57 protein-coding genes and 1 pseudogene (1 of these 58 running past the window's edge) are annotated in these 56780 nt (G+C 50.4%); 37 read left to right on the top strand and 21 right to left on the bottom strand.

Going from position 1 to position 56780, the window contains the following annotated elements:
* Nucleotides 1-2202, top strand: a 2202-nt coding sequence (locus OGV94_RS09045) for an autotransporter outer membrane beta-barrel domain-containing protein (RefSeq protein ID WP_286523158.1), incomplete at its 5' end; no start/stop codon positions are given.
* A gap of 75 nt (nucleotides 2203-2277) precedes the next feature.
* Here the strand turns inward: OGV94_RS09045 and OGV94_RS09050 are convergent.
* Nucleotides 2278-2550 carry a hypothetical protein gene (locus OGV94_RS09050; RefSeq protein WP_043016674.1) on the bottom strand — a complete coding sequence of 91 codons (273 nt, stop codon included), beginning with the start codon at nucleotides 2548-2550 and terminating at the stop codon, nucleotides 2278-2280.
* Between the two features lie 240 nt (nucleotides 2551-2790).
* Here OGV94_RS09050 and pdeG point away from each other — a divergent pair, with 240 nt between their 5' ends.
* Nucleotides 2791-4314, top strand: coding sequence for a cyclic di-3',5'-guanosine monophosphate phosphodiesterase PdeG (gene pdeG, locus OGV94_RS09055; RefSeq protein WP_286523160.1), 1524 nt, complete (start codon nucleotides 2791-2793; stop codon nucleotides 4312-4314).
* Nucleotides 4315-4418: 104 nt separating this feature from the next.
* Here pdeG and OGV94_RS09060 read toward each other — a convergent pair whose 3' ends face one another.
* Entirely contained in the window at nucleotides 4419-6506 is a 2088-nt protein-coding gene (locus OGV94_RS09060) for a TonB-dependent receptor (RefSeq protein WP_075146026.1), read from the bottom strand.
* Nucleotides 6507-6936: 430 nt separating this feature from the next.
* Here OGV94_RS09060 and OGV94_RS09065 point away from each other — a divergent pair, with 430 nt between their 5' ends.
* From OGV94_RS09065 to OGV94_RS09115, 11 genes are all read left to right on the top strand, one after another.
* Nucleotides 6937-8523: an ABC transporter substrate-binding protein gene (locus OGV94_RS09065; protein ID WP_181634620.1), complete on the top strand. Its 1587-nt coding sequence runs from the start codon at nucleotides 6937-6939 to the stop codon at nucleotides 8521-8523.
* Nucleotides 8523-9497, top strand: coding sequence for an ABC transporter permease (locus tag OGV94_RS09070; protein ID WP_047413516.1), 975 nt, complete (start codon nucleotides 8523-8525; stop codon nucleotides 9495-9497). The genes OGV94_RS09065 and OGV94_RS09070 overlap by 1 nt, the downstream gene beginning before the upstream one ends.
* Nucleotides 9487-10299, top strand: coding sequence for an ABC transporter permease (locus OGV94_RS09075; RefSeq protein WP_286523163.1), 813 nt, complete (start codon nucleotides 9487-9489; stop codon nucleotides 10297-10299). Before OGV94_RS09070 ends, OGV94_RS09075 begins: the two co-directional genes overlap by 11 nt.
* Entirely contained in the window at nucleotides 10293-11087 is a 795-nt protein-coding gene (locus OGV94_RS09080) for an ATP-binding cassette domain-containing protein (RefSeq protein ID WP_043016669.1), read from the top strand. Before OGV94_RS09075 ends, OGV94_RS09080 begins: the two co-directional genes overlap by 7 nt.
* Nucleotides 11071-11688: an ATP-binding cassette domain-containing protein gene (locus OGV94_RS09085; RefSeq protein WP_181634621.1), complete on the top strand. Its 618-nt coding sequence runs from the start codon at nucleotides 11071-11073 to the stop codon at nucleotides 11686-11688. Before OGV94_RS09080 ends, OGV94_RS09085 begins: the two co-directional genes overlap by 17 nt.
* Before the next feature lies 1 nt (nucleotide 11689).
* On the top strand, nucleotides 11690-12208 hold the full coding sequence (locus OGV94_RS09090) for a phospholipase D family nuclease (protein ID WP_043016667.1): 519 nt from the start codon (nucleotides 11690-11692) through the stop codon (nucleotides 12206-12208).
* Between the two features lie 96 nt (nucleotides 12209-12304).
* Complete coding sequence (gene zinT, locus OGV94_RS09095; protein ID WP_181634715.1) at nucleotides 12305-12934, top strand: metal-binding protein ZinT; 630 nt, start codon at nucleotides 12305-12307, stop codon at nucleotides 12932-12934.
* Nucleotides 12935-13074: 140 nt separating this feature from the next.
* Nucleotides 13075-13713 carry a leucine efflux protein LeuE gene (leuE, locus tag OGV94_RS09100; RefSeq protein ID WP_087053413.1) on the top strand — a complete coding sequence of 213 codons (639 nt, stop codon included), beginning with the start codon at nucleotides 13075-13077 and terminating at the stop codon, nucleotides 13711-13713.
* A 173-nt stretch (nucleotides 13714-13886) separates the two neighbouring features.
* A complete protein-coding gene (yeaR, locus tag OGV94_RS09105; RefSeq protein ID WP_003030735.1) occupies nucleotides 13887-14249 on the top strand; it encodes a DUF1971 domain-containing protein YeaR in 363 nt (120 codons plus the stop codon).
* A 3-nt stretch (nucleotides 14250-14252) separates the two neighbouring features.
* Entirely contained in the window at nucleotides 14253-14435 is a 183-nt protein-coding gene (locus OGV94_RS09110) for a DUF1869 domain-containing protein (RefSeq protein ID WP_003832433.1), read from the top strand.
* A 218-nt stretch (nucleotides 14436-14653) separates the two neighbouring features.
* Complete coding sequence (locus OGV94_RS09115) at nucleotides 14654-15298, top strand: hypothetical protein (RefSeq protein WP_080625059.1); 645 nt, start codon at nucleotides 14654-14656, stop codon at nucleotides 15296-15298.
* Between the two features lie 52 nt (nucleotides 15299-15350).
* Here the strand turns inward: OGV94_RS09115 and fdhF are convergent, their stop codons facing one another.
* Entirely contained in the window at nucleotides 15351-17498 is a 2148-nt protein-coding gene (gene fdhF, locus OGV94_RS09120; RefSeq protein ID WP_043016664.1) for a formate dehydrogenase subunit alpha, read from the bottom strand.
* 361 nt (nucleotides 17499-17859) lie between these two features.
* Here fdhF and OGV94_RS09125 point away from each other — a divergent pair, with 361 nt between their 5' ends.
* On the top strand, nucleotides 17860-18108 hold the full coding sequence (locus OGV94_RS09125) for a GlsB/YeaQ/YmgE family stress response membrane protein (protein WP_043016663.1): 249 nt from the start codon (nucleotides 17860-17862) through the stop codon (nucleotides 18106-18108).
* A gap of 49 nt (nucleotides 18109-18157) precedes the next feature.
* Here OGV94_RS09125 and yoaJ read toward each other — a convergent pair whose 3' ends face one another.
* Genes yoaJ through OGV94_RS09140 form a run of 3 tightly spaced genes read right to left on the bottom strand, consistent with a single transcriptional unit; the run spans nucleotide 18158 to nucleotide 19406 of the window.
* A complete protein-coding gene (gene yoaJ / locus OGV94_RS09130; protein ID WP_099530266.1) occupies nucleotides 18158-18232 on the bottom strand; it encodes a protein YoaJ in 75 nt (24 codons plus the stop codon).
* 2 nt (nucleotides 18233-18234) lie between these two features.
* Complete coding sequence (locus OGV94_RS09135) at nucleotides 18235-18333, bottom strand: YoaK family small membrane protein (RefSeq protein WP_032941789.1); 99 nt, start codon at nucleotides 18331-18333, stop codon at nucleotides 18235-18237.
* Nucleotides 18334-18380: 47 nt separating this feature from the next.
* Complete coding sequence (locus OGV94_RS09140) at nucleotides 18381-19406, bottom strand: sensor domain-containing diguanylate cyclase (protein WP_080625060.1); 1026 nt, start codon at nucleotides 19404-19406, stop codon at nucleotides 18381-18383.
* Between the two features lie 186 nt (nucleotides 19407-19592).
* Here OGV94_RS09140 and OGV94_RS09145 point away from each other — a divergent pair, with 186 nt between their 5' ends.
* A complete protein-coding gene (locus OGV94_RS09145; protein ID WP_047411803.1) occupies nucleotides 19593-19841 on the top strand; it encodes a putative hemolysin in 249 nt (82 codons plus the stop codon).
* A 7-nt stretch (nucleotides 19842-19848) separates the two neighbouring features.
* Here OGV94_RS09145 and OGV94_RS09150 read toward each other — a convergent pair whose 3' ends face one another.
* Nucleotides 19849-20196 (bottom strand): DUF488 domain-containing protein, encoded by a 348-nt coding sequence (locus tag OGV94_RS09150; RefSeq protein ID WP_080625061.1) that lies wholly within the window; start codon nucleotides 20194-20196, stop codon nucleotides 19849-19851.
* Between the two features lie 198 nt (nucleotides 20197-20394).
* On the opposite strand from OGV94_RS09150, the gene OGV94_RS09155 reads away from it, so the two are divergent.
* Entirely contained in the window at nucleotides 20395-21102 is a 708-nt protein-coding gene (locus tag OGV94_RS09155) for a CTP synthase C-terminal region-related (seleno)protein (RefSeq protein ID WP_043016659.1), read from the top strand.
* Between the two features lie 37 nt (nucleotides 21103-21139).
* On the opposite strand, the gene OGV94_RS09160 is transcribed toward OGV94_RS09155, so the two are convergent.
* Nucleotides 21140-22327, bottom strand: coding sequence for a CynX/NimT family MFS transporter (locus OGV94_RS09160; protein ID WP_080625062.1), 1188 nt, complete (start codon nucleotides 22325-22327; stop codon nucleotides 21140-21142).
* Nucleotides 22328-22426: 99 nt separating this feature from the next.
* On the opposite strand from OGV94_RS09160, the pseudogene OGV94_RS09165 reads away from it, so the two are divergent.
* Nucleotides 22427-23225 (top strand): annotated as a pseudogene (locus tag OGV94_RS09165) (AraC family transcriptional regulator).
* Here the strand turns inward: OGV94_RS09165 and OGV94_RS09170 are convergent.
* The 3 genes from OGV94_RS09170 to dgcJ form a co-directional block, all read right to left on the bottom strand.
* A complete protein-coding gene (locus OGV94_RS09170) occupies nucleotides 23202-23648 on the bottom strand; it encodes a DUF441 domain-containing protein (RefSeq protein WP_043016656.1) in 447 nt (148 codons plus the stop codon). The pseudogene OGV94_RS09165 and the gene OGV94_RS09170 overlap by 24 nt on opposite strands.
* 138 nt (nucleotides 23649-23786) lie before the next feature.
* Nucleotides 23787-24290 carry a YbaK/prolyl-tRNA synthetase associated domain-containing protein gene (locus OGV94_RS09175; protein WP_080625063.1) on the bottom strand — a complete coding sequence of 168 codons (504 nt, stop codon included), beginning with the start codon at nucleotides 24288-24290 and terminating at the stop codon, nucleotides 23787-23789.
* A 44-nt stretch (nucleotides 24291-24334) separates the two neighbouring features.
* Entirely contained in the window at nucleotides 24335-25825 is a 1491-nt protein-coding gene (dgcJ, locus tag OGV94_RS09180) for a diguanylate cyclase DgcJ (RefSeq protein WP_080625064.1), read from the bottom strand.
* Nucleotides 25826-25990: 165 nt separating this feature from the next.
* On the opposite strand from dgcJ, the gene OGV94_RS09185 reads away from it, so the two are divergent.
* From OGV94_RS09185 to OGV94_RS09195, 3 genes are read left to right on the top strand one after another with little or no spacing between them, the layout of a single operon-like run.
* Complete coding sequence (locus OGV94_RS09185) at nucleotides 25991-26761, top strand: class I SAM-dependent methyltransferase (protein ID WP_286523172.1); 771 nt, start codon at nucleotides 25991-25993, stop codon at nucleotides 26759-26761.
* 13 nt (nucleotides 26762-26774) lie between these two features.
* Entirely contained in the window at nucleotides 26775-27185 is a 411-nt protein-coding gene (locus OGV94_RS09190; RefSeq protein WP_043016652.1) for a hemerythrin domain-containing protein, read from the top strand.
* 35 nt (nucleotides 27186-27220) lie between these two features.
* The gene (locus OGV94_RS09195; protein ID WP_286523174.1) at nucleotides 27221-27859 is read left to right on the top strand and encodes a CatB-related O-acetyltransferase; all 639 of its coding nucleotides are present in this window, start codon (nucleotides 27221-27223) and stop codon (nucleotides 27857-27859) included.
* 75 nt (nucleotides 27860-27934) lie between these two features.
* On the opposite strand, the gene OGV94_RS09200 is transcribed toward OGV94_RS09195, so the two are convergent.
* Together OGV94_RS09200 and yeaG are read right to left on the bottom strand one after the other, a co-directional pair.
* A complete protein-coding gene (locus OGV94_RS09200) occupies nucleotides 27935-29218 on the bottom strand; it encodes a YeaH/YhbH family protein (protein WP_080625066.1) in 1284 nt (427 codons plus the stop codon).
* A 124-nt stretch (nucleotides 29219-29342) separates the two neighbouring features.
* Nucleotides 29343-31277, bottom strand: a complete 1935-nt coding sequence (gene yeaG, locus OGV94_RS09205) for a protein kinase YeaG (protein ID WP_043016649.1) — start codon at nucleotides 31275-31277, stop codon at nucleotides 29343-29345.
* Between the two features lie 433 nt (nucleotides 31278-31710).
* Between yeaG and OGV94_RS09210 the strand changes: the two genes are divergently transcribed.
* From OGV94_RS09210 to OGV94_RS09225, 4 genes are all read left to right on the top strand, one after another.
* A complete protein-coding gene (locus OGV94_RS09210; RefSeq protein WP_043016648.1) occupies nucleotides 31711-32457 on the top strand; it encodes a MipA/OmpV family protein in 747 nt (248 codons plus the stop codon).
* A gap of 578 nt (nucleotides 32458-33035) precedes the next feature.
* On the top strand, nucleotides 33036-33278 hold the full coding sequence (locus OGV94_RS09215) for a hypothetical protein (RefSeq protein ID WP_043016647.1): 243 nt from the start codon (nucleotides 33036-33038) through the stop codon (nucleotides 33276-33278).
* 10 nt (nucleotides 33279-33288) lie between these two features.
* On the top strand, nucleotides 33289-33642 hold the full coding sequence (locus OGV94_RS09220) for a hypothetical protein (protein WP_080625067.1): 354 nt from the start codon (nucleotides 33289-33291) through the stop codon (nucleotides 33640-33642).
* 176 nt (nucleotides 33643-33818) lie between these two features.
* Nucleotides 33819-34673 (top strand): aldo/keto reductase, encoded by an 855-nt coding sequence (locus OGV94_RS09225; RefSeq protein WP_080625068.1) that lies wholly within the window; start codon nucleotides 33819-33821, stop codon nucleotides 34671-34673.
* An 82-nt stretch (nucleotides 34674-34755) separates the two neighbouring features.
* Here OGV94_RS09225 and OGV94_RS09230 read toward each other — a convergent pair whose 3' ends face one another.
* Nucleotides 34756-35640: a D-hexose-6-phosphate mutarotase gene (locus OGV94_RS09230; protein WP_286523176.1), complete on the bottom strand. Its 885-nt coding sequence runs from the start codon at nucleotides 35638-35640 to the stop codon at nucleotides 34756-34758.
* Nucleotides 35641-35723: 83 nt separating this feature from the next.
* Nucleotides 35724-36719 (bottom strand): glyceraldehyde-3-phosphate dehydrogenase, encoded by a 996-nt coding sequence (gapA, locus tag OGV94_RS09235; protein WP_003030697.1) that lies wholly within the window; start codon nucleotides 36717-36719, stop codon nucleotides 35724-35726.
* 341 nt (nucleotides 36720-37060) lie between these two features.
* Between gapA and msrB the strand changes: the two genes are divergently transcribed.
* Together msrB and OGV94_RS09245 are read left to right on the top strand one after the other, a co-directional pair.
* Nucleotides 37061-37474 (top strand): peptide-methionine (R)-S-oxide reductase MsrB, encoded by a 414-nt coding sequence (gene msrB / locus OGV94_RS09240; protein ID WP_043016643.1) that lies wholly within the window; start codon nucleotides 37061-37063, stop codon nucleotides 37472-37474.
* Nucleotides 37475-37516: 42 nt separating this feature from the next.
* Entirely contained in the window at nucleotides 37517-37792 is a 276-nt protein-coding gene (locus OGV94_RS09245; protein WP_043016642.1) for a YeaC family protein, read from the top strand.
* Between the two features lie 44 nt (nucleotides 37793-37836).
* On the opposite strand, the gene yajD is transcribed toward OGV94_RS09245, so the two are convergent.
* Both yajD and chiD read right to left on the bottom strand, forming a co-directional pair.
* Nucleotides 37837-38181, bottom strand: a complete 345-nt coding sequence (yajD, locus tag OGV94_RS09250) for an HNH nuclease YajD (RefSeq protein ID WP_043017929.1) — start codon at nucleotides 38179-38181, stop codon at nucleotides 37837-37839.
* A gap of 93 nt (nucleotides 38182-38274) precedes the next feature.
* Nucleotides 38275-39528 carry a chitinase ChiD gene (gene chiD, locus OGV94_RS09255; RefSeq protein ID WP_043016641.1) on the bottom strand — a complete coding sequence of 418 codons (1254 nt, stop codon included), beginning with the start codon at nucleotides 39526-39528 and terminating at the stop codon, nucleotides 38275-38277.
* Between the two features lie 296 nt (nucleotides 39529-39824).
* On the opposite strand from chiD, the gene OGV94_RS09260 reads away from it, so the two are divergent.
* The 8 genes from OGV94_RS09260 to OGV94_RS09295 all read left to right on the top strand — a co-directional run bounded on the left by OGV94_RS09260 (nucleotide 39825) and on the right by OGV94_RS09295 (nucleotide 48568).
* Entirely contained in the window at nucleotides 39825-40901 is a 1077-nt protein-coding gene (locus OGV94_RS09260; RefSeq protein WP_043016640.1) for a zinc-binding dehydrogenase, read from the top strand.
* Between the two features lie 26 nt (nucleotides 40902-40927).
* Complete coding sequence (locus OGV94_RS09265) at nucleotides 40928-42307, top strand: MFS transporter (RefSeq protein WP_286523178.1); 1380 nt, start codon at nucleotides 40928-40930, stop codon at nucleotides 42305-42307.
* Nucleotides 42308-42324: 17 nt separating this feature from the next.
* Nucleotides 42325-43368 carry an NAD(P)-dependent alcohol dehydrogenase gene (locus tag OGV94_RS09270; RefSeq protein WP_043016638.1) on the top strand — a complete coding sequence of 348 codons (1044 nt, stop codon included), beginning with the start codon at nucleotides 42325-42327 and terminating at the stop codon, nucleotides 43366-43368.
* Nucleotides 43369-43392: 24 nt separating this feature from the next.
* Nucleotides 43393-44229 (top strand): ketose-bisphosphate aldolase, encoded by an 837-nt coding sequence (locus OGV94_RS09275; protein WP_286523182.1) that lies wholly within the window; start codon nucleotides 43393-43395, stop codon nucleotides 44227-44229.
* Between the two features lie 4 nt (nucleotides 44230-44233).
* Entirely contained in the window at nucleotides 44234-45181 is a 948-nt protein-coding gene (locus tag OGV94_RS09280; RefSeq protein WP_043016636.1) for a sugar kinase, read from the top strand.
* Between the two features lie 9 nt (nucleotides 45182-45190).
* Nucleotides 45191-46174: an NADH-dependent methylglyoxal reductase gene (gene ydjG / locus OGV94_RS09285; protein ID WP_043016635.1), complete on the top strand. Its 984-nt coding sequence runs from the start codon at nucleotides 45191-45193 to the stop codon at nucleotides 46172-46174.
* A gap of 136 nt (nucleotides 46175-46310) precedes the next feature.
* The gene (locus OGV94_RS09290) at nucleotides 46311-47069 is read left to right on the top strand and encodes a DeoR/GlpR family DNA-binding transcription regulator (RefSeq protein WP_043016634.1); all 759 of its coding nucleotides are present in this window, start codon (nucleotides 46311-46313) and stop codon (nucleotides 47067-47069) included.
* Nucleotides 47070-47209: 140 nt separating this feature from the next.
* Nucleotides 47210-48568: an MFS transporter gene (locus tag OGV94_RS09295; RefSeq protein WP_043016633.1), complete on the top strand. Its 1359-nt coding sequence runs from the start codon at nucleotides 47210-47212 to the stop codon at nucleotides 48566-48568.
* 37 nt (nucleotides 48569-48605) lie between these two features.
* On the opposite strand, the gene pncA is transcribed toward OGV94_RS09295, so the two are convergent.
* Genes pncA through sppA form a run of 3 tightly spaced genes read right to left on the bottom strand, consistent with a single transcriptional unit; the run spans nucleotide 48606 to nucleotide 52186 of the window.
* Nucleotides 48606-49244, bottom strand: coding sequence for a bifunctional nicotinamidase/pyrazinamidase (gene pncA / locus OGV94_RS09300; protein WP_043016632.1), 639 nt, complete (start codon nucleotides 49242-49244; stop codon nucleotides 48606-48608).
* A gap of 13 nt (nucleotides 49245-49257) precedes the next feature.
* The gene (gene ansA, locus OGV94_RS09305; protein ID WP_043016631.1) at nucleotides 49258-50274 is read right to left on the bottom strand and encodes an asparaginase; all 1017 of its coding nucleotides are present in this window, start codon (nucleotides 50272-50274) and stop codon (nucleotides 49258-49260) included.
* Between the two features lie 55 nt (nucleotides 50275-50329).
* Complete coding sequence (sppA, locus tag OGV94_RS09310; RefSeq protein WP_043016630.1) at nucleotides 50330-52186, bottom strand: signal peptide peptidase SppA; 1857 nt, start codon at nucleotides 52184-52186, stop codon at nucleotides 50330-50332.
* Between the two features lie 175 nt (nucleotides 52187-52361).
* Between sppA and OGV94_RS09315 the strand changes: the two genes are divergently transcribed.
* From OGV94_RS09315 to topB, 3 genes are all read left to right on the top strand, one after another.
* Nucleotides 52362-52913, top strand: a complete 552-nt coding sequence (locus tag OGV94_RS09315) for an NAD(P)H nitroreductase (protein WP_043016629.1) — start codon at nucleotides 52362-52364, stop codon at nucleotides 52911-52913.
* 116 nt (nucleotides 52914-53029) lie between these two features.
* Nucleotides 53030-54073, top strand: a complete 1044-nt coding sequence (gene selD / locus OGV94_RS09320) for a selenide, water dikinase SelD (RefSeq protein ID WP_043016628.1) — start codon at nucleotides 53030-53032, stop codon at nucleotides 54071-54073.
* Nucleotides 54074-54077: 4 nt separating this feature from the next.
* A complete protein-coding gene (gene topB, locus OGV94_RS09325; protein ID WP_043016627.1) occupies nucleotides 54078-56024 on the top strand; it encodes a DNA topoisomerase III in 1947 nt (648 codons plus the stop codon).
* Between the two features lie 89 nt (nucleotides 56025-56113).
* Here the strand turns inward: topB and gdhA are convergent, their stop codons facing one another.
* Nucleotides 56114-56780: the end of an NADP-specific glutamate dehydrogenase gene (gene gdhA, locus OGV94_RS09330; protein WP_003832501.1), read on the bottom strand. 677 nt of this gene lie beyond the right edge of the window; the window shows 667 of its 1344 coding nt (coding positions 678-1344); its start codon lies beyond the right edge, outside the window; its stop codon occupies nucleotides 56114-56116.

The raw sequence follows: 56780 nt of genomic DNA on the forward strand, positions 1-56780 counted from the left end.
CTGGCCGCTGATACCGGTTTTGACATGAACGGTTATAGCCAGACTGTCGGTAAGCTGACGGCGGCGGCTGACTCACTGCTGGACATCAATGGCGGTAGCCTGACCCTGGCGCAGGGCGGCACAGCCGATGGAATATTGACCGGAAGTGGCGCGTTAAACATCAATGGCGACACGCTGACCATCACCGGTGAAAACAGCACGCTGACGGCAAAAACGACCATTGCAGAAGGCGCGCGCGTGCTGATGAACACGACGCTGGGTCTCGGCACCGGCGATATTGTGGCGGCGGGGACGCTGACGATGAGCAAGGCCGTAGGCGCGCTTTACAACAGCATCAGCGATGCCGGACGGGTTGAACTCAGCGAAAGCGATGTCGCGCTGGTGGGCAACAACAGCGCCTTTACGGGGCAATTTGCTGTGGATGCGGATTCCCGGCTCACCGCGTTCACAGCAGAAAATCTGGGCAGCGCAGAGGTGAGCAACAGTGGTTCACTGGTGCTGAACAGTAATACCGACTGGCAGCTTGATAACGATGTTTATGGTAGCGGCGATGTGACCAAGCTGGGAGCCGGCTCCATTACCGTCGGCAATAACGCCGCCTGGACGGGCAAAACGGAGATTGAGCAGGGCGGCCTGGTACTGGGGGACGGCACATCTCCGGTCACGCTGGCCAGTAGCGAAGTCAACATTGCGGCTGCGGGGATGCTCTCGGGCACGGGGGGCGTTGCAGGTCATGTGAATAACGCCGGTGTGCTGCTGGTGGGAACCGGGACCGGCGACAACCTCCTGTTCACGGTGGGGGGCGACCTGGTTAACAGCGGTACCCTCGCAACCGGTGTGAATGGTCAGCAGGCCGGTAACCAGCTGGTGGTCAATGGCAATTACACGGGTAATGATGGCCATCTTTCCCTGAACACCGCGCTGGGGGATGACAATTCCGTTACGGATAAGCTGGTGGTGAAAGGCGATACCAGTGGCACCACCTCCGTCAGCGTCACCAACGCCGGTGGGAAAGGGGCCGCCACGATTGATGGGATCGAAGTTATTCATGTTGATGGCGCATCGGACGGTGAGTTCACCCAGGCTGGCCGTATTGTGGCAGGGGCATATGACTACAGCCTTGGGCGCGGTCAGGATGAAAACAGTGGCAACTGGTATCTGACCAGCGGCAAAACCAATCCGGATCCCGAACCAAATCCGGATCCGGATCCCGATAAAGATCTGCGTCCGGAAGGCGGCAGCTACACGGCTAACCTGGCGGCAGCCAACAACATGTTCGTCACCCGTTTGTACGATCGCCTGGGCGAAACGCAGTATATCGATGCCCTGACCGGCGAGCAGAAAGTCACCAGTATGTGGATGCGCCACGTTGGCGGGCACAACAACTGGCGTGACGGCAGCGGCCAGCTGAAAACCCAGAGCAACCGTTATGTATTGCAGCTGGGAGGCGACATTGCGCAATGGAGCCAGAACGGACTTGACCGCTGGCACCTGGGCGTGATGGCGGGTTACGGGAACGACCACAGTAACACCCGGTCATCACGCACGGGTTATCGTTCCCGGGGTTCAGTCAATGGCTACAGTACCGGCGTGTATGCCACATGGTATGCCAATGATGCGTCGCATAACGGCGCCTGGCTGGACAGCTGGGCTCAGTACAGCTGGTTTGATAACAATGTTAAAGGCGATGATCTGCAGGGCGAGTCATATAAATCGAAAGGGGTGACCGCCTCGCTGGAAATGGGATATGCCCAGAAAATGGGCGAATTTGCCGGCAGTCATGGCACGCTGAATGAATGGTACATCCAGCCTCAGGCGCAGGCGGTCTGGATGGGCGTGAAGGCGGACGATCATCAGGAAAGCAACGGCACCCGTATCACCAGCAACGGTAACGGCAATGTACAGACCCGGCTGGGCCTGAAAACCTGGATTAAGAGCCATCATCAGATGGATAACGGTAAAGAGCGTGAATTCCAGCCGTTTGCCGAACTGAACTGGCTGCACAATTCACGAGATTTCAGTACGACCATGGACGGCGTGAATGTTCGTCAGGACGGGGCGAAAAATATCGCCGAAGTAAAAGTGGGTGTGGAAGGACAGGTGAGTCCGCGTCTTAATCTGTGGGGCAACATCGGGGTCCAGGCTGGCGACAAAGGCTATAACGACAGCGCTGCGATGGTCGGTGTGAAATGGAACTTCTAAGCTGATTCTGCCGGGCAAGTTCAGCCAGACTGGCGTATGTCAGTCTGGTTATTTTAAACCCAATAATGAGTGCAATTATTCTTTTGATGAAAGTTTGTACGGGAATACATGCAGAGCGTTGGCTGCGATGGGATAAACGCCAAGGCCTTCAGTTCTGGCTTTGATTTCCTCGAATGAGAGTGAAGGGGAGGGTTCTCGTCCGCCCCACAAATTAATACCTTCAGGAACATCGTCCCGGCTGTACTCCTCGGCGATCTCGATAGTGCCGCCGCTATTCAATTCGATGACAACGCTTTTTCCGTCAACAGGAATCAGGTTCCCGTCACTGTCAGTGATAAAGATTTTCATTGGCTCACCTCTTATTCGTATATTTCTATGATAGCAAAATTAGATGATGTACTACGCCGGTTTTGCCATGCTATTTTTAGTGATTTTTTATATACAAATTATACGGTTACGTTTTTATTGGGGAAGAGTGACTGGGCTTATGGCGGTTTCTGTTTCTGTCTACCATGCTCTGTAGAGATAAATTTGAACACGTAAATGTTCATCATCATGAGTTTTTAATTTTCGCCACAGGACACGAGAATGCGCAAAGCATTGTTACCGGTAATTGCTGCGGTGTGCCTTTTATTCATCGGTGTTTTTATTCTCAATATGCAGCTCTGGTATTCCTCCTCGTTGGAAACTCTTGGAGGAGCCAGATATGCCGCGAAAAATATGGATAACATCCTCGATGAGGCTTTCCAGGCAACCGGTACAGCCATGCGTATCGCTGAAAAAAAATGTGACCAGGATGCTCAGTACCAACTTGGAACCGAGGCAGCGCTTCGGCCTCATTTGCGAACGCTGATCATTATCCGGCAGGGGAAAGTTTGGTGTACGTCTTTGCCGGGGAACAGGATCTTACTTAAGCGAATTCCTGTAATAACTGATTCAAATTTGCTGCTGACTCCCGCAGGCAATACGGAAAACGAGATACCCGTTCTGCTGTATCAAACTCGTTTTCAAACCAGTCGTATTATTGTCACGATCAGTGGGGTGCATATTCGTGGCGCTCTAAAAGTTCCATTAAAGGGTGCGGCATACTCACTGCTCGTGCGCGATAACGTACTCGGTTTAGTGGGCGATGTGAAAACCGTCACAGCAAGTACTCGTACGTCTGGACAGGTGAATTCCGCAAAGTATCCGTTCAGTATTATTTATAATAAACCACCATTATTCAGTGCAAAAAGGCTGGTTACACAAGGCTCAGGAATTCTGGTTTTTGTCCTGTTAATTTCTGTTGCAGCCGCTTATGCCATTGATAAATATCTGAACAAGAATGATACCCCCGAAGAAACGTTGCGTAGGGCGATAGCAAAAGGAGAGATCGTGCCTTTTTATCAACCTATCGTAAATGGTCGAGAGGGGACGTTACGTGGCGTTGAAGTGCTGGCCCGATGGAAACATCCGAAGGTCGGGTATATCTCTCCCGCTTCCTTTATTCCCATCGCCGAAAAGTCAGGTCTGATCGTGCCGCTAACACAAAGCCTGATGAGGCAGGTCGCTGCGAATATGAACTCTATTTCCAGCAAATTGCCACCCGGCTTCCATGTCGGTATTAACTACAGTGCATCTCATATCACATCCCCTACATTCGTGCAGGAGTGCCTGCAATACAGGGACAGTTTTAACCGCGATGATCTCAATCTGGTCATCGAAGTCACTGAGCGCGAACCGCTGGATGTGGACGAGGATCTTGTGCAGAGACTCAATACGCTCCATGAAAATGGCTTTGTGATCGCCTTGGATGATTTTGGTACCGGTTATTCTGGCCTTTCTTATTTGCATGATTTGCATATTGATTACATCAAGATCGATCAGAGCTTTGTGGGAAGGGTAAATGAGCATCCCGATTCAACCCGGATTTTAGATTGTGTACTTGAACTGGCACGTAAACTGTCTTTAAGCATCGTTGCAGAAGGGGTTGAAACAAAGGCGCAGCTTGATTACCTGAATAAAAACAACATCGTTTTCCTGCAAGGATACTATTTCTATAAGCCCGTAACTTTCACTGAGTTCGTCATTATTCTGCTGTCAAAACCTAAAGTGAATGTTTTTGTCGAATAAAACTGGATTAACTCGGTACCAGAAGAATATCTGTTGCCTTATAGATCTTGAGCTCCTGCTGACTGAGATACATGTGATAGCTCGGCCAGCAGGATTTGTAAAAATTAGAACTGATAGTTCAGAGAAACCCAGTAGTTACGACCCGGGTTTACGTATCCGGTTGTAGATTGCGCAGTCTGATAATAATCACCTGCGTAGGTGCTATTACGGCCCACCTGGTACAGTTTGACTTCACTAAAGTCTTTATCCAGCACGTTATTAACCGCTGTATTAAGCGTCAGGTCTTTGGTCAGCTTATAAGACATCCCCATGTCGAGAACGGTCCAGGCTTTTAAATCAGCGCCTTTGTCGTCATATACGGCCTTTTGTACCGCGCTGAGGTTGTCGTAATTTTCGGTAAAGCGTGGAGCTTTACCGCGATAACGTGCGCTCAGCCAGGCGTTCATATCTTCCGTTGCCTGCCAGTTCAGGCGGGCGTTAGCCATATGTTTTGGCGTATAACTTAATGGCGCGCCTTTATTGTCACCATCTTTTTGCTTGCTCTGGGTGTAGGTATAGTTGAGGGATAAGGTTAGCACATCTGACCACAGCGGGAAGGTGCTGGCAAATTCAACGCCATCGGTCCTTGCCTTGCCGCTGTTGGTATAGCTGTTGGTATTATCATCGATAGAATATGAGACAATTTTGTTTTTATATTCGGTATAGAAGCCAGTAACGTTGGCGTTAAGCCCTGCATCGTTCTCGTAATACAGCCCGGTTTCGTAGCTGAGACTTTCCTCCGGTTTGAGGTCCGGGTTACCGACCGTATTCACCGTTCCTTGCGCAGTTACGCCGCTGATCCCGTTATGCAACTGGCTCAGCGAGGGGGCTTTATAACCTGTCGTTACGCCACCTTTGAGCGTCCATTCGTCGGAAACATCCCAGACCATATACGCTCGTGGGCTGAGATGACCGCCAAAGACATCGTTATGCTCATAGCGTGTTCCTGCGGTTAAGGCCAGCGAATCGAGAATATGCCATTCATCTTCCGCATAGGCTGCCCACGTTTTTTGGTGGAACGTCTCACCGGTATTGGCCAGCACCACACCATCTTTCATTCGTGCATCCCAATATTCCCCACCGAGGGTTAAGAGGTGCGAATCACCCAATGGCGTCAGCAGCACTGAGTCCAGGATGACGTTGGTGTTCTTCAGTTCACGTGCATCACCGGCCCGGCCTGCGTTCTCTGGCGTGAGTGCCGAGGAGACCAGTTGTCGGCCTTTGTTCTCGGTTTCATTCCAGCCGAGGGAGGATTTCCAGGTGCCGAACGTTAAGGCGGTATCGTGACCGAGGGTAACTTTGTTACGCTCGTAGCGCAGCGTTTTGTCGTAACCCCCCGTCAGGTTTCCTAATTGACCGTCGTCGTTGTCATAACGCTGTCTGGCAGAATCGAGATCTAACCACAGCGTATTGTTTTCATTCGTTTTCCAGTCGAGGCGCGTACCGATGTTATAGTTTTCCGATTCGGTCGGATAAGGTACGCGGGTGGAGGCGGTATCGCTCAGGGAGGTGACGCTGGAACCCTGACGCTGGGTTGTGCTCCCCCGAACCTGCATATCCAGTACGCCCGCGATTAACGGGCCGCTTGACCAGAAGTTGGCGACCGTACTGTTACCCCATTTATTACTCTCTTGCAGGTTAACGCCAGTATTGATGGAGGTGCTCCATTTATCGGTGCTTTTTTTGGTGATGATATTCACTACGCCACCGATTGCGTCGGAGCCATAAAGCGTCGACATCGGGCCGCGGATCACTTCAATATGGTCGATTGCCGCCAGCGGAGGCATAAAGCTGGTATTCATGGCAGAGAAGCCGTTTGGCGTCACGTCGCTGCTGCCGTTTTGACGAATACCGTCAATCAGGATCAAGGTATAGCTGGCGGGCATACCGCGGATGCTGACCTCCAGCCCACCGGTTTTACCGGTACTGCTTTCAACATCGACCCCTTCAACAGAACGCAGAGCTTCGCCTAAGTCATTATATTTATTGGTTTGTAACTCTTGCTGCGAAATAACGGAGACGCTGGCAGCGGCGTTGGTGATTTTCTTTTCGTAACCGGAAGCGGTTACCACCATGACATCTTCAGCGAAGACCAGAGGACTAGAAAATCCTAAACAGGACAGAACAACAGAAGCAACAGGTTTTAAGCGCATAGTCAAACTTCCTTTGTTAAAATTCAAAGGCAGTAAGATAATTGATGGGAATGATAATACAAATAATTATCATTATGTATTTACATAACTTATCACTTCTGGTCTTTTTCTTGAATAAATATACATAAATTGTCATTAATTTGAGCTAAGGGAATAGCGGAAAAGACCAATAATTAGTATTTGCAATCATTAGGTTGTTATTAATTTGCCATTAATTAAATGGCTAACTTTTGCTCTGTTTCTGTAATTCAGTGCGTACTCATAACGGAGTATCAGAAAAAAGTATGATAATTTTAGAGAATCGTCATACTTTTCTGCGCCGCATCATTTTTTTCGTCATTTCTGTCCGCCATAATCCCTTCCCCAGGAGACCGTTAAACGACAAGACATCGTTGAGCGGCATAAAAATAACGTAAATCTGGATAACATAATGATCAAAGGCAAGCTGGCACTGCTTACGTGCGCATTGACTCTCGCATTAACCTCACCACTTCTCGCCGCGCAAAATGCGAGCGAAGGGCAGACGTTAAAACTGGCAATTGGACCGGAGCCAACGGAAGGGTTTGACCCGATGTTGGGCTGGAGTCATGGCAGCTATTTGCTTTTGCACGCACCATTATTAAAACAAAATGCAGATATGAGCTGGGGAAACCTGCTGACGGAAAAAGTAGAGACCAGCGCAGATGGCAAAACCTGGACATTGACGTTAAAACCCGACCTTAAATTCTCTGATGGATCCCCGCTAACCGCGGAAGATGTGGTGTTCACCTATAACAAAGCCGCAAAAAGCGGCGGCAAAATCGACATGGGGAACTTCAACCATGCCAGCCTGAAAGATAACCGCACGGTAGAAATTACGCTGCGCAGCCCGCAGAGCACCTTTGTAAACGTGCTGGGTTCTTTGGGTATTGTCCCGGAAAAACGGTATGACGAAAAAACCTTCGCCAAAAATCCAATAGGCGCGGGTCCTTATCGGCTGGTGAGTTTTCAGCCGGGGCAGCAGTTGATCGTGGAGGCTAACCCCTGGTATGCCGGTAAGAAAAATGATTTCAGTAAGCTGGTGTTTGTCTTCCTTGATGAAGATAACGCTTATGCCGCAGCGCGCAGTGGCCAACTGGGACTCGTGCGTATTGCGCCGTCGATGGCAGTCGCCCCTCAGCAGCAGAATTTGAAGCTTTGGGTTCGCGACAGCGTGGAAAACCGTGGCATTGTGTTCCCGATGGTTCCTGCGGGTAAAAAAGACGCCAATGGTTACCCAATTGGTAACGATATCACTGCCGATGTCGCTATCAGACGCGCCATCAATTACGCCATTGACCGTAAGCAGATTGCCGAACAGGTCATGGAAGGCCATGCGATTCCGGCGTATAGCGCGGTTCAGGGCCTGCCATGGCAGGGGCAGTCCGTCGCGTTCAACGATGGCGACAGCGAAAAAGCACGGACAATTCTGGAAGAGGCCGGCTGGAAGGTGGGGAAAGACGGCGTACGAGTGAAAGACGGCAAAGAAGCTCGCCTGACGCTGTGGTACGCCAGCGGTGACAGCACGCGCCGGGATTTAGCCGAAGCCGTACGTGCGATGCTGGAGCCCGTGGGTATTCAGGTCTCGCTGCAATCCGGAAGCTGGGAAACCGTTGAGCGCCATATGCATGCGAATCCGACGCTGTTTGGCTGGGGAAGCCTGGATCCGATGGAGCTTTTCCATCACTACAGTAATCAGGCCGCGGGCGTGGAATACTACAATCCGGGCTATTACAGTAATCCCGTTGTTGAACAGCATCTTAAACAGGCTATTGACGCTCCGGACTGGCAAAAAGCATTGCCTTTCTGGCAACAGGTGGAGTGGGATGGCAAGCAAGGGGCCGGCGTGCAGGGCGATGCCGCCTGGGCCTGGCTGCTGAACATTCAGCACACTTACCTGGCTAATCCGTGTATTGACCTGGGCAAAGGCGCACCGGAAATTCACGGTAGCTGGTCACTGCTCAATAATCTGGACGAATGGACCTGGACCTGCCGTTGATGAAGTCTGTTGTGGGCCATTTTCTACGGCTGATAGTGCTATTAGTGCTGGTTGCGGCTGGCACTTTTTTGCTGCTCAGTTTTTCTCCTGTCGATCCGATTCGCGCCTATATCGGCAACGATCTCCTGCACGTGCCGCCGGAACAATATCCGCGGATCGCTGCTCGCTGGGGATTGGACCAGCCGCTATGGGAGCGTTTTGTTCACTGGTTTATACGCGTATTGCAGGGCGATCTCGGCTATTCAATGTTATTTAATGCGCCGGTTGCCAGCGTGATTAAAGAGCGCTTTGCTACCTCGTTTGCGCTACTTGGCGGCGCGTGGTTACTTTCCGGTGTACTGGGAACGGTGATGGGATTTGTCGCGGGTCGCTACCTGAATCGCTGGCCGGATAAAGCAATTTGTCGCCTCAGCTATTTGCTTTCTTCGCTGCCGACCTTCTGGATTGGCATGCTGTTACTGGCGTTATTTGCTGTGCGCTGGCCGGTATTTCCGGTCTGCTGCGCATGGGAGCCGGGCAACAGCGGCGATATGGCCACGCTGACTGAGCGTCTGCGCCATCTGGTGCTTCCCGTTTGCGCGCTAAGTTTGCTGGGACTGGGACAAATTACGCTTCACACGCGGGAAAGTATCGCCAGCGTGATGAAAAGTGATTTTGTTCGTTTTGCGCGTTCTCAGGGAGATAAAGGCTGGTCGCTGTTGCGTCATCAGGTTCTGCGCCACGCTATCACGCCAGCGCTGTGCCTGCAGTTTGCTTCGCTGGGAGAACTACTGGGCGGCGCGCTGCTGGCGGAAAAAGTGTTTGCTTACCCGGGACTGGGACAGGCCACTATTGATGCCGGGTTACGCGGCGATCTGCCGTTACTGATGGGGATAGTGTTGTTCAGTACCGTATTGGTGTTCATTGGCAACTCGCTGTCAACCTGGCTTATCCATGTGCTGAATCGCGCTCTGGAGCGACCTGATGCTCTATAACCCAACGCCGACGCTAATTCGTCTTTTGTTCTCTTTTAGCTGCCTGCTTTTTATTGCGGTGTATGGCGCAGCGACGCTGGATAATCCGTTGAGCGTTAATCTGCTTGCCCGTCATCTGCCACCCGATGCGCTTTACTGGTTTGGCACCGATAACCTGGGTCGCGATTTGTGGACACGATGCTTTCAGGGCGCGTTAACCAGTCTGCAAATTGGTATTGGCGCGGCGTTGTGCAGCGGCTTCATCGCATTAATGATGGCGGCGGTTTCGCGCATACATTCGCGTCTGGATGTGCTTATGCGTCTGATTACCGATGCCATGCTGTCGATGCCGCATCTGCTGTTGCTCATTTTGATCTGCTTTACGCTGGGTGGCGGGAAAAACGGGGTGATCATGGCGGTTGCGCTGACCCACTGGCCGCGACTGGCGCTGATCCTGCGTGCCGAAGCGCAGCGCGTGGCTCATAGTGACTATCTGACGCTGACCTGGCGTCTGGGACACGGACATTTTTACTGCTGGCGGCACCACTATCTACCCGCATTATTACCCCAGTGGTTAACGGGAACATTGCTGATGTTTCCCCACGCGGTGTTGCACAGCGCGGCGTTAAGCTTCCTCGGTTTTGGGCTGGCGCCGCATGAACCGTCACTGGGCCTGCTGCTGGCGGATGCGCTGAGATTTATCAGTCATGGCGACTGGTGGTTGGTGCTGTTTCCAGGACTGATGCTGTTCAGTCTGGTGATGTTATTTGATCAGCTCGCAAGGGCGGTGCATCGTTTATGGTTACGAGGTGACGCATGTTGAGTTTAAGACAGGTTTCGCTGGATGTAGCGCGTTATCGCTGGTACGGCGCGAAACAATGGTCTTCGCTGTTGCAGGATATCTCTTTTGACGTAGCGCCTGGTCAGATGGTGGCGCTAGTTGGGGGAAGTGGGGAAGGGAAGAGTCTGCTGCTGCAATGCCTGCTCGATCTCTTACCGGATAATTTGCGCTTCCAGGGGGCTATCACCCTTGAGGGTAAAACGCTGGACAACGATGATATTCGTAAATGTCGCGGCAATACCTTCACTTATGTCCCGCAAGGCGTTCAGGCGCTTAACCCGCTGCTCTCGATTGAAAAACATCTGCGCAGGGCAAGCCAGCTTTCTGGCCAGCAATGGAATGCCGGAAAAATCGACCGATTGCTCCAGCGTAGCCGACTGGAAAGTCAGGTATTAGATGCTTTCCCGCGCCAGCTTTCAGGGGGGATGGCGAAACGTGTTCTGGCCTGTCACGCATCTCTGAGTCAGGCTCGCTATATTCTGGCGGATGAAATTACCGCCTGGCTTGATGCGCCGCTGGCGAATCAACTGCTTGAACAACTGCGCGAGCTTTGTGAGCACGGGGCAGGCGTTTTGTGGGTAACGCATGACCTCACGCTGGCGGCCCGTCATGCGGATCGTATTGTCGCGCTGCATCAGGGTAGGGTGTCGGATAACGTCAGCCGGGAACAGCTGTTACGCGGAGAGATTAGCGAGCATCTGCAACGACAATGGCGGGCGCTGCCTGAAAGAAATCAACTTTTTGGAGAGCGCGATGCTGTGCTGTCGTGATGTTACGATTTGTCAGGGGGGAAAAGTGTTATGGCAAAATCTGACCTTCTCTCTGCCCCCTGGAGAACGCATTGGGATTTGCGCGCCCAGCGGAACCGGAAAAACGACGCTGGGACGCGTGCTGGCGGGTTGGCAAAAGCCGACCTCGGGTGACATTCTTGTTGATGAGCAACCGCTGCCAATGCACCAGTATTGCCCGGTGCAACTGGTGCCCCAGCATCCGGAATTAACCTTTAACCCCCGGCGCAGCACCGGCGATGCGGTTCATGATGCCTGGCGACCTGATGCTGAAATGCTTACCCGTCTTCACATCAACTCAGAGTGGTTAGATCGCCGTCCCGGACAGCTTTCCGGCGGTGAACTGGCGCGAATTGCTTTACTTCGCGCGCTGGATCCGCGGACACGTTTTCTTATTGCCGATGAAATTACCGCCCAGCTCGATCCTTCCATCCAACGGGATATCTGGGCGCTGCTGCTTGAAGAATGTCAGCGTCGGCCATTAGGTATGCTAATTATCAGCCATCAGCAGGCGTTGCTTGATCAGATCTGCACGCGAGCGCTACTCTCTTCGGACGATTCACCCTTTCAGGCTAATATCTAACGTGAGCGTAAAATCAATTGGTTTGGCTGCGCTATTGTGCGGTGCAGTTGTTGTTGCCGCGCATGCTTCGATTCAGGTGGGCTTTTCGCCGGAAGGTTCGGCCCGGGTTTTAGTGCTGGATTCGATTAACCATGCGCAGCGCAGCATCGATATGATGGCTTATTCATTTCAGTCGGCAGATATTGTTCAGGCCCTGGTAGAGGCCGAAAAGAGGGGCGTTGTTGTTCGGGCGGTTATCGATAAAAAACGAAATCAGGGCAAGGTCAGCCAGAAGGCCATCGCTTTCGCTGCCGCGAATGGGGTCGATGTGCAACTGGATGGCCACTACCACATCCAACATGACAAAGTAATGATAATAGATGGCGACACACTGGAAACCGGCTCGTTCAACTTTGCCAAATCTGCAGAATTTGCCAACTCCGAAAATGTGCTGATCGTTCGTGGCGAACCTGCCGTTATTGCGCAGTATCAGGCCCATTTTGACAGTCGTTGGAAAATCGCACACCGGAGCGTTGAATAGTTTTCACAACGGCGTTGATTTAAATGTAACGTTATATTATAACAATTCACTCGCAAATGATTTGAGGGTGAAATTTTGGCTATTCGTTTTAAAAAAATGACAATCGCTCTGGGGATGCTTTTAGTCAGTGGTTCGGTTTTGGCGCATGGTCATCATTCCCATGGTGCGCCAATGAGTGAGGCAGAACAAAAGGCGTCGGAGGGGATATTTGATGATAACCAGGTGCAGGACAGGGCGCTGACCGACTGGGATGGCATGTGGCAATCCGTCTATCCGTATCTGGTCAGCGGCGAGCTTGATCCGGTATTCAAAAAGAAAGCGGAGAAAGATAAAAGCAAAACGGCAGAACAAATTAAAGCTTATTATCGTACAGGCTATGCAACCAACGTAGACACCATTGGCATAGAAAATGGCGTGATGGAATTTCACACCGGTAATCAGGTTGCATCGTGCAAATACGACTATGCCGGGTTTAAAATTTTGCACTATAAATCAGGCAAGAAAGGTGTACGGTATTTGTTTGAGTGTAAAGCCGCTGACAGCAAAGCACCTAAATACGTGCAATTCAGCGATCATATTATCGCACCGCGTAAATCCAGCCACTTCCATATCTTTATGGGAAATACCTCGCAGGCAGCCTTGCTTGAAGAGATGGAAAACTGGCCTACCTACTACCCTTATCAGTTAAAGGGCGAAGAGGTTGTGGATGAGATGCTGCACCACTGATCCAGATTAACCTTATCTGTACACACCCGCCACCAGTGGCGGGTTTTTTTAATTAATAACCTTCTCTTTCCATCACCTGTCGCATTCGTTAGCATATTGTATTGCAGCAAGTGCATGTGTTTTTTCAGGAAGAGGTTAACGTGTTCGCAGAGTATGGAGTTCTGAATTACTGGACGTATCTGGTGGGGGCTATTTTTATCGTGCTGGTACCGGGGCCAAATACGATATTTGTGCTGAAGAACAGCGTCGGTCGGGGAGTGAAGGGCGGTTATCTCGCAGCCAGCGGTGTGTTTATCGGTGATGCCGTGTTGATGTTTTTGGCCTATGCCGGCGTTGCCGCATTGATCAAAACAACGCCCGTTTTGTTTAACATCGTTCGTTACCTCGGCGCGTTCTATTTACTGTATCTTGGCGCGAAGATCCTGTATGCAACACTGAAATCGAAAGTAGGCGACGCCGCGCCAGAGGAAGTCCCGTTTGGTGCCATTTTTAAACGCGCACTCATTCTGAGTCTGACCAATCCCAAAGCTATTCTGTTTTATGTTTCGTTCTTCGTGCAGTTTATTGATGTCAATGCGCCGCACTCAGGACTGTCGTTCTTTATTTTGGCTATTACGCTTGAGATAGTGAGCTTTTTCTACCTGAGCTTCCTTATTTTCTCCGGCGCGTTCGTGACGCAGTATATCCGTACGAAGAAAAAATTGGCCAAAGTGGGTAATTCCCTTATCGGTCTGATTTTCGTTGGTTTTGCCGCTCGTCTGGCCACGCTTCAGTCGTGATGCTATCGGCCCGCTGATTGCGGCGGGCCTTCGATATGATGCTCTGCTTTTCATTGATAATCGTATGGTTATAACCAATAAATGGTATTTTAAATGTATATTTTGAGGCGTACCCTGTGTACAGCAGCGGTTCAATAAGACTCGCTGGTTGTCGACTGGAAAAGGGAAGAAAAATGCTTCAAATTCCACAGAATCATATCCATACACGCTCTACTCCATTCTGGAACAAAGAAACGGCGCCTGCCGGAATTTTCGAACGCCACCTTGATAAAGGAACCCGGGCCGGGGTTTATCCTCGACTTTCGGTTATGCAGGGGGCGGTCAAATATCTCGGATACGCAGATGAACACAGTCCGGAGCCAGTAGAGGTGATGGTTATTGAAGCCGGTCAGTTTGGCGTTTTTCCACCGGAAAAATGGCATAACATCGAAGTGATGACCGACGACACTTACTTTAATATCGATTTTTTCGTTGCCCCGGAAGTTCTGATGGAGAGCGCAAATCAACGAAAAGTCGTGCGCACCGGCAAGGAGTAAATCATGGGTAAAGCAACCTATACCGTAACAGTGACCAATAACAGCAACGGTGTTTCTGTTGATTATGAAACAGAAGCACCTATGACATTACTGGTGCCGGATGTGGCAGCAGAAGTTGTCAAAGATCTGGTCAACACCGTGCGTTCGTACGATACCGAGAATGAGCACGAAGTCTGCGGGTGGTAAGCGTTAGCTACTGCTACTGATTGAATACATTAGTTTTTAGTCTAAAAACCGCACTGCGTTTCGATGGCGCAGTGCGGTTTTTTTATCCACGCGAAACACGAATGTGTCCGGAAAAGGATTCCTTAAGAATACCTTAAGAAATTCGCATTGATTGCTAATAGTTGATCATTCACAGGGGTTATGATCGCGAAACAGTAACAATACAGAACATCGCGCTTATGAAACTCAATACCCGACTTACATTATCCACAATCATTCTTGGACTGGTCATTGTCGCGATCCCGTTCGTCGCGAACTGGCATCTACCGCTGCTCAACGGGACTGTGGTCAGATGGATAGAAAATGGCCAGGCGCTTTGGCTGCTGTTTGGCGCGGTATTTACTCTTATCTACATCCGACCTTTATCACGTCCTGTAGGCGAGAAGCAATTTTGGCTTTGGGCGGCAGCGTGGTGGGTGGTCTTGCTGGGCCGAAGCACCAGTTGGGGACGCGATTACTTCCCTGAGCATCCTAAACTTCTGTTCAGAGCTATCTCAGTTGTATTAATTGCCATGCTTATTCTGCCGGTGCTGCTGTCGAAGCACTTACGCCAGGATATTGCCCGCCGTGTGCGTAATGAACCGTTACCGCTCTGGCTGTTGGCGATCACCACCTGTGCATTTTTAATCTCTGATACAGTGGAGCATCATCGTCTGCTGGCCCCCATCTTTCTGCACAATGCACAGTATGGCGATCTGATTGAAGAATTGTATGAGCTACCGTTTATGGCGGGATTGTTCCTGATGAACCTGGGCTTTATGCGACGTGATAAGCAGGAGGAAACTGCTTCCATCCGTTTTAGTGAACCGCAACTGGCGAAGTAATGAGATAAGGCCTGAGTCTGGAAAGTTAGACTCAGGCGATGATGGCGCTGACTTACGCAATAGCCTCACACAGGCGTGATTTCATGTCACTATACGTTTGCGCGGCATATTTCTCTGCCCATCCCTGATCGGTAATGTGCTCAATATTCACGGCGCAATATTTGGTTTCCGGCGTTTTCGAAATAGGATCAAGGTTATCCTGGGTTAACTCGTTACACGCGCCAATCCACCATTGATAAGTCATATAGACTGTTCCGGCATTGATGCGCTCGGAGACGTCTGCGCGGCTGATGACCTTACCCCGACGCGAGCTGACCCATACCAGGTCACGATGACGAATACCCAGCTTTTCTGCATCATGGGTATTGATTTGCACATATCCAGGCTCGTCTGCCAGCGCTTGCAACGCTGCACAGTTGCCGGTCATCGAACGGCAGGAGTAGTGCCCGACCTCGCGCACCGTACACAGTACCAGCGGATATTTGTCATCAGGAACTTCTGCGGGCGCTCGCCACTGTGCGGCAAACAGTTTGCCTTTGCCATTGGCGGTATCAAACTGGCTGTGCGCGTAAAGGTATGGTGTTCCAGGACTATCGAGATCCGTGCATGGCCACTGAACATGCCCCATCTCACCCATTTTCTCATAGGTCACGCCGTAGAACAGGGGGCATAGTTCGCGCATCTCATCCCAGATTTGCTGGTTATTTTGATACTGCATTGGATAACCCATTTCGCTGGCCAGCAGGCTGATAATCTCCCAGTCACGCTTTACATCACCGGTAGGGTCAATCGCTTTCTCAAAACGCTGGAAGCCGCGATCGGCACAGGTAAAGACGCCGCCGTGTTCGCCCCATGAGGTGGCAGGCAGTAGAACATCAGCCATTTCCGCCGTTTTAGTCATGAATATATCCTGCACGACGACAAAATCGAGCGCGTTAAATCCTTCGCGGACCAGACCCAAATCGGCCTCGGTTTGCAGCGGATCTTCTCCCATGATGTAGTAGGCTTTGATTTTACCTTCGATAGCCAGATGCGGAACTTCGGTGATACGGGTCCCGACCTTGCCATCCATCTGATTAACATCGATGCCCCAGGCGGTGGCGAATTTCTCCCGAACGGCAAAATCGGTCACGTCCTGATACCCTGGGAACTGGTTAGGCAGTACCCCCATATCGCACGCGCCCTGCACGTTATTTTGCCCGCGCACCGGGCCAACGCCGACGTTAGGACGTCCCAGATTTCCGGTCAGCAACGCCAGACTCGATAAACCGCGAACCACGTCAACGGCCTGACCAAACTGGGTGACGCCCATTCCCCACATTACGGTTGCCGATGGCGCCGCGGCAAATGTACGCATTGCCTGACGAACCTGTTGTGCTGGAACGCCGGTCAAATGTTCAACAGCTTCAGGCGCATAGTCCTTAACGACTTCCCAATATGTTTCCAGGCCTTCCGCATGCTTTTGCACATATTCGCGATCGTAGAGTTGCTCTTCGATCAGAACATGGCCAAAGGCGTTGACCAGCGCCATATTGCAACCGTTTTTTAACTGCAAATGTTGGTCAGCGATACGGGCGGTTTCAATACGACGCGGGTCGCAGACAATGATTTTTGCGCCGTTCTGGCGAGCTTTAATTACCCGGCGAGCCACGATTGGGTGTGAGTCTGCGCAGTTATAACCAAAGATCAGCAGGCATTTTGAGTTTTCAATGTCGCTGATGGAGTTGCTCATTGCGCCATTGCCTAACGTTTCCTGTAACCCGGCAACGGAAGGACCGTGACAGACGCGGGCACAGCAATCGACATTGTTGGTATGTAGCACGCCACGTGCGAATTTTTGCATCACATAGTTGGTTTCATTCCCGGTGCCTCGGGAAGAACCAGTGGTCATGATGGCGCGAGGGCCATAGGTATTTTTGATTTCAGATAAGCGTTTAGCGGTATAACGAATGGCTTCATCCCAGCTAACGGGAGTGAATTTTCCCCCTTTTTCATAACGGATCATCGGGCGAGTCAGACGAGGGGTCAGAAGGCGAGTATCGTTAAGAAAGTCCCAACCATAGTAGCCTTTCAGGCATAACTGATTTTGGTTTGTTACACCCTCTGCGGCTTCAGCGCGGATGATTTTGTTATTTTCAACGACAAGCTTAAGCTTGCACCCGGCCCCACAGTATGGGCAAACACTGGTGATTTTTTTCATCAATAACAGACCTGTTAAATGCTGAAATAGCGCGAATTGTAGACGCAGCCAAGCGATAGGCATCGCGGGCTACGATTTGTCATGGTGACGGGCTGTTAAAGCATAAAGTGTGCCAGAAGTGAAAACCCAGCAATAGCGGGGCTGACAGCCAAAGCGTTAAGTATGATGACTGACGATTCGACATTAATGACGAGATGCGACAAAAATTTAGCACGTTGCTCAGCAGTCATAACATTATGAAACATCGGAAAAAGATGAAAATCAGAAGTGATGATGATCACAAATTTTAATTTTTCAGCGCTATGCTATGCTTTTATACGACGAGTGAATCGTTAATTTAAAAACATAAGTGAGGAAAATTATGGGCATCATTTCATGGGTGGTTTTCGGTCTTATCGCTGGGATTTTGGCAAAATGGATTATGCCGGGTAAAGATGGCGGCGGATTCTTTATGACCATTATCTTAGGGGTGGTTGGTGCGGTAGTGGGTGGCTGGATAAGTACCCTCTTTGGTTTTGGTAAAGTCGATGGCTTCAACTTCGGCAGTTTCGTCGTAGCGGTTATCGGCGCGATTGTGGTGTTGTTTATCTACAGAAAAATCAAAAGCTAAGTAAACATATAGACAACAGAGGCCACTGATAAGTGGCCTTTTTCTTTGATTACCACCAGCCCAGTTCCGTTCCCAGAACGACGATGATAGCCACCCCAATCATAATCAACGTTGTTTTTTTCATCGTTATGCTCCCGGCGCAGCGTAACCGCCAATAAAAAACCAGGATAAGAAAACGACAGCGGAAATGAAAATGATGACGGGGAAAATAATACCGAGTCGCATACGATTATCTGCCAGAGTGATTTAAAGACGAGCCAGCATAGCAGGGCTTAATGTACGACAAAAGGGGTTTTATCCTGACGTTTCTTATCTTTGTACATAGCGCTGTCTGCAAGGTGAAGCGCACAGTTTACATCAGTCTCCAGCGGATCAATTTCCACGATGCCCAGACTGGCGCCAGGATAAAACAGATGAATGTCACCCAGGAGGTAGTCGCCACAAATTTGCTGATGCAGTTGATTCTTTACCTGCAGCAGGCGATCGCGTTGCTCTTTGTCATCTTCCGGTGACAGGCTAACGACTAAAAATTCATCACCGCCCAGTCGACCAAGAATATCATTGTCACCGCATTCACCAAGCAGGCGCTGACCAATCTGGATCAGGAACTGATCGCCAACCTCATGACCAAAGCGGTCATTGATCAATTTGAAATCATCCAAATCAATATAGGCGACGACTACCTTCTGCCTGAGGTGGCGGGCAAGCGAAAAAAGGGTCTCGACATTTTCAAAGATTGCGCGCCGATTTGGTAATCCGGTCAGGGCATCGGTATAGGAGTGGGCAATCAGCGCGGCATTCGCTTCGCGTAACTGAGCCACCAGCGACTCTTTTTGAATCGACTGGGCGATCAGGCCCGCAAACAGATGTAACACCTGCTCGCCACGTTGGCTCAAGGCATGCTGGCGACGGCTGGTGGCGCAGAGCGTTCCGTAAAACGTTCCGTCGGGAAGATGAACCGGAGTGCTCAGGAAGGTGGTTATCTCCAGCGTGCGGGCGGCGGTGCATTCCGGCCAGCGGGCGGGTACGTTATCGCTGTACAGACAGTTTTCGTCTATGGCGCGTTTGCACAGCGTCTCATCCCACGGTACGGACAGCCCCTCAGGGATCTGCATCTGCTTGCTATTGCGCGCGTACAAAATATGCTGCAGGCGGGCATCTAAATCGACCTTGGTTAAATAGGTGGATTCCATCTCTGTCACCACTTCCAGCATCTCCAGAAGTTGGCGAACCAGACTCTCAACTGACTGCTCCGTAGCTAAGGATTGTGAGACTCTGGCAAGGATCATGTCCGACATGAGGTGTAAATGCTCCTGAGTAATGACTGGGCTGACGTTGCCCGCATGATAGAACATCAAGGTGAAAGATGAAACACGCCATCCAGCACAGAATGTAAACATAAAATGGATAGCTGGCAGGAAAATATGGAGATAGATGTAAAGTCGGGGTAACCTGCCAGGATAAGTTTTTTAACAGGAGTAAATATGAAACTGGCGTCTATTGTTTTGCCCGGCTTGTTGGTGCTGGCGGGATGTACCGCTCAGCCTGAAGCCCCCAAACCACCTAAGATTGGCATGGCGAATCCGGCATCGGTGTATTGCGAACAAAAGGGCGGCTCGCTGATTGCGGTGCAGACCCCACAAGGCGTAAGGTCAGACTGCAAACTACCCGGCGGTGAAGTTATTGATGAATGGGCGCTCTGGCGTAGAGATCATCCGGAAACGGGTAAGTGATACGCGGTCAGCATTGACGTAGCCACTCAGCGAGCACCAGTGCGTGGTTTTGCTGAGTATTTTTCGCCGCATACAGTAGCGTTAAGGTTTGCTGTCGGGCAATCTCTGCGAGACGCTTTCCTTCCTGCTGCTGTTGGGCCAGTTCAGTGCGGTATTGCTCGGAAAAGTGCGAAAAATCAATCAATTCTGCGTGGAACGCCTTACGTAAATCAGATGACGGCGTAAGCGCTTTATTCCATTCATCAAAAACAAGGTCGGTTTTTTTTATCCCACGAGGCCACAACCGGTCGACCAGTACGCGATAGCCATCATCTTTTTCCGCGGAGTCATACACGCGTTTACATTGAATTTTCATCTTTTCATCCGCTCCTTTAAGCCACTGCTTTGATATATTTCATCACCTTTATTACGGTTAAATAAGATCGTAAAACGTGACCATTATAGCATTCTGCCCGCTCTGACACCCAATTTAAGGGATTGTGATATCAACAAAAAATAGGTAGGCTGAGGCTCCTTATAGTGTCCCTCATTGTCTGGACATAAGGAAAGCTTAATGGAAATTTCCCCAATTAAAGATACGCTTCGCATTGCGCTGGTGGGCGATTACAGTCCCGATATTGTAGCGCACCAGGCTATCCCTCTTGCCATCGATGATGCCGCCGCCGTCCTGGAATTGGTGGCTGATTATGACTGGCTAACCACATCTGATATCAGCAGCAGTGAAGATTTGATCGGCTATGATGCCATCTGGGTCGTTCCTGGCAGTCCATATCGCCATGTTGAAGGGGCGTTGATAGCGATACGCCACGCGCGTGAAAACAGCATCCCATTCCTGGGGACCTGTGGCGGTTTTCAACATGCGATTCTGGAGTATGCCCGCAACGTGCTGGGCTGGAGCGACGCCGCACACGCGGAGACGGACAGCACGGGTCGGATGGTGATCGCGCCGTTAACCTGCTCGCTGGTAGAAAAAACGGATGATATTGAGCTGCGAGCCAATACGCTGATTGCCAAAGCCTACGGACGGGATGTTATCACCGAGGGGTATCACTGTAACTACGGCGTATCGGAGGATTTTGCCGCCGAGCTTGAAAGCGGCGATCTTAGGGTAACCGGTTGGGATGAAGCTGGTGATATCCGCGCCATTGAGCTGGTGACGCATCCATTTTATGTCGGTACGCTCTTTCAGCATGAACGCGGAGCTCTCGCGGGAAAACCCGTGCCGTTAGTTCAGGCGATGCTGCGCGCTGCGCGTGGATGAAAAAACAGGCAGGTTGTTCACGAACCTGCCCGCTGTATTATGCGTTTGCGATTTCCCGATTGCGTCCCGCGCACAGACCAAACACTGCCATCAGCATCGCTAACACGGCGACACCCGCTAATGGAATCAGCCAGCTACCGTTGAGGTCGTGAATTTTACCCATCAGCGGTGGCCCGCAGGCGGCCAGTAAATACCCAACAGATTGTGCCATGCCGGACAGGGCAGCAGCCTGATGTGCTGAGCTTGCGCGCAGGCCAATAAAGGTCAAGCCGAGGATCATCGTCGCGCCTGAGCCAAAGCCAAACAGGATAGTCCATAGCAATGCCTGGTCAGGCATTACCGCGAATCCTGCCGCGCCGACGGCGCACATTAACGAAACCAGAGCTGCGATGGCGCGCTGATCCTTAAATCTGTTCAGTACTAGAGGGATCAATAACCCTGGCGCGGCGGTCGCCAACTGCAGTAAACCATGTAACGAACCAGCCTGCGCCTCGCTGTAACCGTGGCTGATCAAAATGGCAGGCAGCCAGCCGATGATCACGTAGTAGATAAGTGAATTGATCCCGAGAAACAGCGTCACCTGCCAGGCGAGGCTTGATCGCCAGATGGCGCGGGAATGCAATGCGCGCGAGTTGCTCAGACTGGCATTGGCCTTCTGGCGGCATTGAGGTAACCAGATAATCAGCGCCAGCAGCGGAAAAACCATCAGTACCATCAGCGCACCGCGCCAGCCAAACCCGTTCAACGCCAGCGGAACCACAATAGCTGAACCCAGTGCCGCCGCCGCGCCCATGGTCAATGAGTATGCGCCAGTGAGTTTTGCCACATGCTGAGCAAAATCACGCTTAATCAGCCCAGGTAAAAGCACATTTCCCAGTGCGATTCCGCAACCAATGATGGCGGTGCCACTAAACAGGAACCCAGGTGAGGGTAGCGAACGTATCGCAATACCTGCGCAAATCAGTAGCATAGCGGCAAACAGGCTGCGCTCGATGCCCCAACGGCGCGCAACGGCGGCGGCCAGAGGCGATACCAGAGCAAACGCCAGCAGCGGCAGGGTGGTCAGAAGTCCCGTCTGGGCGGTGCTCAGACCATAATCGGCGCGAATTGCATCCAGCAATGGGGCGGCACCGGTAAAGGTGACGCGCAATGTGGTGGCAATCATCAGGATCCCCGCGATCAGCAACGCTGCGTTCTTGCCACGGGAGGAAGGTGTATTTGTCATTTTTTTCTCATATCGTCAGGCGAGGCGATACCTTATCGTTTTTACTCAATGGATGAATCAAGCTAAAATGACAGTTTATCGCTTAAATCGGACATTTTTATGTTAGGACTGAGGCTGGATGGATACGAACCCGATCTTCACCACGATGCGGCGGTGGCGTTTTGTATTCAGGCCCGGGAAGATGAACTTTTCAGTCCGCTGCATCAGCACCGTAAAGGCCAGTTGATTCTGGCGTTGCATGGCGCGATCACCTGTGAGGTTGAGAATGCTATGTGGATGGTGCCCCCGCAATATGCGGTGTGGATCCCCGGTGAAATTCCACACAGCAACCACGTTACCGTTGGCGCGCAATTGTGCTTTTTGTTTATTGAGCCGCAGGCCGTCGTGATGCCCGAACGCTGCTGCACGCTGAAAATCGCCCCGTTATGTCGGGAGCTTATTCTGGCGCTGGCGTCCAAAACGGATACTCAACGACTGGAGCCGGCAACCCAGCGACTGACGCAGGTATTATTTGATGAACTTCCGCAGCAGCCGCAGGAGCAAATGCAGTTACCGGTTTCCGAACACCCGAAAATCCGCAAAATGGTCGCGACGATGGCGCGGGAACCGGCGCAGTGGCAGACCTTGGGGCAGTGGGCCAGCGTATTTGCGATGAGTGAGCGGAACCTTGCCCGTCTGGTCGTTAAGGAAACGGGGTTGAGTTTTCGCCGTTGGCGTCACCAGCTTCAACTGATTCTGGCGCTGCAGGCGCTGATAGATGGTCATAACGTGCAACAGGTTGCGCAAATGCTCGGTTACGATTCAACCACGGCATTTATCACCATGTTCAAAAAAGGCCTGGGGCAGACGCCAGGCCGTTATCTGGCTGGGCTGGCTACTGCTTCCCAACAATCAATGACACCAGACCTGCTGCAATGAGCGGCCCCACCGGCACACCGCGAAATAGCGCCACGCCCAGTACCGTGCCCACCAGTAAACCGGCAACGAGCTGAGGCTGGCTGCCCATGAGCGTGATACCGCGCCCGCCAAGCCAGGAGACAAATACCCCGACGGCAATAGCGACCAGTGATTTCCAGTTAACAAAGGAGTGGATGAGCGTGGAGGGCGGTAGCGTTCCGCTGGCGATCGGCGCCATAACGCCAATGGTCAGAATGATAATCCCGACGGTCAGGCCCTGTTTTTCTATCCATGGGAAGAAAGTATTCAGAGGGGTAACACGGACAATGATCAGCACCAGAATTGAAACAGCAACAGTGGTGTTGTGGCTGACAAAGCCCAGAGCTGCCAGTCCGAGCAGGATCAGCAGAGTGACATCAAACATCGTAGTTTCCTTGCCAAAAGAAAAAATAAGCCTGCTTACTGTACGCGTAAATGCGTGACGGAACAGGCTTTTTTTAATGATTATTATTTTTTTTGGGCTAACGCACGACGCGACGTATTTTACTGCTAACTCGGGCTGTTATTGCTCGCGGCGGAACGGGATTAATTCCGGTTGCGCGATGCGCAGATAATCTGCGGTATCCATAATCACGGATTTTTCGAGCACCCCGGCATTGAACGCAATTTCATTAAAACGCGCAAATAATAGCGGATCGGCAACCAGCTTGAGATTTGGATGGAAGCTAAACGGTGGGATAGCGCCAAATACGCAGCCTGTCAGCTCATCGACTTCCGCAGGGCTGGCAAGTGATGCTCTTAACCCGCCGATATGACTGGCGAGCAGGCTCAGGTCAGCCTGCTGGTCGGCAGGCAGAATCGCCAGTACATGCTGATTTACACCGTTGCCTTTCACCTTACAGACCAGCGCTTTTGCTCCCTGACCCAGCGCGGTACCACGAATTTCAGAAACCGCTTCACATTTACCTACGGCTTCATGGCTTATCACGCGATACGTTGCGCCTTGTTCTGCCAACAGCGAAATTAAACGCTGATGTGTGGCGTTACCTTTGTTCACTTCCGTCATGACTTACTCCTGGTACAACAATGAAAATCCTGTCAGAAAAAAGATCACGCACCGGTGCGTTTTTTCTGTTTGTTCAGGTAGAGCTGTGCATCGGATGCTTTATAGGCATCATCGATGGTGTCGTTTGGCTGCATATTATAAATCCCTGCGGAAAAGCTGATTGATATATCTTGCGCAATAATTTGTAAGTTATAGCGGATCCTCTCCAGCAGGCGAGGCGTTAATTCGCCGGGGTGATCGATGAGGATAATACAAAACTCATCCCCACCGAGGCGGATGGCATAGTCGCTTTTGCGAATCGAGGTTTGAATAGCTTTGGCCAGAATGGTGATAATGCGATCGCCTTCCTTATGACCCAGCGTATCATTAATGACTTTTAGTTTATCGCAATCAATGGCGATAAAGGTCACGAGGGTGCCTGAGTTTACTAACTGCTGTAAACGCTGTTCGAGCGTCGGCGTGAGAATTTTACGGTTATAGAGCCCGGTCATCGCGTCACTGATGTTTTCCCGCGTGACGTTGTGGTACAGCCGAAAGTGTGTTCTGACCATATTCAGCAGCAGGATCGTCGCTAGCAGATAGAAGGCGAATATTTTCCAGGAGGAGACAATAAAGTACATAAAATCAAGCGATAAAGTGATGCGTATCCCGCCGGGTATCTCCTTCTGGTAGTGAACGTAGCGAAACAGGTTGGTCTCGCTTTGGTGAACGAGTATCTCTTTACCAGAGTTGATGTCCGAGAGCGTTACGTTAAGATAGCGCCAGACGAGAGGGCGGTCGCTGGTATAAAAAATATTCTTTAAATTCTCTTTGTTGATATCCACCATCACCACGCCTTTTAACTTACTGGCATAGTAGACCGGTGTTAAAAAGCTCATCACCTTTTTCTCGGTCAGATTATCTTCATAAATGCTGGAGATCACCGTGCGCCCCGTGAAGATACCGTCAATATCATTCTGGTCGATTCCCAGGGTACCTTTTTGCAAAAACGACCAGTTGTGTATCGCAAATTTTCGCGAGTCGATCAGATCATAGAAATAGACATAATTATTCTTGAGATCGACGTAATATCGAAATTTATACTCCAGCGTACCTAATCCCTGGCCGTAATCTTTTTGCTCACGATTAACGTTTACCGCCTGGTCAAAAGAAGGCAGTAGAAATATATCTTCAAGTTTCTCGCTACATTTTGTGGAGGTAGTTTGCAACGTACCGTGTAATGGCTGGTAGCTATGCTTCGTGAGGTTGAGCCCATGAGTGCCGTTAACGCTGTCGAAAGCGTTGCAAAGTGCTTTTTGTTGCTCGACAGAAGCAGGTTCCTGGGGGGATGAAAAAGTGCGCATCAGATGGGCTGCAATGCTTTGATTAGTATACTTATCATAGAGAAACGACGAGTCTGCTTTCTCATTGATATAGCGCATATACGCATTCATTGATTTATCGCTGGCAATGAGCTCATAAACCAAAAAAGAAGACGTCAAAACAATTACGCTGACGGAGATAAAGAGCCTGAGCGCTTTATGATGCAATTTCATAATGATTTACAGCCCTGTAATTCTGATACTTCAGTCTATCACACGGCATACATCCGCTCTAACGCTACTGGAAAGGACATTTTGTAATAAAAATCATTCGCGTGCTTCACCTTTAACTCTTAATGTTGTATTTATAATGCAACTTATAGAAAAGGAGACAGACAGATGAGCGCGACTGAAAAAGCGGGGCATACTTTCTTAGCCAGCCTGGGCAAAACACGTCTGCGTCCGGGAGGCGTTGAAGCAACAGAGTGGTTGTTCAGCCAGTCACAGTTAACGTCCAACAGGCAGGTACTTGAAGTGGCATGCAACATGGCCACGACGGCGATAGAGTTAGTTCAACGCTATGGTTGTACGGTATACGCCATTGATATGGATAAAACCGCACTGGAAAACGCCAGAAACAACGTGGCGGCAAAAGGTCTGGAAAATCACATTCACGTCATGGCTGCTAACGCCAACATCCTTCCTTTTGCGGATAACAGTTTCGACGTTGTGATTAACGAAGCCATGCTGACAATGTATGCCGATAAAGCGAAGGCGAAGTTAGTTGCCGAGTATTTTCGCGTATTGAAGCCCGGCGGTCGTCTGCTCACTCACGACATTATGTTTACCGCACAAAAACTGGGCGCGGGCGAGCAGGGCCAGCTTGTAGAGGTGGTGAAGTCGAATGTCAGCCCGATGACCAGACAAGCCTGGCGCGAGTTATTTCTCAACTGTGGGTTTGAACAGGTCCTGCAGCAGAATGGCGATATGTCGCTGATGTCGCCGCGAGGATTAATTCGTGATGAAGGGCTGACAGGAGCGATTAAAATTGTGTTTAACGGATTACGCACGAGTGACAATCGTCGCCGGTTCCTGAAAATGTTTCGCTTCTTCCGTTCGCAACGTCACCAGCTCAACTACATTGCCTGCTGCTCCGTAAAGGGAAAATGAAAAGGATAACCGGATGAATATTGATAAAATGAAAAATCAGCATGTTGAAATCCTGGAAAAAATATCATTTCTGCGTAAGTTGAGCCATGCAGGGGTATCATCCAATGCTCAGGAAATTGCTACTGCGATCGTTAGCATGAGTGCAATTATTAAAACGCATTTGTCTGCTGAAGATCAGTTCCTTTATCCGCATATTGAACATGATGGAAGCAGCACGCTCAGACAGGTTAGCTCAAAATTTCAACGCGAAATGACGGATATCGTCAGTGAATATGAAGTTTTTTCCCGGCGCTGGAATATTGCCAGTAAATTAGTAGGTAATGATGCGGCATTCAGATGTGATGCCAACAATGTTCTACGCAAAGTGTATGAGCGTATGCAAAAAGAAAATAAAGACTTCTATCCGCTGGTGGAAAGGATGTAGGGTGTTTTAAAACTCAATGATAAAAGGATGGTGAAGTGTCAGAAAAACACTGGTCGAGAATGGAGTATCTTCATCAGACGGTGACCAACCCTAATATTATTATTAAGGGTACACATAGTTATTACAGTGATTGCTGGGATCAAGGATTCGAACGTTCGGTTGTGAGGTATTTACTCGGCGATGAGATCAGCAAAGACTGGGAACCGCTTGGACATTTGGATAAGTTGATTATCGGGAATTTCGTCTGCATAGGCGCGGAAAGCGTTATTCTGATGGGTGGAAATAGTACGCATCGGCTTGACTGGATCAGCCTTTATCCTTTTATGGCGTCAATCAAAGATGCTTACGAGTTTCGGGGCGACACGGTGTTGCATGATGGTTGTTGGTTAGGTATGCGGGCCATGATCATGCCAGGCGTTACTATTGGGGAAGGCGCTGTTGTTGCAGCAGGTGCGGTGGTGACTAAAGATGTGGCACCGTATGCTGTAGTCGGAGGTAATCCGGCTAAAATAATAAAATATCGCCTGCCGATGGGTGAAATTGAACGATTACTGGCCCTTAATTTGTACCAGCTACCAGAGGAGTCACTCGTGAAAATGCAACCTCTGTTGTCTTCTGGCGATATTTCCGCGCTCGAAGTGGAAGTGGCTTGCCTGAGACAAAATGCGCTATGACATAAAGTCTGGTCAAGATACGTGGTCATAAAAATCAGCCAGAGGAGGTAATCTCTGGCTGATTTGTTTATGTGGTCAGCTATTACTGGTCGTACTTTGCTTATGAAACAGTTCGCGGAATACCGGATAAATATCATCCTGGTCGCGGATATGCTGCATCGCAAAATTTTCAAACGTTGACTGTAGATGTTCGTATTCACGCCACAAGGTCTGGTGCGCGCGGCGGGTGATTTCGATATAGCTATAATATCGCACCACCGGTAGCAGTTTTTTCGCCAGAATCTCGTGACACAACGGTGAATCATCCGCCCAGTTATCACCGTCCGAGGCCTGTGCGGCATAAATATTCCACTGGGCCGGGTCGTAACGGTCTTTTACCACTTCATCCATTAACTTCAACGCGCTGGAGACAATGGTGCCACCGGTTTCCTGAGAGTAGAAGAACTCGTGCTCATCCACCTCTTTCGCCTGGGTATGGTGGCGAATATAAACCACTTCCACGTTTTTGTAGGTCCTGCTCAGGAACAAATACAGCAGGATGTAAAAACGCTTGGCCATGTCTTTGGTCGACTGATCCATTGAGCCAGAAACGTCCATCAGACAAAACATCACTGCCTGGCTGGAAGGATCGGGCCGTTTTTCATAATTCTTGTAGCGTAAATCAAAGGTGTCGATAAACGGCACGCGTTCGATTTTTGCCCGTAATTCGGCAATTTCTTTGCGTAACCGTTCTTCTTCCAGCAACTGCGCTGGTTCACTTTTCGCGATGGTTTCCAAATCTGCTTCGAGCGCATGCAGTTCGCGACGCTTACCCGCCGTCATCGCCGTGCGGCGCGCCAGTGAGTTTTGCAGGGAGCGCACCACGCTGATGTTGGCAGGCACACCGTTTGAGGTAAACCCTGCCCGGTGCGTTTTGTACTCCGTTAACTGACGCTGTTGATTCTGCTTCAGGTTAGGAAGTGCTAAATCTTCGAACAACAGATCGAGATACTCATCTTTAGAGATCTGGAAGACGAATTCATCCTGACCTTCGCCATCCTGGCTGGCCTGGCCTTGCCCGCTTCCTGAACCGCCGCCGCCACCCTGTGGGCGCTCAATACGGTCATTCTGCACAAAATGGTCGTTACCCGGATGCACACGATGGCGCAGGCCGCCACGCCCCTGGTGGAACATCGGTTCGCTAATATCATCGCTCGGAATAGAGACAGATTCGCCGCTATCCACATCAGTCACCGAACGCTTGTTAATGGCCTCGGAGATCGACTGTTTAATTTGCGATTTATAACGGCGTAAGAAGCGCTGACGGTTTACCGTGCTCTTGTTTTTGCCGTTAAGACGTCGGTCTATGAACCAGGTCATATGCCCCCCGTACTGCCAACTGTTCGCCATGTCTGTAAGTGCCGGATGGCGCTGGCGCTATCCGGCCTACGGAACATTGTTTTGCAAGCCCGGTAAGCGCATGCGCCACCGGGCATTTATGCTATTAGGACGATTTACGTACGCGCAAATACCATTCGCACAGTAAACGCACCTGTTTACGCGTGTAGCCTTTTTCCATCATACGATCGACAAAATCGTCGTGCTTTTTCTGCTCGTCAGTCGAGGTTTTGGCGTTGAACGAAATGACCGGCAGCAGCTCTTCGGTATTGGAGAACATTTTCTTCTCAATAACCGTGCGCAATTTTTCGTAACTGGTCCAGTTTGGGTTACGACCGCTGTTATTCGCTCTGGCACGCAGAACAAAGTTAACGATCTCGTTACGGAAATCTTTCGGGTTACTGATACCCGCCGGCTTCTCAATTTTCTCCAGTTCTGAGTTCAGCGACTCACGGTCAAACAGCTGACCGGTATCCGGGTCGCGATACTCCTGATCCTGAATCCAGAAATCCGCATAAGTGACATAGCGGTCGAAAATATTTTGTCCATATTCGGAATAGGATTCGAGATAGGCTGTCTGGATCTCTTTGCCAATGAATTCAGCATATTTCGGGATCAGATAACCTTTCAGGAACTCAAGATATCGTTCAGCCAGCTCCTGTGGGAACTGTTCGCGCTCGATTTGCTGTTCCAGGACGTAGAACAGATGCACCGGGTTCGCCGCAACTTCTGCATGATCAAAGTTAAAGACGCGAGAAAGGATCTTAAACGCAAAACGCGTGGAGAGACCGTTCATTCCCTCATCTACCCCAGCGTAATCCCGATACTCCTGGTAGGACTTCGCTTTTGGATCGGTATCTTTCAGGCTTTCACCATCGTAAACGCGCATCTTCGAGTAAATGCTCGAGTTCTCAGGTTCTTTCAGACGAGAAAGAATGGTGAAGCGAGAGAGCGTTTCCAGCGTACCCGGCGCGCAAGGCGCATGGGTCAGCTCACTATGATTGAGCAGTTTTTCGTAAATCTTGATCTCTTCGGAGATCCGCAGGCAATAAGGCACTTTGACGATGTAAACACGGTCAAGGAACGCCTCATTGTTTTTGTTATTACGGAACGTCACCCATTCGGATTCGTTCGAGTGGGCAAGAATAATCCCGTTAAACGGCAGGGCGGAGATACCTTCTGTCCCGTTGTAGTTTCCTTCCTGGGTTGCGGTCAGCAGAGGATGCAGCACTTTAATCGGTGCTTTAAACATCTCAACGAACTCCATAATCCCCTGGTTTGAGCGGCACAGTGCACCCGAATAACCATAGGCATCAGGATCGTTCTGGGCGTGGTGTTCGAGTTTACGAATATCCACTTTCCCCACCAGCGCAGAGATATCCTGGTTGTTTTCATCACCAGGCTCCGTTTTGGCGATTGCGATCTGCTCCAGAATAGACGGCCAGACTTTGACGACGCGGAATTTTGTAATGTCCCCGCCAAAATCATGCAGACGTTTCGCAGCCCACGGCGACATGATCGTACCGAGATAGCGACGCGGGATCCCATACTCTTTTTCCAGAATCTGCGCGTCTTCCTGTGGATTAAACAGGCATAACGGATGATCGTTTACCGGACTACGTTCGCCATTGGCGCTCAGGACATAAATCGGTACTCGCTGCATCAGCGACTTCAGCCGCTCAGCAAGAGATGATTTCCCCCCTCCCACAGGCCCCAGCAGATACAGGATCTGCTTCTTCTCTTCCAGACCTTGTGCCGCATGCTTCAAATAAGAAACAATCTGCTCAATGGCGTCTTCCATGCCGTAAAACTCTTCAAAGGCGGGATATCGTGCAATCACCCGATTCGAAAAGAGTCGAGAAAGTCGAGGTTCGTGGGCAGTGTCGACCATGACAGGCTCACCAATAGCCATTAATAGCCGCTCTGCCGCGTTGGCATAAGCACTGCGATCTTGCCGACAAGTGGTAAGAAACTCCTGCAGCGTGAACTCTTCGTCCTTGGCAGCTTCATAACGCTGGCGATAGTGATCGAATATATTCATGGTATGCCGTCCTTTCGTTTTTTAGCACATGTTAAGAGCCGTTCATATGAATAGTAGAGGCCCCTGAAGAGGTAAACTGAACGACGTCGCCGCTGAAGAAATAAGCAACTCTCATGCCATTGTGGTGGTCAGGAGATCAACGCATTCGGTGATACACCTTCTAAAATTAAGCGTAGATGGCATTTGCAAAACTTGCCTGTGTGCGCAAATGAATTTCAATGGCATATCAATAACTCATCAGCAAAAAAAGCACATCTTATGTAAAGAAATGAGGCAGGATTCATACAGTGTTAACCCTTCTGCAAGCAAATTGTCATCACTCGCTGAGAAATTAGGGGGTTACATTCCGGGGCGAATACGTAAAATAGTTGGGCTGAAGCGTATTGGCGGTTACACTTTGACCGCTACACATTTGAATAAGGAATTATGGACTGTGACCAAACTCAAACTTCTGGCATTGGGCATCCTTGCAGCAACCGCAGTTAGCACCGCACAGGCGGAAAGTCAGTGGACTGTTGGTGCAGGTGCCGGCGTGATTAACAGCCCGTACAAACAGTATGATCGTGATGTTTATCCCGTTCCGGTTGTCACCTATGAAGGCGATAACGTCTGGTTCCACGGTCTGGGTGGCGGCTACTATCTGTGGAATGATACGGCAGATAAGCTCTCCATCATGGCGTACTATGATCCGACGCACTTCAAGCCGGGTGATAGCGATAGCCATGCTTTGCGCCAACTCGACAAGCGTAAAAGCAGCTTGATGGCTGGCCTCTCGTATGTACATAACACCCAGTATGGTTTCCTGCGTACTGCACTGGCGGGTGATACTCTGGATAACAGCAATGGTTTTATCTGGGATCTGGCCTGGCTCTACCGTTACACCAACGGTGCGCTGACTCTGACGCCGGGTATCGGTGTGCAGTACAGCAGCGAAAACTACAACGACTATTATTATGGCGTGTCTAATAACGAGTCTCGCCGCAGTGGTCTGAAAAGCTACAACGCTGACGATGGTTGGGATCCGTTCCTGGAGTTAACCGCGAGCTATAACTTCCTTGGCAACTGGAACGTATACGGCACTGGCCGTTATGTGCGTTTGAGTGATGAAGTGAAGGACAGCCCAATGGTTGACAAGTCCTGGTCTGGCATCTTCTCAGTGGGTGTGACCTACAAATTCTGATACCACTGCGTGTCAAACACTAGCCCGCAGAGATGCGGGCTTTTTTGTGCGTAACAGAGATGAATGTTGATCTAAAACATGAGATTTGATTTTTTGTGCCATTATGACATTACACCTGGTCGCAACGAATATTTAACGTAGTTTCTCTGTCGCAATTACCAAAATTAAACCTCTTGCATGATTAACCTTAAATATCTTCGTTTGGTAAGGGAGGCGTATCTGCACAATTTTACGAATCATTGTCCTGTGTAAGTGATTTTGGTTTGTGCAATATCTTGATAGGATTCTCTTTTATAATCGTAGCATGCATTTATTATTTCTTATCGTGCGCTATAAAACAGTTGATAACTATTTTATTCTTTTTGATTAACATTGAAAGTTAACTTTCATTTGAAAAAAAGAAAACCATTCAATTCATTTTTACTTTACATCTTTTAGGTATTTATCTGAAAAAATTAAAATTGACATTAAATTATCTATTGCAGATATTAATCCAACTTAAAGTTAAGACAGTAACTCTGCGTGGCTGAGGTATTACATGCCATGTGGCTTTCTTGAGAATCAACCGGGTATAAATAATGAAAAAGTTAATCTTGATAGCGATGATGAGCTGCGTTCTGGCGGGATGTTCCACTGAGGCTTCACGCATGAATGCTTGCGAAAGCAAGGGCGTGAGCCGCGATGCCTGCTATATCGCAGAGCAAAACCGTCAGGCGACAATCAATGCCGCAGCTGAAAAACAGGCTATGGAAAACGCGCAAAACGTATATAGCTCAAATGATACTAATACCAGTCATCACCACAAACACGACAAATATTAAGATTTAACTTATGAAAAAATTAATAATTATCGCTGTGCTGGCAGCGACATCTGCAGCGGTGCCCGCCTATGCCATCAGTGAAGCATATCGACAGCAGCTGCAGCATGAACATAAAACGATGGTCAGCGATGCGAATGCTCCGGTACACGTCACTAAAATCACACCAGTGCATGTGAATAAACTGGGCGTAGACTTTAAACGCGGCGCTGATGGTATTGCTTATATTAATGGCAAAGCTGCGGCAAATGATGAGAACAGTGCAGAAGCTCAGACTTATAGCGCGGGCCTGATTTCCGTCATCGTTTATAAAAATGGAAAGATCAATGCGATGAAAGAGGGTAAATATTTAGGCCGCTTGAAATAATCGCCGCGCAGTTAAGAATTTTTTCTATTTAGCCCGGGAACATTATTTCTTCCCGGGTTTTTTATGCCATTGCCATAGCGGTCAATCCCAATCACGGATGGTGCAATTTGTGCACCTTAACAGGACACATGCCGGTTGTTTTGCTTTACTGTGGTGCATTAACACAGGAGGGTGCGATGACAGCGAAACAGGTGATGTTTACAAAGCAGGAATCGCTTCCTGCTATTGGGCAGGGAACATGGTACATGGGCGAGGACCGAAGCCGACGCCGGGATGAGGTTTCAGCCCTGCGAGCGGGTCTTGATCTCGGGCTACGGCTGATTGATACCGCCGAAATGTATGCTGATGGCGCAGCGGAAGAGGTAGTGGGTGAAGCAATAACGGGGCGGCGTGATAACGCCTTTTTAGTCTCGAAAGTTTATCCCTGGAATGCCGGTGGACAGAAGGCCATTACCGCCTGTGAAGCGAGCTTGCGTCGACTGAAAACTGATTATCTGGATCTCTATTTGCTGCACTGGTCGGGAAATTTTTCATTTGCTGAGACCATCGACGCTATGGAAGCGCTTATCGCGCAGGGGAAAATCCGTCGCTGGGGCGTCTCAAATCTCGATTATGATGATATGCAGGCGTTATGGCAGGTACCTGGTGGACGGGAATGCGCAACTAACCAGGTGCTTTATCATTTAGCATCGCGCGGTATTGAATATGATTTGCTGCCGTGGTGCCAGCAGCAGCAGATGCCAGTTATGGCTTACAGCCCACTGGCTCAGGCAGGTCGACTGCGCGGTGACTTGCTTTCTAACTCTGTGGTTAACGACATTGCGCGCGCGCACAATGTTAGCGCTGCTCAGGTTTTGCTGGCGTGGGTGATTCGTCTTCCGGGCGTAATGGCGATTCCGAAAGCGGCAAGCGTAGCGCATGTGGAACAGAATGCCGCTGCCCTGGAGATAGCGCTCTCTGTTGATGAGCTGAAGCAGTTAGATAAGGCATATCCGGCACCAAAAGGCAAAACGGCGCTGGATATGGCCTGATTTGTCGAATAGCCTACGGCTGCGAGCGGTTTGTAGGCCGGATAAGGCGTGAGCCGCATCCGGCATGGTGCGCAGAGCTGTGTTAGCGTTTAGCTACCCGGATAGTTTGCGCCAGGCGAGACGGTTTTTCTTCAGTGGTTTTCTGCGGAGCTGTCGCATAAGCCGTCTCTACGCAAACAAACGTTTTGTAGCCGTCATCAGGGATGTCGCCCATGCTGACGGACAGTGCCGGGCCCGGGTTCCAGCCCACGACGTTCAGATGATGGTGGTGGACGACGTCGATATTGCGATTCAACGCAGCATCATGAATCACGCTGCACGCTTCCGGGTTCAGATAGACACGATCGGTCCTGTCCGGGAAGGTCTGGATACCATCAGCCAGCACATCTTCTTTAGCATCATTCACTTTATCGATCAGTCGATCGCCAAGACCACTGACTTTCACTGCCGCAATGTCACCCACGTTGAAATAGGTATGCAGCGCAGAGGTGGTTTCAAACTCACCGTGAGCTTCCAGTTCCATCTCACAGGTAGCGCCCACTTTGAAACGGGCCAACAGGCAGAATTCATGCGGCCATAGCTGACGCGTTTCAGCGTTGCTTTGCAGTTCAAACGTCAGCACCACGCTATTGTCGTCTTCGTTGTGTGCTTTTAGCGTCCATGGCAGGTTACGGGCAAAGCCATGAGAAGGCAGACCCTGCTGAGCCGCCGGACCAAACCACGGCCAGCATATTGGTACGCCGCCACGCAGCGCTACGCCGGTTTTAAACGGAGTGTTGTTACTTAACCACAGAACTTCCTCTTCGCCGTTTGGTTTCCAGGAAAGAAGGTGTGCGCCCTGCAGTGCGAAAGAAGCTTTAACCTGTGGGTGATCGACAACAAGAACCTCAAGCTCATCAAGCTGACGGCGGGAGAGGACAGAGGTAATTTGTTCAATGACCGGGAGAGCGAAAATTTTGTTAATCATGATGCAATCCTTGGTGTTTAAATATTTTGGTCATAAAAAAAGGCGACCGAAGTCGCCTTTTTGGATCAGATACTCATCTCAACTTATTTGGAGATGTGAGCAATCAGGTCCAGAACTTTGTTGGAGTAACCAGTTTCGTTGTCGTACCAGGATACCAGTTTCACGAAGTTGTCGTTCAGTGCGATACCAGCTTTAGCATCGAACACGGAAGTGCAAACTTCACCGTTGAAATCGGTAGATACTACGTCGTCTTCGGTGTAACCCAGAACGCCTTTCATCGGGCCTTCGGAAGCAGCTTTGATTGCTTTCTTAATTTCTTCGTAAGAAGCAGCTTTTTCCAGACGAACGGTCAGGTCAACAACAGATACGTTCGGGGTAGGAACGCGGAACGCCATACCAGTCAGTTTGCCATTCAGTTCTGGCAGTACTTTACCTACAGCTTTAGCAGCACCGGTAGAGGACGGGATGATGTTCTGGGATGCGCCGCGGCCGCCGCGCCAGTCTTTGTGAGACGGGCCATCAACGGTTTTCTGAGTAGCGGTGGTTGCGTGAACAGTAGTCATCAGACCTTCGATGATGCCGAAGTTGTCGTTGATAACTTTAGCCAGCGGAGCCAGGCAGTTAGTGGTGCAGGAAGCGTTAGAAACGATGTCCTGACCTTCGTATTTGTCAAAGTTAGCGCCTTTAACAAACATCGGAGTGTTATCTTTGGACGGACCAGTCAGAACCACTTTTTTCGCGCCAGCAGTGATGTGCTTACGAGCGGTTTCGTCTGTCAGGAACAGGCCAGTAGCTTCAGCTACTACGTCAACACCAACTTCGTCCCATTTCAGGTTAGCCGGATCACGTTCAGCGGTAACACGGATTTTTTTACCGTTTACGATCAGATGACCGTCTTTCACTTCAACGGTACCGTTGAAACGGCCGTGAGTGGAGTCATATTTCAGCATGTAAGCCATGTAGTCAGCGTCTAACAGGTCGTTGATTGCAACGATCTCGATGTCAGAGCGTTCTTGAGCAGCACGGAAAACAATGCGACCGATACGGCCAAAACCGTTGATACCTACTTTGATAGTCATATATTCCACCAGCTATTTGTTAGTGAATAAAAGGTTGCCTGTAAAATTACAAAAACCTTACGCAGCGTCAAGCGGAATCGTGTCAATCATTGCGACAAATCAAACTGCTGCCTAAGCTTTGCGCAACTGACTCGCCTCACTCTTCCTTTGGGCTTGAAACCACATGGGGTCGGCGGCCCGAATTTTAAAGGGCAATCAAGATAAAAATGTGATTCTGATCACGAATTGCAGGCTGCCATTTCGCAAGGATCAAGTTTAGAACAAAAGTTCGTACTCCGGTGTTAATGTTTTGTTAGAATCTGTCTCGCGATGTGAGTTTAGATAAAGCGAGATGTGAGCAAATGGCTAATCAACCTTCTCCAGAAGAACTGAAAAATAATTTAACCGAAATGCAGTTCTACGTGACGCAGAATCACGGGACAGAACCGCCATTTACCGGGCGTTTGCTGCATAACAAACGTGACGGCATCTACCACTGTCTGATCTGCGACAAACCGCTATTTCGTTCCGAGACAAAATATGACTCTGGCTGCGGCTGGCCCAGCTTTTACGAGCCTGTCAGTGAAGAGGCTATCCGTTACATAAAAGATACGTCACACGGTATGCAGCGCATTGAAATCCGCTGCGGTAACTGCGATGCGCACCTGGGACACGTCTTCCCGGATGGCCCGAAACCTACCGGTGAACGTTACTGCGTTAACTCAGCGTCTTTGAACTTCACCGATGGTGAAAACGGTGAGCAAACCAAGGGCTGAAGAAACGATTCAGCAAATTATTCTGCGGAGAGTGGATTTAACATGAATCTTGATGAGATGATCAACAGCATGACGCCGGAAGTTTATCAGCGCTTATCTACTGCCGTTGAACTCGGAAAATGGCCGGATGGCGTGGCGCTAACGGCAGAACAAAAAGAGAACTGCTTGCAATTGGTCATGTTATGGCAGGCGCGAAACAATATTGACGCGCAGCATATGACAATTGATACCAACGGTGAGATGGTGATGAAGAGTAAGCAGCAGCTGAAAGTGGAATTTGGTATTTCACCCGAACCGATAGCGACGTTTAAATCTTGATTACCCAGGCCCGGCATATATAGGTGTCGGGCCCGCAGCTGATGTTATTTCTTGTTCATCATCGCCTTCAGATCGGCGAACGGGTTATATTTCGCTTCGCCGACGTCTTTCTGCGCATCTTCGCCCGCCACTACGGTAGAACCATACTGATCCACTTCTGTGTATTTCGAGTGCTCATGATCGTGGCAGTACAGGCACAACATTTCCCAGTTGCTACCATCTTCCGGATTATTGGAGTGATCGTGATCGATATGGTGTACCGTCAACTCGCGCAAATTTGAATACGCGAATTCACGGGAACAACGTCCGCAGACCCAGGGAAAGAGTTTAAGCGCCTTTTCCCGGTAACCGACTTCCAGACGGGCGTAATTTTTAGGGATAAAAGCCATAAAGCTCATGCCTCCAGTAGAAAATGAAGAGCTGCGCCAAAAGCGGGCGCAGCAGAATGCGCTAATCATAACCTATTGTGTCAGGCGTTGGGATCAGTGTTTGATGCCTAACGAATCGGCTAACTGCTTCGCCAACTGATTTTGGTCATCCGCACCGTATTCCCAGAACATGGCGCCACCCAGCCCCTTACTCTTGATGTAGTCAGCCTTAATCGCTACCGAGCGCGGATTTTCATAGGAGAGAGCAAAGAGTGCTTTTCCATCCGCAGACTTTACCGATAACCACGGCACTTTCGCTTCATCATCCCAATGTTGGCTAAAGCGCTTTTGCGGATCGTTGATCAACTTCGCCACGATATCGTTGTACTTCACATAGGTATCTTTGCTCAGATCGACGCCCAGTGATTTGAACAACTCAATTTGCGCGGGTTCGAAATAGGGCTGGGTAACGGGGTTTTTCTGCGCGTCGGGTTTGCTCCAGTCAATGCCTGGCTCAACGGCGCGTTTTGGTACTCGTCCATAAAAACCAATGCCAAGGTTCATCTGACTCGCTTTTAGACCAGCGGCAAGATAGTTGTTAACGACAAAATCGGCGCTGTACTTATCCGCCGTGGCGACCGTCGGCCAATGCGTCGAATCGTACAGGTTCGAGTTGAAATACTGGGTGCCGTAAGCCATGTCATAAGTCATCAGGTTGATGTAGTCGAGCGATGGCGCAATGGCTTTCACATCCACCCAGCTTTTCGGGCTTTCCGCATTCGCGCCCACGGCGATGGTCAGTAGTTTTTTATGCCCTAATGCGGCACGCAGCTCAGTTAACAGTGCGGTAAAGTTAGCGCGGTCGCCCGGCTGACTTTCGACCAGTCCCCAGGCGCCATTGACTGGATATTCCCAGTCGAGATCGATGCCATCAAGACCATATTTCGCAATTATCTCCTGCGCAGACTGAATAAACACCGCCCGTGTTTCTTTCGTTGCCGCCGCGCCAGAGAATCCACGTGCGCCCCAACCACCGACGGAAAGCAGAACTTTCAGGTTCGGGTTTTGTTTACGCAGTTGTGGAATTTTCAGCAAATCATCCTGCACTTTCTGTGAAAGCCAAATCTGATGCAACTTGCTGGCGTCTTTTAAGGCGTCATTGGTCTCGTCTTTTTCATTGTTGTAGACAAGGCCAAATGAATAGTTGAGGTGGGTTATCTGACGAACATCCAGTTTATTGATGTCGCCACCGGGGCCGGCAGTGACGTCGCCGCCACCATTAAAGTAGCCAACTGACATCAGTGAACTGGCGGAAACAACGCTGGCGCAGAGCAGGGGTAATGCTGCCAACAAAGGCAATAGTTTCATCGGTGTTCCTCTTTGACATTTAAACAAGCAAACACGCCACGGAAATGGCGTGGCGAAAAAAACAGCACTCGTAGGTTAACAGTTTCATAACAGAAAAAATGCGAAGAGGTTCACGCCATTTTTAGCGAAGCGGCTGCCGTGTTCCATTGAGTTTCAGTTCATCTTTGCACTGATTTGTGATCTGAGTTGTGAAATGCAGATCTGTATCTGTGTTTTAAAGATTTAATGTTGACCTCAAAAATTATATGGATAAGTATGATGACCACTGATGCAAAACGAACACAAAGGAAAATTCAATGAAAGCACTGGCAAGATTTGGCAAGGCCTTTGGTGGCTACAAGATGATTGATGTTCCGGAGCCAGTATGCGGTCCGGATGACGTTGTGATTGAAATCAAGGCGGCTGCTATCTGTGGCGCGGACATGAAACACTACAATGTCGACAGTGGATCCGACCTTTTTAATTCGATTCGTGGTCATGAATTCGCTGGGCAAATTGTACAGGTTGGCGACAAGGTTAAGGACTGGAAGGTAGGGCAGCGAGTGGTGTCAGATAACAGCGGGCACGTTTGCGGCGTATGTCCTGCATGCGAACAAGGCGATTTTCTTTGTTGTACAGAAAAGGTGAATTTAGGTCTGGATAACAATACCTGGGGCGGTGGGTTCTCGAAATATTGTCTGGTCCCTGGGGAAATCCTCAAGATTCACCGTCACGCGCTGTGGGAAATCCCTGCTGGGGTCGATTATGAAGAAGCGGCTGTGCTGGATCCTATCTGCAATGCCTACAAATCTATCGCTCAGCAATCCAAATTTCTTCCGGGCCAGGACGTTGTGGTTTTCGGTACCGGCCCGTTAGGACTCTTTTCCGTACAAATGGCGCGCATTATGGGGGCTGTTAATATCGTGATGGTCGGGCTGGAAGACGATGTCGCGGTGCGTTTCCCCATTGCCAAAGAAATGGGGGCGACAGCGGTCGTCAACGGTTCGACCGAAGATGTGGTTGCACGTTGTCAGGAAATCTGCGGGAAAGACAATCTGGGACTGGTTATCGAATGTTCCGGTGCCAACATTGCCCTTAAACAATCAATTGAAATGCTGCGTCCCAACGGTGAAGTCGTCCGCGTGGGCATGGGCTTCAAGCCTCTCGAATTTTCCATTAACGACATCACTGCGTGGAATAAAAGCATCATTGGCCATATGGCTTACGATTCCACCTCCTGGCGCAATGCCATCCGTCTGCTGGCCAGCGGCGCGATCAAAGTCAAACCGATGATCACTCACCGTATTGGTCTGTCGCAATGGCGCGAAGGTTTTGACGCCATGGTCGATAAAACCGCGATTAAGGTCATCATGACCTATGACTTTGATGAATAACCCATTTATTAAAGGAAGGTTCCCGGATGGAACAGATAGCAAAACCGCACTGCGGCGCGAGGTTAGACAGGCTGCCTGACTGCCGCTGGCACATGTCGATGTTTGCAATGGTTGCCTTCGGATTACTGGTTTGTTGGAGTAATGCCGTTGGCGGATTAATTCTCGCGCAGTTAAAAGAACTCGGCTGGACCGATAATTCCACCACCGCCACGTTTTCTGCCATTACGACGGCAGGAATGTTTCTCGGCGCGCTCGGGGGGGGAATTATCGGTGACAAAACCGGGCGTAAAAACGCATTTATCTTGTATGAAGCGATTCATATTATTTCTATGATAGTTGGTGCGTTTTCACCCAACATGACCTTCCTGATCGCCTGTCGTTTTGTAATGGGAGTTGGATTAGGTGCATTGCTGGTGACCTTATTTGCCGGGTTTACCGAATATATGCCAGGCCGAAATCGTGGTACCTGGTCCAGTCGGGTATCGTTTATCGGTAACTGGTCTTATCCACTTTGTTCGCTGATTGCTATGGGGCTGACACCACTTATCAGCGCGGAATGGAACTGGCGTGTACAGTTGTTGATTCCAGCTGTGCTGTCGCTTATAGCAACTGTTATTGCATGGCGCAGTTTCCCGGAGTCGCCTCGCTGGCTGGAATCTCGCGGACGCTACCAGGAAGCCGAACAGGTAATGCGGATAATTGAGGAGGGCGTTATTCGCCAGACCGGCAAGCCGCTGCCACCAGTCGTAATAGATGATGATGGCAAACAACCGCGTTCTGTTCCGTATTCCGCCTTATTAACAGGGGTGTTACTTAAACGGGTTATTTTGGGTTCCTTTGTTCTGATTGCCATGAACATCGTGCAGTACACCTTAATTAACTGGCTACCGACAATATTTATGACTCAAGGTATTAATCTGAAAGACTCCATTGTTTTAAATACCATGAGTATGTTTGGCGCGCCGTTTGGGATTTTTATCGCCATGCTGGTAATGGATAAAATTCCGAGAAAAAGCATGGGAGTTGGCTTATTAGTATTAATCGCTGTGTTGGGTTATATCTATTCACTGCAAACCAGCATGCTGTTAATAACATTAATTGGTTTCTTCCTTATTACATTTGTTTATATGTACGTCTGTTATGCCTCAGCGGTTTATGTTCCGGAAATATGGCCGACCGAGGCGAAACTTCGCGGGTCTGGGCTTGCCAACGCGGTAGGGCGTATCAGCGGTATCGCGGCACCTTATGCTGTCGCGGTATTGCTTAGCAGCTACGGTGTGACGGGAGTATTTGTACTACTTGGCGCTGTCTCAATTATTGTCGCGGTTGCTATTGCCACTATCGGAATCGAAACAAAAGGCGTCTCTGTCGAAAGTCTCGGTATTGATGCAATTACCAGCAAATAATATTGATGGGAAATAAGATGAAAAATTCAAAAGCAATCTTAAAAACACCGGGAACGATGAAAATTATCGACGCCGAAATTCCGGTGCCAAAAGAGCATGAAGTGCTGATTAAAGTGGAATACGTTGGAATTTGTGGATCAGATGTTCATGGTTTTGAATCGGGTCCTTTTATTCCGCCGAAAGATCCCAATCAGGAAATTGGTCTGGGGCATGAATGCGCTGGTACGGTGGTGGCGGTAGGAAACCGAGTGACAAAATTTAAACCCGGAGACCGGGTGAACATTGAGCCGGGCGTGCCGTGTGGTCACTGTCGCTACTGTCTTGAAGGGAAATACAACATCTGTCCGGACGTCGATTTCATGGCCACTCAGCCCAATTATCGCGGCGCGCTAACCCACTATCTGTGTCATCCGGAGAGCTTCACTTACAAGCTGCCCGATAACATGGACACGCTGGAAGGCGCGCTGGTGGAGCCTGCGGCGGTCGGTATGCATGCTGCAATGCTGGCGGACGTTAAGCCGGGCAAGAAAATCATCATTCTGGGGGCTGGCTGTATTGGTTTAATGACCCTGCAAGCTTGTAAATGTTTGGGCGCAACCGACATTGCGGTGGTTGATGTGCTGGAAAAACGCCTGGTGATGGCCGAGCAACTTGGGGCGTCGACCGTTATCAACGGTGCAAAAGAGGACACCATCGCCTGTTGCCAACAATTCTCTGGCGACATGGGGGCGGACATTGTTTTCGAAACCGCCGGCTCAGCCATCACCGTTAAACAGACTCCCTATCTGGTGATGCGCGGCGGGAAAATTATGATCGTGGGTACAGTACCTGGTGATTCAGCGATTAATTTCCTCAAAATTAACCGTGAAGTGTCGATTCAGACGGTTTTTCGTTATGCCAACCGCTACCCGGTAACGATTGAAGCCATCTCCTCTGGTCGTTTCGATGTGAAGTCGATGGTGACGCATATTTACGATTATGCAGATGTTCAGCGCGCGTTTGATGAATCCGTTAATAACAAGCGTGAAATTATCAAAGGCGTTATTAAAGTAAATCATTAATTTATTGAAAAGGGAGAAGTAACCATGTTGGCAGATATTAAATATTGGGAAAATGATGCCCAAAATAAACATTATGCAATTGCCCACTTTAACGTGTGGAATGCAGAAATGCTAATGGGGGTGATGGATGCGGCGGAAGAATCTAAATCGCCGGTGATTATTTCCTTCGGCACTGGTTTTGTAGGTAATACCTCATTTGAAGATTTCTCGCACATGATGGTTTCAATGGCGAAAAAAGCCTCGGTTCCGGTTATTACGCACTGGGATCACGGACGCAGCATGGAAATTATCCATAACGCCTGGACCCATGGTATGAATTCGCTAATGCGTGATGCCTCTGCCTTTGATTTTGAAGAGAATATTCGTCTGACGAAAGAGTCTGTGGATTTTTTCCATCCGCTGGGCGTGCCGGTCGAAGCTGAACTGGGCCATGTGGGGAATGAAACGGTTTATGAAGAGGCGTTGGCGGGCTATCACTATACCGACCCAAGCCAGGCGGCGGAATTTGTCGAGCGTACCGGCTGTGATTCTCTGGCGGTGGCGATTGGCAACCAGCACGGGGTTTATACCTCTGAACCGAAACTTAATTTCGAGGTTGTTGAGCGCGTACGCCGGGCGGTTTCTGTTCCGCTGGTGCTACACGGTGCGTCAGGTATCAGCGATGCGGATATCAAAAAAGCCATTTCATTAGGCATCTCTAAAATCAACATTCATACTGAACTATGCCAGGCCGCCATGGCGGCTGTACAAGCGAATCAGAATCAGCCGTTTCTCCACGTTGAACGTGAAGTTCGTAAAGCAGTAAAAGAGCGAGCATTAGAAAAAATTAAATTGTTTGGCTCTGACGGTAAAGCGGAATGACAATATGGATAATATCGAGGTTATTTGTATAGGGGCGGCAATTGTTGATATTCCTTTGCAGCCAGTGAGCAAAAATATCTTTGATGTAGACTCTTATCCTTTAGAAAGAATAGCCATGACCACGGGCGGCGACGCTATTAATGAGGCGACCATTATTTCTCGCCTTGGCCATCGTACAGCGTTAATTAGTCGGGTGGGGGATGATGCGGCAGGTCATTTTATTATCGAACATTGTCGTCGGGAGAGTATCGATATTCAGAGTCTGAAACAGGATGCCGATGTTGATACCTCTATCAATGTGGGCTTAGTCACTGCTGATGGTGAGCGTACTTTTGTGACTAACCGCAACGGCAGCCTGTGGCAGTTGAATATAAACGATGTAGATTTTGACCGTTTCTCTCAGGCAAAACTGCTATCGCTGGCAAGTATTTTTAATAGCCCATTATTGGATGGCGATGCGCTGACGGCAATTTTCACTCAGGCGAAAGCGCATCAGTTAATTATTTGTGCCGATATGATCAAGCCGCGGCTTAATGAAACACTGGAAGATATTCGCCAGGCGTTAAGCTACGTCGATTATCTGTTTCCCAATTTCGAGGAGGCAAAACTGCTCACCGGGAAAGAGACGCTGGATGATATTGCCGACAGTTTCCTGGACTGTGGCGTGAAAACAGTTGTGATTAAGACCGGCAAAAGAGGCTGCTTTATCAAACGTGCCGATCTGAAAATGGAGGTCCCGGCAGTTTCGGGAATTACCGCTATCGACACCATCGGTGCGGGAGACAATTTTGCCTCGGGATTTATCTCTGCACTGCTTGAAGGCAAGCCGCTGCGCGAGTGCGCGCTGTTTGCTAACGCAACGGCAGCGATATCGGTACTGAGCGTGGGCGCCACGACGGGCGTGAAGAACAGAAAGTTGGTTGAACAACTTCTTGACGAATACGAAGGGTAATAGCGGCAGATGAAAATGATTCCTTTAGGCAGTACGGATATTATGCTTTCCCGCATGGGATTAGGCACATGGGCCATTGGCGGCGGCCCAGCATGGAATGGCGATCTCGATCTGCAGATTTGTATCGATACCATTGTTGAGGCGCATCGCTGCGGTATCAATTTGATAGATACCGCGCCAGGCTACAACTTTGGCAACAGTGAAGTGATTGTCGGGCAGGCGCTGAAAAAGCTGCCGCGCAGTGAGGTAGTGGTTGAAACCAAATGCGGCATCGTCTGGGAGCGAACAGGTAGCCTGTTTAACAAAGTGGGCGATCGCCAGCTGTATAAAAACCTCACGCCTGAATCTATTCGCGAAGAGGTTGATGCCAGCCTGCAAAGATTGGGTATCGACAGCATTGATATCTATATGACCCATTGGCAGTCGGTCGAACCCTGTTTTACGCCGATAGCGGAAACCGTTGATACGCTGAACGCCCTGAAGAAAGAAGGCAAAATTCGGTCTATAGGTGCCGCAAACGTGGATGCCGGGCATGTCAGGGAGTACCTCAAACATGGCGAGTTGGATATCGTGCAGGCCAAATACAGCATTCTTGATCGTGCACTGGAAACTGAACTGCTGCCGTTATGCCAGCAGAATGGCATTGTTGTGCAGGTTTATTCACCGCTCGAGCAGGGACTCCTGACCGGGACTATTGATCGGGATTATGTCCCTGGCGGTGCGCGGGCCAACAAAGTCTGGTTCCAACGGGACAATATGCTGAGGGTGATTGACATGCTTGAGCAATGGCGGCCGCTGTGCGAGAAATACCATTGTACAATCCCCGCGCTGGCTCTGGCGTGGATATTAAAGCAAAGTGATTTAATCACCTTACTGAGCGGCGCAACTGCGCCTGAGCAGGTTCGTGAGAATGTTGAGGCGTTAACTATTCCTCTGTCAGATGATGATTCATTATTGATGAGACAAATGGCAGAAGCGTTGGATAGCAAATAAGCCTGATGGGACTGACCTCTGTTTCTGTGTAAAATAGCATTAAAATCTGTGATTCAGACATGTTCTTTTGAAAATAAACATAGCCTGTGAGATACTAGGGTCTTATTATTACTTTGCAGGAAACAGAGGTGTCATCGTGGCGGCAAAAGACAGGATTCAGGCCATTAAGCAAATGGTGGCTAACGATAAGAAAGTGGCGGTATCGAATTTAAGTTCAATCTTTCAGGTAACTGAGGAAACGATTCGCCGCGATCTTGAAAAACTGGAAGATGAAGGTTTTTTGACTCGAACATATGGCGGTGCAGTGCTCAATACCACCGCGTTGTCCGACAATATTCATTTTTATAAGCGAGCAAAATCTTTCTTTGAAGAGAAGCAGATCATTGCCCGTAATGCATTGCCGTTTATTAAAAATAAGACCACGATGGCTGCCGACTCCAGCAGTACTGCGATGGAATTATTAAAGCTGTTGAAGGAAAGAAACGATCTGACACTGCTTACCAACTCGGCTGAAGCTTTTCATGAATTGGCGCAGTCAGAAATTAACGTGGTTTCTACCGGCGGTGAATTGAACAAGAATACACTGTCGCTGCAGGGAAGGATCACCAAGGAGATTATCAGCCGCTATCATGTTGATATTATGGTGATGAGCTGCAAAGGACTGGATATGCAGAGCGGGGCGCTTGATTCTAACGAAGCGGAAGCGGAAATCAAAAAAACCATGATCCGTCAGGCGACTGAAGTGGCGCTGTTGGTTGATCACTCAAAATTTGATCGCAAAGCTTTCGTCCAGCTCGTTGACTTTAGCCATATTAATTATCTTATAACCAATAAGGCACCGGGTGCAGAGTGGATTGCATTTTGCCAAGAGAATAATATTCAACTCGTTTATTAATTGTAGCGTGAGTTGCGTCGATATTATTTTAGTTTGCACCTGGAAAATGCCATAAGAATCTAATGATGATGGATGGCGCGGCAAAATTGTTTCTGCCGCGATCGCCATACTTTCTATTTAGCTGAGTTTGAGGCATCCAGATGGAAAAATGTGACCCTATCGGCGCAAGATTAGATCGCTTACCTTTATCTCGATTTCATTTTCGCATTTTCGGCATTATTAGTTTTAGTTTATTAATAACCGGTTTTCTCAGCTACTCCGGGAATGTGGTATTGGCAAAATTAGTCAGTACCGGCTGGTCAAATAATTATCTGAATGCCGCGTTTACCTCAGCGTTGATGTTCGGCTACTTTATCGGTTCACTCGGCGGTGGCTTTATTGGTGATTACTTCGGACGACGCAAAGCGTTCCGTATCAATTTGCTAATCGTCGGGGCCTCAGCCTGTGCGGCAACGTTTGTGCCCAACATGTATTGGCTTATCTTTTTCCGCTGTCTGATGGGGGTTGGAATGGGGGCGCTAATTATGGTGGGCTATGCCTCATTTACGGAATTTATTCCGCCTGAGGTGCGCGGAAAATGGTCTGCCCGCCTGTCGTTTGTCGGCAACTGGGCGCCAATGCTATCGGCGGCAATTGGCGTCGTGATTATTGCCTTTATAAGCTGGCGGGTGATGTTTTTGCTTGGTGGTATGGCAATGCTGTTGGCCTGGTATCTGTCGGGAAAATACTATATTGAATCCCCGCGTTGGCTGGCTGGTAAAGGTCAAAGAAGTGAAGCTGAAAAACATCTTTTGCAGGTGGAATCGCAAATTGAGAAAGAAAAAAACATCACTTTATCCTCCTGCCAGAATGGTTGCCTGACGGCGGACTTAAGCACGGAAAGTGGGTCATTTTGGCTCCTGTTCAAGGGGCCGATGTTGCGCTGTACGTTGGTGGCGATCACTGTGCTTATCGCGATGAATATTTCGCTCTATACCATTACGGTATGGATCCCGACGATATTTGTTAATTCAGGAATCGATGTAACGAAATCCATCTTTATGACCGCGATAATTATGATTGGCGCGCCAGTTGGAATATTTATTGCTGCGCTAATTATCGATCGTTTTCCACGGCGGTTATTTGGTTCATCCTTGTTGATTATTATCGCGCTGCTCGGGTATTTCTATTCGATTCAAACCGAAGAGTGGGCCATTCTGAGCTATGGGCTGGTGATGATCTTTTTTCTGTATATGTATGTTTGCTTTGCTTCTGCGGTGTATGTCCCTGAACTGTGGCCCACGCATCTTAGATTGCGGGGCTCGGGTTTTGTGAATGCAGTCGGAAGGATTGTCGCGGTGTTTACGCCTTATGGCGTTGCTATTTTGTTGACCCGTTACGGGTCGATTACGGTCTTTATCGTGCTAGGCGTAATGTTGGTGCTATGCGCGCTGATTCTTTTTTGTTTTGGCATCGAAACACGCAAAGTATCGCTGGAAGATATTTCAGCGCTGGCCTGAGAAAATGCGCCGACAGGAGTGACCCTGTCGGCATCGCTTACGGCTGGGTTTCCAGCCAGTCATCAAGCGTATACAGCGTTGCGCCCGCCGCCGCCATTTCCATAAAAGCCTCTGCACTGTCCTGGGGGTGAATATTGACGCCACGACAGCCGTCGGTAATCACGCTGACGGTGTAACCAAGATCGAGCGCATCCAGTACGGTGAACTTAACGCAATAGTCGGTAGCCAGCCCCATGATAATAAGCTCGGCAATGCGGTGTTCGAGCAGCCAAGCGTTCAGCGCGGTTGCCTGACGACGGCCGTTATCAAAAAAAGCACTGTAACTGTCGACCAGTAGATTCTCTCCCTTGGTGAAGGTTTGAGAAATCGCACGTTGGTTCAACAGCGGATGCAAAGCTGCCCCTTCGCTGTTTTGCACGCAATGATCGGGCCAGAACGTCTGCGCCAGGCCATCGAGTTGCCCCTGACTGTAGGGTTCGACCTGATGCTGACTGGCAAAGCTACCGTGATTCGCCGGGTGCCAGTCCAGACTGGCAACGACGGTGTCGCCGCGTACTGTGCACCAGTCAATCAGACGGTTGGCAATATCGATTGTGCTGTCGCCTTGCGGAACGGCGAGAGCGCCGCCGGCACAAAAGTCATTTTGTAAATCGACCAACAGTAAGGCTCGGGCCATGGGCATAGACTCCTTATTCGTCCGGGGTAAGCTCGCCGCGCAGATTTTGCGTCATTGCTTCACGAATGGTCTGCGTGTCCAGTCCTTGGCTCAGTAGATAGTGCAATTTGGTGAGCGTAGCCTCGACGGTCATATCCGCGCCGCCAATCACGCCAGCATGCGCCAGGGCATTCCCCGTCGCATAGCCACCCATATTTACCTTGCCGGACATACACTGGGTCAGATTCACCACCACAATGCCACGCGAACTCGCATCTTCAAGCTCTTTCAGAAATTCTTTGTTTTGTGGGGCATTGCCCACGCCGTAGGAGCGCAATATTAACGCTTTTACCGGTTGGCGCAGGAAGTTGCGCACCACATCAGCAGAGATGCCGGGATAAATGGTGACCACGCCAATTGGTTGTGGAGTAATAGGATGAACAATCAGTTCGCCTGTGCCGTGTGGGGCTGGTGGTGTACCCAGTCGACGGATATGGATCCCGGCTTCCAGCAGCGGTGCAAGGTTAGGGGAGGCAAAGGCGTCAAAACCATCGGCGTGCGCTTTAGTGGTACGGTTGCCGCGAAACAGTCGGTTGTTGAAAAACAGGGTCACTTCATTGATCGGGTAATTTGCCGCCACGTACAGCGCATTCAGCAGATTGATTTGCCCGTCTGAACGTAGCTCTGCCAGCGGGATTTGTGACCCTGTCACAATTACCGGTTTACCCAAATTCTCCAGCATGAAAGAGAGCGCTGAAGCCGTAAACGCCATGGTGTCAGTACCGTGCAGGATGACAAAACCGTCGTAATCGTCGTAGTGCGCTTTAATGTCTTCCGCAATATGCTGCCAGTCTTCAGGCGTCATGTCGGAGGAATCCATCAGCGGGACATATTCGTGGATGGTGAAGTCTGGCATCTCTGGGCGGTGGAATTCAGGCATCAACGCCAGCTGACGCTGGAGATGACCGGAAACAGGAATATAACCCTGTTCGGAGCGCTGCATACCAATGGTACCGCCGGTATAGGCAACGTAAATCGATTTCTTTTGCATGACTTATCTTCTGTCTCAAAGAAAACCCCTCTTCATCCTGAAGAGGGGTCAATAGTTAGCGAACGTTGGCGCAGGTCAGGCAAAACGCATATCGGTTTTGCGGATCGTTAAACGCGGCCAGCTTATCGCTTTCCGCTTTTACCGCGCTCGCCGCAGAAGCAAGCGGTGGCGGGAGCATGGCCTGAATGGCTTCGGGCAGCATGGCGCGAACGGAGCCTGACATGCTGTCCATCACCATATCGACGAATGTTGGTTCGTCCTGATAATACTCAATATGCCACTGTTTCAGTTTGGCAAGCTCAGCCGCTTTCGCGACGGCGTCGTCAAAATCACCGAGGCTGTCTACCAGTCCGTTGGCTTTCGCATCCTGACCGGTCCAGACGTGGCCCTGCGCGATTTTGTCAATCTGCTCAGGCGTTGTCTTACGCGCATCCGCAACCAGCGTGATAAAGCGCTTATAGCCGTTCTCAATGCTCAGTTGCATCATTTGCTGGACTTCAGACGGTAACGCTTTGGTGATGGAGATATCCGCCAGCGGGGATGTCGCCACGCCGTCGGTATGTACGCCAATAGAATCCAGACTGTTTTCGACAGTGTTGATCACACCAAAGATCCCGATTGACCCGGTCAAGGTGCTGGGGTTTGCCACAATGTAGCTGGCTGGCGTGGAGATCCAGTATCCACCAGAAGCCGCCATGCCGCCCATGGACACGACAACCGGTTTACCCGCCGCTTTTGCCGCAGCCAGTTCAGCACGAATGACTTCGGAGGCGCTGACGCTGCCGCCAGGGCTGTTCACACGCAGCACAATCGCTTTAACTTTCGGGTCGAGACGCGCTTCGCGGATCTGTGCGGCAGTGGTGTCGCCACCCACATTTCCCGGGGTTTCTTCACCGTCCATAATCGCGCCATTCGCGAAGATAACGCCAATGCTGTCTCCCGTATCCGCTGGCGTTTTCAGCGAATAATCGTAATAGCTGACGGCGCGATAGTTTTTATCCGCTTTGCTCCAGCCAAACTGTTTGGTCAGCATTTTTTCGACTTCAGCGCTGGAAGCGAGTGCATCCACCAGTTTGTTGTCGAGCGCGTATTTCGCGGTATCACCATCGACTTTCGTTAATCCGTCCAGCATCGCCTGCGCGCCAGGGAACACCTGCTGAGCTGGGATCTGGCGGTTGGCGGCGACCGTGTCGAGATAGTTCTGCCACAGCTCGCCGATCCAGCGGCTGTCCGCTTCACGCGCGGCAGGAGACATATCATCGCGGATAAACGGCTCTACGGCAGACTTATAGGTTCCGACACGGAACACGTGCGTGGAGACTTTCAGTTTGTCGAGCAGAGACTTGTAGTACAGACCGTTGGTGGCAAAGCCGTGCAGATCAACGGAACCCTGAGGAGAGAGGTAAATTTTGTTGGCAAAACTGGCGAGGTAATACTGTCCCTGGCTGAAGTTATCGCCTACGGCAAAGACCGGTTTCCCGCTGTCACGGAATTCCCGCAGCGCTTTGCCGATATACTGCATGGAGGGCTGGTCAGCCCCGGCAAAATTTTTCAGATCCATCACGATGCCGGTGATGTTGCGATCATCTTTTGCCTGACGAATGGTATTCACGATATCGAACAGGGAGTTTTCCTGCAGACGATCGGAACTGGCACCAAACAGCTGACGGCCAATCACGCTTAAACGACTGGTGCTTGAGGGTTTATCAACAATCACCCCCGAAATATCCAGCAGCAGCGCGCCTCGCTCAGCGTGTTCGCTGGTATTGCTGCTGCTGACCTGCATCCAGATGCCCACGCCAACCAGCACCAAAAAGATGAAGAACAGGTTAAGCACAAATTCACGGACGAAATTGAGTAATCGCCATGTCCATTTAAAAAATCCGGCAATAAATCGCCACAGGGTTCGCATGTATTCTCCCTACCGATTAACAACACGCCATCCCGAAATCCCGGAGAAAGGCGATAAGATGAGGCTATCGTAATGACCCGACAGGCACTTGTCAGCAGGAATCACCGCCTGTGCTGTAACAAAATCCGCTCACGTGTTAATTTTGTGAACAAATCTCATTGTTGGAGTTAAGCAAATGGATGCACTCGAATTACTTATGACCCGTCGTAGCGCCTCTCGTCTCGTCGATCCGGCCCCGGCTGGAGAGCAACTGCAAAATATTCTACGGGCGGGAATGCGCGCGCCGGACCACAAAACGCTGCAACCGTGGCAGTTCATTGTTATTGAGGGCGAGGGACGTGAACGCTTTAGTGATGTGCTGGAAAAAGGCGCGATTGCCGCAGGCAGCGATGAGAAAGCCCAGGAAAAAGCGCGCAGCGCACCGTTTCGCGCGCCGCTGATTATTACCGTGGTGGCGAAATGTGAAGAAAACGAAAAGGTTCCGTTATGGGAACAGGAAATGTCTGCCGGTTGTGCAGTGATGGCCATGCAGATGGCTGCAATTGCGCAGGGCTTTGGCGGTATCTGGCGCAGCGGCGCATTAACCGAAAGTGCGGTTGTTCGTGACGCGTTTGACTGTCGCCCGCAGGATAAAATCGTTGGTTTTCTCTATCTGGGCACACCACAGCTCAAAGCGTCCACGACGGTTAACCTTGCCGATCCGAGCGCATTCGTCCGTTATTTCTGATATCAACGGCAAAACTGTCTGGATTATGAGCAAAGACACCCGAATTCAGACAGTCACTCTTACCACATCATGGAATGAGCGCTACCATATCCGGATTGCAATGACAGGAGATGTCCATGAGCGAGCAAGCTATTCGTTTAACGCAATACAGCCACGGAGCCGGTTGCGGTTGTAAAATTTCCCCAAAAGTGCTGGAAACCATTCTGCACAGCGAGCAGGCGAAGTTTGTTGATCCGAACTTACTGGTGGGTAATGAAACCCGAGACGACGCGGCCGTATACGATCTGGGGAACGGCACCAGCGTTATCAGCACCACCGATTTCTTTATGCCGATTGTCGATAATCCGTTTGATTTTGGCCGCATCGCTGCGACTAACGCCATCAGCGATATTTTCGCAATGGGCGGCAAACCGATTATGGCAATTGCTATTCTGGGCTGGCCGCTGGATAAGCTGGCGCCGGAAATCGCTCGCGAAGTTACCGAAGGCGGACGCTTTGCCTGCCGTCAGGCGGGTATTGCGCTGGCGGGCGGCCACTCTATCGATGCCCCAGAACCTATCTTTGGCCTTGCGGTAACCGGCATTGTGCCGACCGAACGCGTGAAGAAAAACAGCACCGCCGAGGCCGGATGTAAGTTGTTCCTGACCAAGCCGCTGGGTATTGGCGTCCTGACTACCGCAGAGAAAAAATCGCTGCTGAAAGACGAACACAAAGGACTGGCGACGGAAGTGATGTGCCGGATGAACATTGCAGGGGCGGCATTCGCCGATATCGACGGCGTGAAAGCCATGACCGACGTTACCGGTTTTGGTCTGCTGGGACATCTGAGCGAGATGTGTCAGGGCGCTGGCGTTCAGGCGCAGATCGTCTACCAGGATATTCCTAAGCTTCCTGGCGTTGAAGAATACATCGCGCAGGGCGCGGTGCCGGGCGGAACCCAGCGTAACTTTGCCAGCTACGGACACCTGATGGGTGAAATGCCGCAGTCGGTACGCGATCTGCTCTGCGATCCGCAAACTTCTGGTGGTCTGCTGCTGGCGGTAACGCCGGAAGCTGAAGCCGAAGTGAAAGCGGCGGCAGCGCAGTTTGGCATCGACCTCACCGCGATTGGTGAGTTAGTGGAAGCTCGTGGCGGTCGCGCCATGGTTGAGATCCGTTAACTCGATGCGGTTGTTTATTGCCGAAAAACCGAGTCTGGCGCGCGCTATCGCCGATGTGCTGCCGAAGCCGCATCGCAAAGGTGACGGTTTTATTGAATGCGGAAACGGACAAGTGGTGACCTGGTGCATTGGTCACCTGCTTGAGCAGGCGCAGCCAGATGCCTACGACAGTCGCTATGCTCGCTGGAGTCTGGTCGATCTGCCGATTGTCCCGGAAAAGTGGCAACTGCAGCCGCGTCCCTCGGTGACCAAACAGCTCAATGTCATTAAGCGCTTTTTACATGAGGCCAGCGAAGTCATTCACGCAGGTGACCCCGACCGTGAAGGACAACTGCTGGTGGATGAGGTACTTGATTACCTGCAACTGGCCCCTGAAAAGCGCCAGCAGGTGCAACGCTGCCTGATTAACGACCTCAACCCGCAGGCCGTCGAGCGGGCTATTGAGCGCCTGCGCGCCAACAGTGAGTTCATTCCGCTGTGCGTGTCGGCACTGGCGCGGGCGCGGGCGGACTGGCTGTACGGTATCAATATGACGCGCGCTTACACCATTCTTGGGCGTAACGCGGGCTATCAGGGCGTACTTTCGGTCGGGCGCGTACAAACGCCGGTGCTCGGCCTGGTTGTGCGTCGCGATGAAGAGATTGAAAACTTCGTCGCCAAAGATTTCTTCGAGGTAAAAGCGCATATCGTGACGCCTGCCGATGAGCGATTTACCGCTATCTGGCAACCGAGCGAAGCGTGTGAGCCGTATCAGGATGAAGAAGGGCGCTTGCTGAATCGTACCCTGGCTGAACACGTGGTAAACCGCATTAACGGCCAGCCGGCGATAGTCACCAGTTATAACGATAAACGGGAATCAGAATCTGCGCCGCTGCCGTTTTCGCTGTCGGCGTTGCAGATTGAAGCGGCGAAACGCTTTGGCTTAAGTGCGCAAAACGTTCTGGATATCTGCCAGAAGCTGTATGAAACCCATAAGCTGATTACCTATCCGCGTTCGGATAGCCGTTATCTGCCGGAAGAACACTTTGCCGGACGTCACGCGGTGTTGAACGCGATTAGCGTTCATGCCCCCGATTTGCTCCCGCAACCAGCGGTCAATCCTGATACGCGAAACCGCTGCTGGGACGATAAAAAAGTGGATGCGCACCACGCCATCATTCCTACCGCACGCAGTTCGTCCATCAACCTGAACGATAACGAAGCGAAAATTTACAACCTGATTGCCCGTCAGTATCTGATGCAGTTCTGTGCGGACGCGGTCTTCAGGAAGTGCGTTATTGAGTTGGATATCGCCAAAGGAAAGTTTGTCGCCAAAGCGCGTTTTCTGGCGGAGGCCGGATGGCGCACGCTGCTTGGCAACAAAGAGCGCGATGAAGATAACGACGGGACGCCGCTGCCGGTGGTGGCAAAAGACGATGAGCTGCTGTGCGAAAAAGGCGAAGTGGTTGAACGTCAGACCCAGCCCCCGCGGCACTTTACTGATGCCACGCTGCTGTCAGCGATGACCGGGATTGCGCGCTTTGTGCAGGATAAAGATCTGAAAAAGATCCTGCGTGCCACGGATGGATTAGGAACGGAAGCGACGCGCGCCGGGATTATCGAGCTGCTTTTTAAACGCGGATTCCTGGTAAAAAAAGGGCGTTATATCCATTCTACCGACGCGGGAAAAGCGCTGTTTCACTCGCTGCCCGAAATGGCGACGCGTCCGGACATGACCGCGCACTGGGAATCTATCCTGACCCAAATAAGTGAAAAGCAGTGTCGTTATCAGGACTTCATGCAGCCGTTGGTGGGAACGCTGTATCAGCTTATCGATCAGGCGCGCAGCACGCCGGTACGACGCTTCCGTGGCATTGCCGCTCCGGGCGGTAGTGGTGGCGATAAGAAAAAGAGCGCGCCGCGTAAACGTACGGCGAAAAAAAGCCCGCCATCCGAAGAGGCAGGCGTGTAAGTCTGTAGGCCTGATAAGCGTAGCGCCATCAGGCTTTGCCGGATGCGGCACTCGCGCCTTATCCGGCCTACGGATCTACAGAGACAATATTAAATCACACCCTGGCCCAACATCGCGTCGGCAACTTTCACGAATCCCGCGATGTTGGCGCCACGTACGTAGTTGGTTTGCTTGCTTTCGCCGCCATACTCGACGCAGGCATGGTGAATATCCAGCATGATGTGATGCAGACGCGCATCCACTTTCTCCGCCTTCCAGCCCAGACGAGCGGCGTTTTGCGCCATTTCCAGACCAGATGTCGCTACGCCACCGGCGTTGGCTGCTTTACCCGGTGCGAACAGGACGCCCGCTTCGAGGAACAGGTCGGTGGCTTCGATGGTGGTCGGCATGTTGGCCCCTTCGGCGACAGCTTTCACACCGTTGGCGATCAGCACGCGCGCCGCATCGACATCCAGTTCGTTCTGAGTGGCGCACGGCAGGGCGATATCAACCGGAACCGACCACGGCTGTTTGCCTTCCAGATAGGTCAGGCCAAACTCACGAGCGTAATCCGCCACGCGACCGTCACGGCTGTCTTTGATCGCGCACAGACGCGCCAGTTTTTCTTTGGTAAAGCCGCTTTCGTCAACCACGGTACCGCTGGAATCGGAAGCGGTAACGACGCGGGCGCCAAACTCCATAGCTTTTTCAATGGCGAATTGCGCCACGTTACCGGAACCAGAGACCGCTACGCGCATGCCTTCAAAGCCCAGACCA

The sequence above is a fragment of the Citrobacter sp. Ce006 genome (assembly GCF_030336535.1).
Classification (GTDB): domain Bacteria; phylum Pseudomonadota; class Gammaproteobacteria; order Enterobacterales; family Enterobacteriaceae; genus Citrobacter; species Citrobacter europaeus.

What these genes read in the sequence shown, in the direction of transcription:
- pdeG (WP_286523160.1), top strand. Translation starts at nt 2,791, where the DNA reads ATGCGCAAAGCATTGTTACCGGTAATTGCTGCGGTGTGCCTTTTATTC.
- OGV94_RS09270 (WP_043016638.1), top strand. Translation starts at nt 42,325, where the DNA reads ATGAAAAATTCAAAAGCAATCTTAAAAACACCGGGAACGATGAAAATT.
- OGV94_RS09075 (WP_286523163.1), top strand. Translation starts at nt 9,487, where the DNA reads ATGCTCTATAACCCAACGCCGACGCTAATTCGTCTTTTGTTCTCTTTT.
- OGV94_RS09265 (WP_286523178.1), top strand. Translation starts at nt 40,928, where the DNA reads ATGGAACAGATAGCAAAACCGCACTGCGGCGCGAGGTTAGACAGGCTG.
- topB (WP_043016627.1), top strand. Translation starts at nt 54,078, where the DNA reads ATGCGGTTGTTTATTGCCGAAAAACCGAGTCTGGCGCGCGCTATCGCC.
- OGV94_RS09070 (WP_047413516.1), top strand. Translation starts at nt 8,523, where the DNA reads ATGAAGTCTGTTGTGGGCCATTTTCTACGGCTGATAGTGCTATTAGTG.
- OGV94_RS09160 (WP_080625062.1), bottom strand. Translation starts at nt 22,327, where the DNA reads ATGACAAATACACCTTCCTCCCGTGGCAAGAACGCAGCGTTGCTGATC.
- OGV94_RS09230 (WP_286523176.1), bottom strand. Translation starts at nt 35,640, where the DNA reads ATGATTAACAAAATTTTCGCTCTCCCGGTCATTGAACAAATTACCTCT.
- OGV94_RS09175 (WP_080625063.1), bottom strand. Translation starts at nt 24,290, where the DNA reads ATGACGGAAGTGAACAAAGGTAACGCCACACATCAGCGTTTAATTTCG.
- OGV94_RS09145 (WP_047411803.1), top strand. Translation starts at nt 19,593, where the DNA reads ATGAAACTGGCGTCTATTGTTTTGCCCGGCTTGTTGGTGCTGGCGGGA.
- OGV94_RS09315 (WP_043016629.1), top strand. Translation starts at nt 52,362, where the DNA reads ATGGATGCACTCGAATTACTTATGACCCGTCGTAGCGCCTCTCGTCTC.
- OGV94_RS09135 (WP_032941789.1), bottom strand. Translation starts at nt 18,333, where the DNA reads ATGCGACTCGGTATTATTTTCCCCGTCATCATTTTCATTTCCGCTGTC.
- OGV94_RS09080 (WP_043016669.1), top strand. Translation starts at nt 10,293, where the DNA reads ATGTTGAGTTTAAGACAGGTTTCGCTGGATGTAGCGCGTTATCGCTGG.
- OGV94_RS09225 (WP_080625068.1), top strand. Translation starts at nt 33,819, where the DNA reads ATGACAGCGAAACAGGTGATGTTTACAAAGCAGGAATCGCTTCCTGCT.
- OGV94_RS09110 (WP_003832433.1), top strand. Translation starts at nt 14,253, where the DNA reads ATGGGTAAAGCAACCTATACCGTAACAGTGACCAATAACAGCAACGGT.
- chiD (WP_043016641.1), bottom strand. Translation starts at nt 39,528, where the DNA reads ATGAAACTATTGCCTTTGTTGGCAGCATTACCCCTGCTCTGCGCCAGC.
- msrB (WP_043016643.1), top strand. Translation starts at nt 37,061, where the DNA reads ATGGCTAATCAACCTTCTCCAGAAGAACTGAAAAATAATTTAACCGAA.
- OGV94_RS09150 (WP_080625061.1), bottom strand. Translation starts at nt 20,196, where the DNA reads ATGAAAATTCAATGTAAACGCGTGTATGACTCCGCGGAAAAAGATGAT.
- OGV94_RS09060 (WP_075146026.1), bottom strand. Translation starts at nt 6,506, where the DNA reads ATGCGCTTAAAACCTGTTGCTTCTGTTGTTCTGTCCTGTTTAGGATTT.
- OGV94_RS09190 (WP_043016652.1), top strand. Translation starts at nt 26,775, where the DNA reads ATGAATATTGATAAAATGAAAAATCAGCATGTTGAAATCCTGGAAAAA.
- OGV94_RS09155 (WP_043016659.1), top strand. Translation starts at nt 20,395, where the DNA reads ATGGAAATTTCCCCAATTAAAGATACGCTTCGCATTGCGCTGGTGGGC.
- OGV94_RS09245 (WP_043016642.1), top strand. Translation starts at nt 37,517, where the DNA reads ATGAATCTTGATGAGATGATCAACAGCATGACGCCGGAAGTTTATCAG.
- selD (WP_043016628.1), top strand. Translation starts at nt 53,030, where the DNA reads ATGAGCGAGCAAGCTATTCGTTTAACGCAATACAGCCACGGAGCCGGT.
- OGV94_RS09260 (WP_043016640.1), top strand. Translation starts at nt 39,825, where the DNA reads ATGAAAGCACTGGCAAGATTTGGCAAGGCCTTTGGTGGCTACAAGATG.
- OGV94_RS09140 (WP_080625060.1), bottom strand. Translation starts at nt 19,406, where the DNA reads ATGTCGGACATGATCCTTGCCAGAGTCTCACAATCCTTAGCTACGGAG.
- OGV94_RS09185 (WP_286523172.1), top strand. Translation starts at nt 25,991, where the DNA reads ATGAGCGCGACTGAAAAAGCGGGGCATACTTTCTTAGCCAGCCTGGGC.
- OGV94_RS09275 (WP_286523182.1), top strand. Translation starts at nt 43,393, where the DNA reads ATGTTGGCAGATATTAAATATTGGGAAAATGATGCCCAAAATAAACAT.
- OGV94_RS09050 (WP_043016674.1), bottom strand. Translation starts at nt 2,550, where the DNA reads ATGAAAATCTTTATCACTGACAGTGACGGGAACCTGATTCCTGTTGAC.
- gapA (WP_003030697.1), bottom strand. Translation starts at nt 36,719, where the DNA reads ATGACTATCAAAGTAGGTATCAACGGTTTTGGCCGTATCGGTCGCATT.
- yeaR (WP_003030735.1), top strand. Translation starts at nt 13,887, where the DNA reads ATGCTTCAAATTCCACAGAATCATATCCATACACGCTCTACTCCATTC.
- ydjG (WP_043016635.1), top strand. Translation starts at nt 45,191, where the DNA reads ATGAAAATGATTCCTTTAGGCAGTACGGATATTATGCTTTCCCGCATG.
- OGV94_RS09065 (WP_181634620.1), top strand. Translation starts at nt 6,937, where the DNA reads ATGATCAAAGGCAAGCTGGCACTGCTTACGTGCGCATTGACTCTCGCA.
- OGV94_RS09085 (WP_181634621.1), top strand. Translation starts at nt 11,071, where the DNA reads ATGCTGTGCTGTCGTGATGTTACGATTTGTCAGGGGGGAAAAGTGTTA.
- zinT (WP_181634715.1), top strand. Translation starts at nt 12,305, where the DNA reads ATGACAATCGCTCTGGGGATGCTTTTAGTCAGTGGTTCGGTTTTGGCG.
- OGV94_RS09295 (WP_043016633.1), top strand. Translation starts at nt 47,210, where the DNA reads ATGGAAAAATGTGACCCTATCGGCGCAAGATTAGATCGCTTACCTTTA.
- fdhF (WP_043016664.1), bottom strand. Translation starts at nt 17,498, where the DNA reads ATGAAAAAAATCACCAGTGTTTGCCCATACTGTGGGGCCGGGTGCAAG.
- pncA (WP_043016632.1), bottom strand. Translation starts at nt 49,244, where the DNA reads ATGGCCCGAGCCTTACTGTTGGTCGATTTACAAAATGACTTTTGTGCC.
- OGV94_RS09200 (WP_080625066.1), bottom strand. Translation starts at nt 29,218, where the DNA reads ATGACCTGGTTCATAGACCGACGTCTTAACGGCAAAAACAAGAGCACG.
- yajD (WP_043017929.1), bottom strand. Translation starts at nt 38,181, where the DNA reads ATGGCTTTTATCCCTAAAAATTACGCCCGTCTGGAAGTCGGTTACCGG.
- dgcJ (WP_080625064.1), bottom strand. Translation starts at nt 25,825, where the DNA reads ATGAAATTGCATCATAAAGCGCTCAGGCTCTTTATCTCCGTCAGCGTA.
- OGV94_RS09125 (WP_043016663.1), top strand. Translation starts at nt 17,860, where the DNA reads ATGGGCATCATTTCATGGGTGGTTTTCGGTCTTATCGCTGGGATTTTG.
- OGV94_RS09170 (WP_043016656.1), bottom strand. Translation starts at nt 23,648, where the DNA reads ATGTTTGATGTCACTCTGCTGATCCTGCTCGGACTGGCAGCTCTGGGC.
- OGV94_RS09220 (WP_080625067.1), top strand. Translation starts at nt 33,289, where the DNA reads ATGAAAAAATTAATAATTATCGCTGTGCTGGCAGCGACATCTGCAGCG.
- ansA (WP_043016631.1), bottom strand. Translation starts at nt 50,274, where the DNA reads ATGCAAAAGAAATCGATTTACGTTGCCTATACCGGCGGTACCATTGGT.
- yeaG (WP_043016649.1), bottom strand. Translation starts at nt 31,277, where the DNA reads ATGAATATATTCGATCACTATCGCCAGCGTTATGAAGCTGCCAAGGAC.
- OGV94_RS09280 (WP_043016636.1), top strand. Translation starts at nt 44,234, where the DNA reads ATGGATAATATCGAGGTTATTTGTATAGGGGCGGCAATTGTTGATATT.
- sppA (WP_043016630.1), bottom strand. Translation starts at nt 52,186, where the DNA reads ATGCGAACCCTGTGGCGATTTATTGCCGGATTTTTTAAATGGACATGG.
- OGV94_RS09115 (WP_080625059.1), top strand. Translation starts at nt 14,654, where the DNA reads ATGAAACTCAATACCCGACTTACATTATCCACAATCATTCTTGGACTG.
- OGV94_RS09215 (WP_043016647.1), top strand. Translation starts at nt 33,036, where the DNA reads ATGAAAAAGTTAATCTTGATAGCGATGATGAGCTGCGTTCTGGCGGGA.